General features: G+C 65.8%; 57 protein-coding genes and 1 pseudogene (1 of these 58 running past the window's edge). 27 read left to right on the forward strand and 31 right to left on the reverse strand.

The genetic code is table 11. The annotated features are described in order from the left end of the window. The 5 genes and pseudogenes from C8K14_RS15690 to C8K14_RS15710 form a co-directional block, all read left to right on the forward strand. Positions 1-317 (forward strand): annotated as a pseudogene (locus C8K14_RS15690) (hypothetical protein); the annotation flags it as partial. Then, the gene (locus C8K14_RS15695) at positions 314-817 is read left to right on the forward strand and encodes a hypothetical protein (RefSeq protein ID WP_107717435.1); all 504 of its coding nucleotides are present in this window, start codon (positions 314-316) and stop codon (positions 815-817) included. The pseudogene C8K14_RS15690 and the gene C8K14_RS15695, both read left to right, overlap by 4 nt. Next, a complete protein-coding gene (locus C8K14_RS15700) occupies positions 810-1,532 on the forward strand; it encodes a DNA methyltransferase (RefSeq protein ID WP_233251109.1) in 723 nt (240 codons plus the stop codon). The genes C8K14_RS15695 and C8K14_RS15700 overlap by 8 nt, the downstream gene beginning before the upstream one ends. Continuing rightward, on the forward strand, positions 1,529-1,804 hold the full coding sequence (locus C8K14_RS15705) for a helix-turn-helix domain-containing protein (protein WP_158271929.1): 276 nt from the start codon (positions 1,529-1,531) through the stop codon (positions 1,802-1,804). The genes C8K14_RS15700 and C8K14_RS15705 overlap by 4 nt, the downstream gene beginning before the upstream one ends. A 4-nt stretch (positions 1,805-1,808) precedes the next feature. Continuing rightward, complete coding sequence (locus tag C8K14_RS15710; RefSeq protein WP_107717440.1) at positions 1,809-2,879, forward strand: site-specific integrase; 1,071 nt, start codon at positions 1,809-1,811, stop codon at positions 2,877-2,879. Between the two features lie 125 nt (positions 2,880-3,004). Here C8K14_RS15710 and C8K14_RS15715 read toward each other — a convergent pair whose 3' ends face one another. After that, entirely contained in the window at positions 3,005-4,525 is a 1,521-nt protein-coding gene (locus C8K14_RS15715) for a DUF4139 domain-containing protein (protein WP_107717442.1), read from the reverse strand. An 11-nt stretch (positions 4,526-4,536) separates the two neighbouring features. Beyond that, positions 4,537-6,039: a DUF4139 domain-containing protein gene (locus C8K14_RS15720; protein ID WP_107717444.1), complete on the reverse strand. Its 1,503-nt coding sequence runs from the start codon at positions 6,037-6,039 to the stop codon at positions 4,537-4,539. Between the two features lie 15 nt (positions 6,040-6,054). Between C8K14_RS15720 and C8K14_RS23135 the strand changes: the two genes are divergently transcribed. Both C8K14_RS23135 and C8K14_RS15725 read left to right on the forward strand, forming a co-directional pair. Then, on the forward strand, positions 6,055-6,177 hold the full coding sequence (locus C8K14_RS23135; RefSeq protein ID WP_255420068.1) for a hypothetical protein: 123 nt from the start codon (positions 6,055-6,057) through the stop codon (positions 6,175-6,177). 9 nt (positions 6,178-6,186) lie between these two features. Beyond that, positions 6,187-6,564, forward strand: coding sequence for a winged helix-turn-helix domain-containing protein (locus tag C8K14_RS15725; RefSeq protein WP_062788114.1), 378 nt, complete (start codon positions 6,187-6,189; stop codon positions 6,562-6,564). Between the two features lie 92 nt (positions 6,565-6,656). On the opposite strand, the gene C8K14_RS22430 is transcribed toward C8K14_RS15725, so the two are convergent. The 5 genes from C8K14_RS22430 to dksA all read right to left on the reverse strand — a co-directional run bounded on the left by C8K14_RS22430 (position 6,657) and on the right by dksA (position 11,960). Continuing rightward, positions 6,657-7,175 carry a hypothetical protein gene (locus C8K14_RS22430; protein ID WP_133726841.1) on the reverse strand — a complete coding sequence of 173 codons (519 nt, stop codon included), beginning with the start codon at positions 7,173-7,175 and terminating at the stop codon, positions 6,657-6,659. A gap of 134 nt (positions 7,176-7,309) precedes the next feature. After that, positions 7,310-9,055: a DEAD/DEAH box helicase gene (locus C8K14_RS15735; RefSeq protein ID WP_107717446.1), complete on the reverse strand. Its 1,746-nt coding sequence runs from the start codon at positions 9,053-9,055 to the stop codon at positions 7,310-7,312. Positions 9,056-9,271: 216 nt separating this feature from the next. Next, positions 9,272-10,759: an ABC transporter substrate-binding protein gene (locus C8K14_RS15740; RefSeq protein ID WP_107717450.1), complete on the reverse strand. Its 1,488-nt coding sequence runs from the start codon at positions 10,757-10,759 to the stop codon at positions 9,272-9,274. Positions 10,760-10,851: 92 nt separating this feature from the next. Then, complete coding sequence (locus C8K14_RS15745) at positions 10,852-11,220, reverse strand: PilZ domain-containing protein (protein WP_022674814.1); 369 nt, start codon at positions 11,218-11,220, stop codon at positions 10,852-10,854. Between the two features lie 281 nt (positions 11,221-11,501). Further along, complete coding sequence (gene dksA, locus C8K14_RS15750; protein WP_022674815.1) at positions 11,502-11,960, reverse strand: RNA polymerase-binding protein DksA; 459 nt, start codon at positions 11,958-11,960, stop codon at positions 11,502-11,504. A gap of 301 nt (positions 11,961-12,261) precedes the next feature. Here dksA and C8K14_RS15755 point away from each other — a divergent pair, with 301 nt between their 5' ends. Then, positions 12,262-12,612, forward strand: coding sequence for a hypothetical protein (locus C8K14_RS15755; RefSeq protein WP_107717452.1), 351 nt, complete (start codon positions 12,262-12,264; stop codon positions 12,610-12,612). Positions 12,613-12,637: 25 nt separating this feature from the next. Here C8K14_RS15755 and C8K14_RS15760 read toward each other — a convergent pair whose 3' ends face one another. The 5 genes from C8K14_RS15760 to C8K14_RS15780 are packed head-to-tail and all read right to left on the reverse strand — an operon-like array spanning position 12,638 to position 15,973. Continuing rightward, the gene (locus C8K14_RS15760; RefSeq protein ID WP_107717630.1) at positions 12,638-13,768 is read right to left on the reverse strand and encodes a GNAT family N-acetyltransferase; all 1,131 of its coding nucleotides are present in this window, start codon (positions 13,766-13,768) and stop codon (positions 12,638-12,640) included. A 13-nt stretch (positions 13,769-13,781) separates the two neighbouring features. Further along, entirely contained in the window at positions 13,782-14,588 is an 807-nt protein-coding gene (locus tag C8K14_RS15765) for a glycerophosphodiester phosphodiesterase family protein (RefSeq protein ID WP_107717453.1), read from the reverse strand. Next, positions 14,560-15,027 (reverse strand): RidA family protein, encoded by a 468-nt coding sequence (locus tag C8K14_RS15770; RefSeq protein ID WP_022674819.1) that lies wholly within the window; start codon positions 15,025-15,027, stop codon positions 14,560-14,562. The genes C8K14_RS15765 and C8K14_RS15770 overlap by 29 nt, the downstream gene beginning before the upstream one ends. A gap of 32 nt (positions 15,028-15,059) precedes the next feature. Further along, positions 15,060-15,686, reverse strand: coding sequence for a hypothetical protein (locus C8K14_RS15775; protein ID WP_107717455.1), 627 nt, complete (start codon positions 15,684-15,686; stop codon positions 15,060-15,062). Continuing rightward, positions 15,683-15,973 carry a DUF3572 domain-containing protein gene (locus C8K14_RS15780; RefSeq protein ID WP_062788125.1) on the reverse strand — a complete coding sequence of 97 codons (291 nt, stop codon included), beginning with the start codon at positions 15,971-15,973 and terminating at the stop codon, positions 15,683-15,685. The genes C8K14_RS15775 and C8K14_RS15780 overlap by 4 nt, the downstream gene beginning before the upstream one ends. Before the next feature lie 66 nt (positions 15,974-16,039). Here C8K14_RS15780 and C8K14_RS15785 point away from each other — a divergent pair, with 66 nt between their 5' ends. The 5 genes from C8K14_RS15785 to C8K14_RS15805 all read left to right on the forward strand — a co-directional run bounded on the left by C8K14_RS15785 (position 16,040) and on the right by C8K14_RS15805 (position 20,826). Further along, on the forward strand, positions 16,040-16,402 hold the full coding sequence (locus tag C8K14_RS15785; protein WP_022674822.1) for a response regulator: 363 nt from the start codon (positions 16,040-16,042) through the stop codon (positions 16,400-16,402). Between the two features lie 252 nt (positions 16,403-16,654). Beyond that, positions 16,655-16,894 carry an acyl carrier protein gene (locus C8K14_RS15790; RefSeq protein ID WP_022674823.1) on the forward strand — a complete coding sequence of 80 codons (240 nt, stop codon included), beginning with the start codon at positions 16,655-16,657 and terminating at the stop codon, positions 16,892-16,894. Positions 16,895-16,902: 8 nt separating this feature from the next. Beyond that, complete coding sequence (locus tag C8K14_RS15795) at positions 16,903-18,102, forward strand: aminotransferase class I/II-fold pyridoxal phosphate-dependent enzyme (protein ID WP_107717457.1); 1,200 nt, start codon at positions 16,903-16,905, stop codon at positions 18,100-18,102. Continuing rightward, on the forward strand, positions 18,102-18,914 hold the full coding sequence (locus C8K14_RS15800; protein WP_022674825.1) for an SGNH/GDSL hydrolase family protein: 813 nt from the start codon (positions 18,102-18,104) through the stop codon (positions 18,912-18,914). The genes C8K14_RS15795 and C8K14_RS15800 overlap by 1 nt, the downstream gene beginning before the upstream one ends. Positions 18,915-19,038: 124 nt before the next feature. Then, positions 19,039-20,826, forward strand: coding sequence for an amidohydrolase (locus C8K14_RS15805; RefSeq protein ID WP_107717459.1), 1,788 nt, complete (start codon positions 19,039-19,041; stop codon positions 20,824-20,826). 53 nt (positions 20,827-20,879) lie between these two features. On the opposite strand, the gene C8K14_RS15810 is transcribed toward C8K14_RS15805, so the two are convergent. Beyond that, entirely contained in the window at positions 20,880-21,173 is a 294-nt protein-coding gene (locus C8K14_RS15810) for an EthD family reductase (protein ID WP_107717461.1), read from the reverse strand. Positions 21,174-21,221: 48 nt separating this feature from the next. Continuing rightward, entirely contained in the window at positions 21,222-21,800 is a 579-nt protein-coding gene (locus C8K14_RS15815) for a rhodanese-like domain-containing protein (protein WP_233251110.1), read from the reverse strand. A 91-nt stretch (positions 21,801-21,891) separates the two neighbouring features. On the opposite strand from C8K14_RS15815, the gene C8K14_RS15820 reads away from it, so the two are divergent. Genes C8K14_RS15820 through C8K14_RS15830 form a run of 3 tightly spaced genes read left to right on the forward strand, consistent with a single transcriptional unit; the run spans position 21,892 to position 25,451 of the window. Continuing rightward, a complete protein-coding gene (locus C8K14_RS15820) occupies positions 21,892-22,668 on the forward strand; it encodes a quinoprotein dehydrogenase-associated SoxYZ-like carrier (RefSeq protein WP_107717465.1) in 777 nt (258 codons plus the stop codon). After that, a complete protein-coding gene (locus tag C8K14_RS15825) occupies positions 22,665-23,651 on the forward strand; it encodes a quinoprotein relay system zinc metallohydrolase 1 (RefSeq protein WP_107717466.1) in 987 nt (328 codons plus the stop codon). Before C8K14_RS15820 ends, C8K14_RS15825 begins: the two co-directional genes overlap by 4 nt. A 57-nt stretch (positions 23,652-23,708) precedes the next feature. After that, positions 23,709-25,451: an alpha/beta hydrolase-fold protein gene (locus C8K14_RS15830; protein ID WP_107717468.1), complete on the forward strand. Its 1,743-nt coding sequence runs from the start codon at positions 23,709-23,711 to the stop codon at positions 25,449-25,451. Between the two features lie 62 nt (positions 25,452-25,513). Here the strand turns inward: C8K14_RS15830 and C8K14_RS15835 are convergent, their stop codons facing one another. Beyond that, positions 25,514-25,810, reverse strand: coding sequence for an usg protein (locus tag C8K14_RS15835; protein WP_107717470.1), 297 nt, complete (start codon positions 25,808-25,810; stop codon positions 25,514-25,516). A 134-nt stretch (positions 25,811-25,944) separates the two neighbouring features. Then, on the reverse strand, positions 25,945-26,586 hold the full coding sequence (locus C8K14_RS15840) for a YqaA family protein (RefSeq protein ID WP_107717472.1): 642 nt from the start codon (positions 26,584-26,586) through the stop codon (positions 25,945-25,947). A 404-nt stretch (positions 26,587-26,990) separates the two neighbouring features. On the opposite strand from C8K14_RS15840, the gene C8K14_RS15845 reads away from it, so the two are divergent. After that, entirely contained in the window at positions 26,991-28,100 is a 1,110-nt protein-coding gene (locus tag C8K14_RS15845) for an OmpA family protein (RefSeq protein WP_107717474.1), read from the forward strand. A gap of 152 nt (positions 28,101-28,252) precedes the next feature. After that, on the forward strand, positions 28,253-28,852 hold the full coding sequence (locus C8K14_RS15850; protein ID WP_107717475.1) for a superoxide dismutase family protein: 600 nt from the start codon (positions 28,253-28,255) through the stop codon (positions 28,850-28,852). A gap of 82 nt (positions 28,853-28,934) precedes the next feature. Here C8K14_RS15850 and queC read toward each other — a convergent pair whose 3' ends face one another. The 6 genes from queC to C8K14_RS23210 form a co-directional block, all read right to left on the reverse strand. Beyond that, positions 28,935-29,648, reverse strand: coding sequence for a 7-cyano-7-deazaguanine synthase QueC (gene queC / locus C8K14_RS15855; RefSeq protein WP_022675937.1), 714 nt, complete (start codon positions 29,646-29,648; stop codon positions 28,935-28,937). Between the two features lie 61 nt (positions 29,649-29,709). After that, the gene (locus C8K14_RS15860; protein ID WP_233251111.1) at positions 29,710-30,138 is read right to left on the reverse strand and encodes a hypothetical protein; all 429 of its coding nucleotides are present in this window, start codon (positions 30,136-30,138) and stop codon (positions 29,710-29,712) included. A gap of 96 nt (positions 30,139-30,234) precedes the next feature. Further along, positions 30,235-31,131 (reverse strand): Hsp33 family molecular chaperone HslO, encoded by an 897-nt coding sequence (locus C8K14_RS15865; RefSeq protein ID WP_062788271.1) that lies wholly within the window; start codon positions 31,129-31,131, stop codon positions 30,235-30,237. 30 nt (positions 31,132-31,161) lie between these two features. Beyond that, entirely contained in the window at positions 31,162-32,088 is a 927-nt protein-coding gene (argF, locus tag C8K14_RS15870; protein ID WP_107717477.1) for an ornithine carbamoyltransferase, read from the reverse strand. Between the two features lie 10 nt (positions 32,089-32,098). Next, positions 32,099-33,295, reverse strand: coding sequence for an aspartate aminotransferase family protein (locus C8K14_RS15875; RefSeq protein WP_107717479.1), 1,197 nt, complete (start codon positions 33,293-33,295; stop codon positions 32,099-32,101). Positions 33,296-33,449: 154 nt separating this feature from the next. Next, positions 33,450-34,226, reverse strand: coding sequence for a cold-shock protein (locus tag C8K14_RS23210; RefSeq protein WP_054132337.1), 777 nt, complete (start codon positions 34,224-34,226; stop codon positions 33,450-33,452). Positions 34,227-34,508: 282 nt separating this feature from the next. Between C8K14_RS23210 and C8K14_RS15885 the strand changes: the two genes are divergently transcribed. From C8K14_RS15885 to C8K14_RS15895, 3 genes are all read left to right on the forward strand, one after another. After that, positions 34,509-35,318, forward strand: a complete 810-nt coding sequence (locus C8K14_RS15885) for a TerC family protein (RefSeq protein WP_107717480.1) — start codon at positions 34,509-34,511, stop codon at positions 35,316-35,318. 57 nt (positions 35,319-35,375) lie between these two features. After that, on the forward strand, positions 35,376-35,819 hold the full coding sequence (locus C8K14_RS15890) for a TIGR01244 family sulfur transferase (protein WP_022676146.1): 444 nt from the start codon (positions 35,376-35,378) through the stop codon (positions 35,817-35,819). Between the two features lie 191 nt (positions 35,820-36,010). Then, positions 36,011-37,117: a choice-of-anchor A family protein gene (locus C8K14_RS15895; protein WP_084391134.1), complete on the forward strand. Its 1,107-nt coding sequence runs from the start codon at positions 36,011-36,013 to the stop codon at positions 37,115-37,117. An 80-nt stretch (positions 37,118-37,197) separates the two neighbouring features. On the opposite strand, the gene murA is transcribed toward C8K14_RS15895, so the two are convergent. Next, positions 37,198-38,481, reverse strand: coding sequence for a UDP-N-acetylglucosamine 1-carboxyvinyltransferase (murA, locus tag C8K14_RS15900; protein WP_022676144.1), 1,284 nt, complete (start codon positions 38,479-38,481; stop codon positions 37,198-37,200). A 193-nt stretch (positions 38,482-38,674) separates the two neighbouring features. Between murA and galU the strand changes: the two genes are divergently transcribed. Continuing rightward, positions 38,675-39,565 (forward strand): UTP--glucose-1-phosphate uridylyltransferase GalU, encoded by an 891-nt coding sequence (gene galU / locus C8K14_RS15905; protein WP_107717482.1) that lies wholly within the window; start codon positions 38,675-38,677, stop codon positions 39,563-39,565. A gap of 171 nt (positions 39,566-39,736) precedes the next feature. Here the strand turns inward: galU and C8K14_RS15910 are convergent, their stop codons facing one another. From C8K14_RS15910 to glnE, 4 genes are all read right to left on the reverse strand, one after another. Continuing rightward, complete coding sequence (locus C8K14_RS15910) at positions 39,737-40,477, reverse strand: M23 family metallopeptidase (protein ID WP_022676142.1); 741 nt, start codon at positions 40,475-40,477, stop codon at positions 39,737-39,739. A gap of 209 nt (positions 40,478-40,686) precedes the next feature. Continuing rightward, the gene (locus tag C8K14_RS15915; protein WP_107717484.1) at positions 40,687-41,487 is read right to left on the reverse strand and encodes a ferritin-like domain-containing protein; all 801 of its coding nucleotides are present in this window, start codon (positions 41,485-41,487) and stop codon (positions 40,687-40,689) included. A 10-nt stretch (positions 41,488-41,497) separates the two neighbouring features. After that, positions 41,498-41,971: a peroxiredoxin gene (locus tag C8K14_RS15920; RefSeq protein WP_107717486.1), complete on the reverse strand. Its 474-nt coding sequence runs from the start codon at positions 41,969-41,971 to the stop codon at positions 41,498-41,500. 3 nt (positions 41,972-41,974) lie between these two features. Next, the gene (gene glnE, locus C8K14_RS15925; RefSeq protein WP_107717488.1) at positions 41,975-44,683 is read right to left on the reverse strand and encodes a bifunctional [glutamate--ammonia ligase]-adenylyl-L-tyrosine phosphorylase/[glutamate--ammonia-ligase] adenylyltransferase; all 2,709 of its coding nucleotides are present in this window, start codon (positions 44,681-44,683) and stop codon (positions 41,975-41,977) included. A 126-nt stretch (positions 44,684-44,809) separates the two neighbouring features. On the opposite strand from glnE, the gene C8K14_RS15930 reads away from it, so the two are divergent. Beyond that, positions 44,810-46,465: a M28 family metallopeptidase gene (locus C8K14_RS15930; protein ID WP_233251112.1), complete on the forward strand. Its 1,656-nt coding sequence runs from the start codon at positions 44,810-44,812 to the stop codon at positions 46,463-46,465. 9 nt (positions 46,466-46,474) lie between these two features. Then, positions 46,475-47,473 carry an agmatine deiminase family protein gene (locus C8K14_RS15935; protein WP_107717492.1) on the forward strand — a complete coding sequence of 333 codons (999 nt, stop codon included), beginning with the start codon at positions 46,475-46,477 and terminating at the stop codon, positions 47,471-47,473. Positions 47,474-47,543: 70 nt separating this feature from the next. On the opposite strand, the gene C8K14_RS15940 is transcribed toward C8K14_RS15935, so the two are convergent. Together C8K14_RS15940 and gyrB are read right to left on the reverse strand one after the other, a co-directional pair. After that, on the reverse strand, positions 47,544-47,792 hold the full coding sequence (locus C8K14_RS15940) for a hypothetical protein (protein WP_062788253.1): 249 nt from the start codon (positions 47,790-47,792) through the stop codon (positions 47,544-47,546). A gap of 5 nt (positions 47,793-47,797) precedes the next feature. Then, positions 47,798-50,323 (reverse strand): DNA topoisomerase (ATP-hydrolyzing) subunit B, encoded by a 2,526-nt coding sequence (gyrB, locus tag C8K14_RS15945; RefSeq protein WP_107717494.1) that lies wholly within the window; start codon positions 50,321-50,323, stop codon positions 47,798-47,800. Between the two features lie 149 nt (positions 50,324-50,472). On the opposite strand from gyrB, the gene C8K14_RS15950 reads away from it, so the two are divergent. Further along, complete coding sequence (locus C8K14_RS15950) at positions 50,473-51,909, forward strand: M20/M25/M40 family metallo-hydrolase (RefSeq protein ID WP_107717634.1); 1,437 nt, start codon at positions 50,473-50,475, stop codon at positions 51,907-51,909. 184 nt (positions 51,910-52,093) lie between these two features. Further along, positions 52,094-52,729: an HNH endonuclease gene (locus C8K14_RS15955; RefSeq protein WP_022677941.1), complete on the forward strand. Its 636-nt coding sequence runs from the start codon at positions 52,094-52,096 to the stop codon at positions 52,727-52,729. Positions 52,730-52,738: 9 nt separating this feature from the next. Here C8K14_RS15955 and C8K14_RS15960 read toward each other — a convergent pair whose 3' ends face one another. Together C8K14_RS15960 and C8K14_RS15965 are read right to left on the reverse strand one after the other, a co-directional pair. After that, entirely contained in the window at positions 52,739-53,947 is a 1,209-nt protein-coding gene (locus tag C8K14_RS15960) for an MFS transporter (protein WP_107717496.1), read from the reverse strand. A gap of 43 nt (positions 53,948-53,990) precedes the next feature. Further along, complete coding sequence (locus tag C8K14_RS15965) at positions 53,991-55,004, reverse strand: nitronate monooxygenase family protein (protein ID WP_199223752.1); 1,014 nt, start codon at positions 55,002-55,004, stop codon at positions 53,991-53,993. Positions 55,005-55,196: 192 nt separating this feature from the next. Between C8K14_RS15965 and katG the strand changes: the two genes are divergently transcribed. Further along, positions 55,197-55,544, forward strand: partial view of a catalase/peroxidase HPI gene (katG, locus tag C8K14_RS15970; protein WP_107717636.1) — the beginning only. Its footprint extends 1,851 nt past the window's final position; the window shows 348 of its 2,199 coding nt (coding positions 1-348); the start codon lies at positions 55,197-55,199; its stop codon lies beyond the right edge, outside the window.

Consider the following 55,544-nt stretch of genomic DNA (forward strand, 5'->3'; position numbering starts at 1 on the left):
TCACCGGCCGGCGCCACGTCCAGTTCGTGCAACCCTGGTGGTTTGGAGATCCGTTCTTCAAGTCCACGGGCCTCGAGCTGATCAACCTCCCCCAGATCCTGCCCACCAATCGCCTGACCCCGCCGCGCCCCGGCACGGACGAGCACAAGGCCTGGAGCCGCGTCCACCGTCAAAGCGGATGGGGCAAGCACGCCGCCGATCGCGCCCGCGCCCGCAGCGAGACCTTCCCCGGCATGGCCGACGCCCTGGCCGAACAGTGGAGCAACCTGCTCGACGTTCGCGCCGCCTTTCCGCGCCAGGAGGCGCAAGCCGCATGATCTGCGCCCGCATCACCATTGCGTTAGCCGAAGTCGTTGTATTCATGGATCCGCTTAAGCGCGACAACCTCAGCTGCACGGGAGAAGATAAGTCTCTTTGCGTTGAAGTGTACGCATGCACTCAGGTCGCGGGCGCAAAACGCTCGTTCCGCCAAGCGATATGCGCGTTCCTCAAGAGCACAAAGGCGAGAGATATATGGCCTTTTGATCTGCATGCGCGATTTCCTTCTACATGGGGAGGTTTCGGTTACATCCCCGTACACTCCATTATCGCGCTTGCTTCAGCTACTTCGCTTGCTGCCTGTACCCCTGCCCAGCCCAGCCCGGCCGAGATCCACGCCGCCGACATGATCCGGCGCGGCTATGTCGAGTGGGCCGTGCGCTGCGCCTGGGCGGACGGGCACGAACGGCGCCCGCTCACTTCCGCGCTCCGGCGCTGCCAGATGGACCTTGGCTTGCGCCAATGCGCCCAGGCTGGCGGAGCATGTCAGCATGATTGACGATCTGCCCATGCAGGAGGCCCATGGATTCCAGTTCGTCCAGATCGGCCCGCACCGGCTCTGGCTGGGCGATGCCTATGCCCTGCGCCCGCTGCTGGGCTGGTTCGATGCCGACGTCATCGATCCACCCTACAAGTTCCGCGCGGCCGGCGGCGGCACCTTCCGCGCGCGGCGCCCGCACTTGGACCAGATCCGCGCGGAAAAGCTCGATCAGGGCTTCGATCTGCGGATCATCAACCCGCTCCAGTGCGGTGCCGTCGTGGTGTTCTGTCACAATGATCAGCTGCCGCAGGTGCTGCAACACTGCGCTGGCAGCTTTTCGCGCTTCGTCCTGTGCGTCTGGCGCAAGCTCACACCCATGCCTGTGGCCAACAAACACTATGTGCCCGAGATCGAAACCTATGTGCATGCCTGGAGCCGCGGATATCACCCCGCTGGCGCCCTGGCCGATCTCAAGCGGGTTGTCGAATGCCGATCGCGCGCCCTCAAGGATTTCGGCCACGCCACGGTGAAGCCGGATCTCGTCATGGACAAGATCATGCGCAACGTACGCGGCGCGTCGGTTTGCGATGCTTTCATGGGCACCGGCTCCACTGGCGTGGCCGCGATCCGTGCCGGCAAGCGCTTCGAGGGGATCGAGCACAACCCCCAGCACTTCGCCACGGCGGTGCGCCGCTGCACCGAAGCCTACCTGGCCATGCAGGAGGCCGCGTGAAGGCACCGATCCTGCTGACCGAAGCCGAGGCGGCCGAGCGCCTCAACCTGTGCCAGCGCACCCTGCGCAAGGCGCGCCAGAGCGGCCAATTGCACTATGTCGCGATTGGCCGCGCCGTGCGCTACACCATCGATGATCTCGAATCGTTTGTTGCCACTCTCCGCCAGGTTCAACCGAATTGCCCCAAGCCCCGCACCAACACCAAATCGACCCGGCCGACCGGCAAGGGTGGCGTGATCGTGCCCTTCACGGCGCGCAACCGCCAGCGGTGACCGCGTGAGCGTCTACAAGCCCAAGGGCAAACCGCACTATCACTTCGATTTCGTGTTCAAGGGCCAGCGCTATCACGGCTCCACGGGCTGCGCGTCGAAGCGCGCAGCCGAAGCCTATGAGCGACGCGAGCGGCACAAGGCGGCCCTGCCCGAAGAGCAGCTGCCGCCGATCACCGTCGACGAAGCGAGCGGGCTATACCAGGAACATGCAGAGCATCTGCCAAGCTGGCCGACGATCCGCTATATGCTGAAAGCGCTTGTCGAAGGCCTAGGAAAGTCAAAACTCCTGTCCGCGATCTCCCAGCGCGATCTGCAGATCTATTTCGCCGGCCGCCGCGCCAATTTATCCAACTCCTCGGTCAATCGCGAGATCGAGAACGCGCGCGCCGTCTGGCGCTATGCCAAGGCATCGGAATACGACATCGGCAAGATGCCGAACTGGTCGCAGCTCACCCTGAAGGTGCCGAGCATCGCCCCGCGCGAGCTGGAGATCGAGGAGGAGGCAAGCCTCTTCCTGGCATTGCGCAATGACGTGGCCGATGCGGTGGATTTCCTACTCAAGTCGGGCTGGCGCCGGGCCGAGGTATTGGGCCTGCGCTGGGCAGACATCAGCTTCCCCCGCAAAACGGCCGTCACGCGCATCAAGGGCGGCGACGTTGTGCAACGCCCGCTCACCACCACCCTGATCGAGATCTTGGCGCGCCAGCCCCGTTGCGAAGACGAGGAGGGCGCGCCGTTCGTGTTCACCTATGTCTGCCAGAAAACCCGTGGCGATCGACGCAAGGGAAAGCGCTACCCGCTAACGCCCACTGCCCTGCGCAAGCCCTGGGCCGCCGCGCTGGCCGCTGCCAAGATCGACAACCTGCGCCTCCACGATCTGCGCCACACACGCGGCACCCGCATCGTCCGCGCCACCGGCTCCCTGGCGGCCGCCAAGGAAGCGCTCAAGCACCGCAACATCAAGACAACGCTGCGCTATGCGCACGTGCTGGACGAGGACGTACGCAACGCACTGGATGCGAGCGACTCCCGACATAGTCCCGACCAGCAAAATGAAGAGAAGCGAAAAGCCTAGCTTTTCTGCGGCCCACAGCCGCTTTGACGCTCGCCGTGTAAACGAGATGCTCTACCAACTGAGCTAACCGCCCCCTTGCGGGGAAGCCGGCCTTTGCGGGATTTGGTGGGCAAGGTCAATGGGGTTCACGCGCTGTCGGTCACCCGGAAGGCAAGCCGGGCCATTCCGTGGGCGGGAACGGTAATGCGCCATAGCGGCTGGCCGTTCTTGCGGGTGAGTGGGCGGGATGGGCTGGTCAGGCGCTGGCCCTCGTCCAGCGGGATGGCCAGTTCCACGATGACCGGCTGATCGCGGCCGTTGGTGACGGCGGCGATATGATCGTGCGCACGCGCGTCATCGCGCTGGCGCCCATCGGCCTCGGCCAGGTACACGGCGGTGGCTTCGCCCAGTTCGATGTCGATCTCTTCGCCCACGGCCTTGTCGTCGATACGGCCCTCGCCCACAGGCAGCGTCGTGGCGCCGTGCGGTTCGAGGACCACGACGTGGCCCGCCGGCAGGGCCAGGCCCAGCCCCGCCGCCTTGCGATTGTTCAGCCGAAGCGCCTGGCGCAGAGGCTGGTCTTCATGCTCGTCCAGTTGCAGCGTGCCTTTGTAGAATGGCTGCACCTTGACGGCGCGGCGCTCGGCGAAGGCCACCTGCTTTTGCGCGCGCGGGGCGATCATGGTCGGCAATGGCAGGCGATAGAGCTTGAGATCACCCAGTGCCTCTTGCTGCGCCATGACCGGGGCGCGGCGCTGGGCAGTGACGACGATATCCTCCATCGCTGCTACCGGGGCGGGGGCCATGAACTCCACCATCGGTGGAGGTGGCGGCGGAGGAGGTGGCGGCATCGCCGTCTCGCATGTAAACGACAGCGATTGGTCATCGCCAAACCGATTTTCCCACCCGCGCGTCTGCTTTTCGGGCTTGCCGGCGACCACCGCTGCGGCGGCCCCGGCAAACGCGGTATCGTCGCTGCTCGCCAGCGTGATCCAGGCGGCCAGATCAAGGTGGCGCCCGTCGCGCGCCATGGTCAGGACATAATCCGCCCGCCAATCGAATCCCCAGGCGAGATAGCTGAGCGTGACCCGGCCGTGCATTGCGGCAGGCGCCCTGGTCTGCACCGACAGCGTGGGCTTGGCCACCAGCCCGGCGGGCAGATCGGCATAGCTGATATATTCATCGGGCCAGGCGCAGCGCGCACTGCGGAAACCATCGCGCGTCTGGATCACGGCAGCGCCATCGGGCCCGGAGCGGATCACAGCCTGCTCTTCCACCACCGCGCCACTGCGCGGATCGGTATGGCGCACGATCACCGGGCGGCCAAAGCTGCGGGCATAGAGATTGCGGGCGCCGATCAGGTCAGCGTCGAGATTCTGTTCGGCGACCCCCGCCGGCAACCCACGGACCAGCGCGGTTTCCGCCAGCATGCCTGCCGCCACCCCTTCAAACCGCACGGTGGCTGGCCCGGCGGGCAGGTCCACATCGCGGGTTTCAGTGACGAGGGTATAGCCGCGCAGCCAGCCGCGATCGAATGCCGCATCGGCGGCGCGCCCCGGTTCGCGGTAGATGGTGACGGCCACGCTAGCCGGCGCCGCGGACGTCACTGCCTGCTGCGCCAGGGCCAGGCCGGGCCACAGGGCCATGGCCGCGATCAGAGTGCGCATGATCGCGCCGCTCAATAGCGGGTGTCGATCGCGGCGGTCAGCGTTACCGCGCCGCGCGCCGGCACGGTGACATGCCAGACCCGGCTATCAAGCGAGAGCTGGCGGCCAGGCAGGCTCTCGGCCGAAACGCGGGTATCGTGCCAGCCCTCGTCCAGGCCGTCCTGGACCACGTCAACCTCCACCGGCACGGCGCGGGCGTTGGTCACTTTCCACGCCATCTGGGTGCGCCAAAAGGTCGGATGCTGTTCGATCGTGTAGGTGACCGGCGCCGCATCATTGCGGGTGATGCGCCATTGCGCGGTGCGTTCCCACTCGTCCGCCGTGATCCTTTCGCGCTTTTCGACGGTCGGCTGCACTTTCACATCAAAGGCCGTGCCGGTTTTCAGCGCCAGGTCCGATCCCATCGGCGTGTGCGGCAGCGGGCTTTCGCCCACGAACTGCGGATTGCCGCGCGCGTCGCGCATATAGACGCGCATCGTGCCAGCCGGCAGGGCATCCCCCAGGCCGCCATCCTTGGCCGACGTAAAGGCGAGCACGGTATCGACGCTTTCGCCCTCTTCCGCGCTGTGCTGCCAGCCGTTGCGATATTGATAGACCTTGCGCGCCGGCACCCCGGCCACATTGAGGAAACTCACCTGCTTGGTCTGGGCATTGGCGACGGTGGTGCGCCCGGCCAGCGGATAGACATGGAAATCGCCCAGCGTCTCGCGCCCGTCGGCCCCGCCGGTGCCCATGCGATTGCCGATGGGGCGGCGCGGTGGGCGGACATAGCGATTGCCATCGTCAGCCGCGTTGCCGCCCGGCTGCCCCGCCACCAGCATGACGCGGGCGTTGGGAAAGCCCGTGCCGGTCGTGTTGTTGAGCGTGATCCAGCCTTGGACATCGAGCTTGCCCGCAGTTTCATCGAACAGCGCCACATAATCGGCCTTCCAGCCGAATCCACCCGACAGATAGCGCAAGCCCACCGCGCGCGTGCCGGCGCTGGCCGCATCGAGCGTGACGGACAGCGTCGGGCGGGCGCGCAGGCCGGCAGGCAGGCCAGGGTAGACCACGCGGCCGGGCATATCGCGCAGGATCTCGATCCGGTTGCCGACCTGGACGACGGCGCCATCGTTGTTGGCCAGCACGTGCGCGCGGGTGACCACTTCCTGGCCATCGGGCGCGTTGCGCACCACGCTCACATCCTGGCCGACCGACTTGTCGAGCAGCTTATCGGGCGTCAGCAGGTCATAATCGAAATTCTGTTCCACCACGGCAGCGCCGGGCGCCGACAGAGTGACGGTCTCGGGCCGGATCTGGGCAGAGACATCGGGAAATTCCTGGCGGCTGATGCCCTTGGGCAGATCGATGCGTCGCACGTCTTCGACCAGGGCCATGTCGGCATAGATCGTGAGCGCCACATCACCCTGCGCACTTGCGGCCTCGACCCCATTGCCGTCAGCCATCGCTGGCGCGGCGCCGAGCGCTGACGCCAGAGCCACGCCCAGCGTCGAAACCGTCAACCGTGGCCGCATCGCATTCTCTCCCGCATGGTCCGTGACGGCACGATAACCGATTGTTTCGCTTATACCATCGCCGATCGCACCAGCGCGGCGCAAAACGACGCCCATGCCTCTGCCGCCGCGCTTGAGCCAAACGGCATGCGCGCCTAAAACCTCGGCATGGCCGATGCAGCGCATATCAAGATCAAGCTACAGCTCTATTGCGGCGAGGCGATCGCCATGGGGCCGGGCAAGGCCGACCTGCTCGATGCCATCGCGCGCGAAGGCTCGATCTCGGCCGCCGGGCGCGCCATGGGGATGAGCTATCGCCGGGCCTGGCAACTGGTGGATGTGATGAACCGCTGCTGGCACGGGCCGCTGGTGGAAACCTTTCCCGGCAGCGCCCATGGTGGCGGGGCCAAGGTGAGCGACCTGGGGCAGCGCGTGCTGGCGCACTATCGCGCGCTTCAGGCACGGCTGGCCGGCGATGCCACCTGCGCCGATGCGCAGGCGCTTGCCGGCCTACTGCGGGTCGAACCGCTGGAGCGGCAGGAATAGCAGTCCGGGGAGCAACTACGACAAAAATACTCGCGCTGTATTTGTCCGCGCCCAACTTGAACACTGCCTCCCGGGATTTTCTCGCCGACTTCTCACGCCTGCCAAATCTCGGCGGCAGAAAGCCAAGCATCCACGTCGCCGTAATGCGCCAGGTCTTCGGCCCGATGGGCGATGCACCACGCGATCAATGCTGCAATCGCTTCTTTCTGCTCGACATCAAAGGAATGCACCAAGCGGTTATCGGGGCCATCAAAGGTCAAGTGGGAAACCATCTGAACCGCATACCATTCTCGATCCGGCCAGAAATCGGGCGCCATCGTATATCGCGCCAGAGCCGGCATCAGATAAGCGACACCCTGCACACTGGTAAAACAAACGGGATCCCAGCCCGCATGCCCCAGGTCCGCACGGCGCAAAGCCATGCGCGGACGAGCCTTTAGCTCTTTATCGTGCTCAAGACATTCACAGCAGTGACCAACATCGGTGAAATGAACAGGTCGCTCGATAGGAGCAAAGGCGCCGTCCACCAGTTGCAGAACCTTTTCCGCTTCACCATCCCATGCGAAGCCTGGGGGCAAATCATCAATCTGCCATGTCAGTGTCTCGGCCATGGGAAAGACACATGAATGCCTTCATGCCCAAATACAACGAAGTCATTTCGTGTGAGGCAGGCTCAGCCCCATGCCCCTTGTAGCTGACCTGCGGTCGCCACCTCCCCCACGGTGTGGGGGAGGTGCTTTGGCGTTCAGCCTTCGCGGCGGCGCGGCGGGCCCTTGCGGTGCGGGCGCGGCCCATCGGAGCGGGGGCCATCACCGCGCGGCGGGAAGCCTTCGCGCGGGCGGTTGGGGCCATTGCCCTGGCGGCGGTTGGTGCGGGCCATTTCGCGCGGCGGTTCGCTCGGTTCGATGCGAATGCCGGTTTCATCCTCGGCGCCTTCGCGCGCGGTGCGCTGCAACGCGGCGCGGAAGCGGTCTTCCATCGCCTTGGGCACCTGAAAATAGGTTTCGCTCGGCCCGATGCGGATCGCACCGATCTCGTTGCGGGTGATGTGGCCACGGCGGCACAACAGCGGCAGCAGCCAGCGCGGATCGGCGTTCTGGCGGCGGCCGATATCCATGCGGAACCACGACACGTCGTCAAAGCCCGTGCGGTGCGTGGCCTTGCGGCCTTCCTCGGTCGACAGGTCGATGAGGTCTTCGGGCTGCGGCATGGCCGACCGATAGCTGCGCACCAGCGCCAGCGCGATATCGCGCACTTCCATGCGTTCCATCAGCGTGTCGGCCAGGGCCACGTCATCTTCGAGCACGTCTTCGGCGTCGACCGGGGCCAGCAGCTTTTCGAGCAGGCGCTCGCGGTCACGCTCGCGAATCTGGGCAGCGCCGGGGGCCGGCATCCATTCCGCCTCGATCCGCGCGCGGCGCAGCATTTCTTCCAGGCGGCGGCGGCGCGGATAGGGCACCACCAACACGGCCGTGCCCTTGCGACCGGCGCGGCCGGTGCGGCCCGAACGGTGCTGCAGGGTTTCCGCGTCACGCGGCACTTCCACGTGGACCACCAGGCTGAGCGAGGGAATGTCGATCCCGCGTGCGGCCACGTCGGTGGCCACGCAGATGCGGGCGCGCCCGTCACGCAAGGCCTGGATCGCCTGGTTGCGCTCGTTCTGGCTGTGCTCGCCCGAAAGCGCCACGGCCGCGAAGCCGCGCTCGACCAGCGTGGCATGCAGGCGGCGCACGTTGTCACGCGTGGCGCAGAACAGCATGGCCGTTTCCGCCTCGTGGAAGCGCAGCAGGTTGATCACCGCGTTCTCGATGTCGTTGGGCGAGACGGCGACAGCCTGGTAGCTGATGTCGCCATGGCCCTGGCGATCGTCGATCGTGGAGATGCGCAGCGCGTCGCGCTGATACTGCTTGGCCAGCACCGCGATCGGACGCGGCATGGTGGCCGAGAACAGCAGCGTGCGGCGCTGAGCCGGGGTGGCGTCGAGCAGTTCTTCCAGGTCTTCGCGGAAGCCCATGTCGAGCATTTCGTCGGCTTCATCGAGGACGACGAAGCGCAGGGCCGAAAGATCGAGCGCGCCGCGTTCGAGATGGTCGCGCAGGCGGCCGGGCGTGCCGACCACGATGTGCGCACCATGGTTGAGCTGGCGGCGTTCCTTTGACGGGTCCATCCCGCCAACACAGGTCGCGATGCGCAGGCCGGCCTTTTCATAAAGCCAGGCGAGTTCGCGGCTGACCTGAAGGGCCAGTTCACGCGTGGGGGCAATGGCCAGGGCCAGCGGCGCGCTGGCCGGCGGCACGCCATCGCCAAGGAGATCGGAAGCCATGGCCACGCCAAAGGCAACGGTCTTGCCAGAGCCGGTCTGGGCAGAAACCAGAAGGTCGCGGCCGGCCGCTTCCGCTTCGAGCACGGCGGCCTGGACCGGAGTCGGTTCGGCATAGCCACGGGCGGCAAGGGATTCGGCAACGGCAGCAGGGAGAGATGAAAAGGGCATGAAACTCAACGGGTCTGGGCCGGGCCGCAACGTGGGCAGGGACCGGCTGGGGATATTACACGGGTGTTTATAAGGCCAGACGACAGTGCCACGGCCTCACCACGCGAAGCCCGATATACCATCTCTCGGCCCCCGCCCCCTAGCGGGTTGTTCCTTTCGCCGCCATGACCAAATGCGAAAAATCGCCCTGATCGCGGCAATTCTTCGAAAAACTGCCTATTTCGGCACAATGGTCAGCGGTGGCAGCGGGTGCCAACCCCACGGATTGGGGGAAAACCCGGTCACGCGGCTGCGCACCAGCGACCAGCGCAACGGCCGCGCGATCGGGATGAAGCTGTTGGCCGCCGTGACGGCGGTTTCGGCCTGCGCCAGCAGGGCCATGCGCGCCTGCGGATCGCGCTCTGCCCGGGCCTGCGCGGCCAGGGCATCGCCTTGCGGGCTGCACCCCGCCGGGCTGACCGGACAGGCCACCTGATTGAGGAACCAGGCAGCGCGGGTATAGCGCGCCACGCTGTCGACCAGGCGCAGATCGGCCGAGGCGCTGGCGTCAACCCGTTCCAGGGTCACGCCAATCGTGGCGAAATCGGCCGCCAGGTGCGCCAGGGCCAGCCGCGTGCCCGGGCCATCGGGCGCGGCCACGCGCAGGCGCGGCGCGCCCTGCCCGGTTGCCAACCAGGCCATGACCCGTTGGCGCGCCAGCGCGCGGCGCTGGTCGAGCGTGGTGCCGACCCAGCGCTCACCCACGCTGCCATCGCTATCGGGCACTTCGGGAGAGACCAGCCGCGTCGTGCCGCTCCACCCGCCGATGGCAAAGGCGCCGACCAGGCCATCGCGGTCGATCGCCAGGGCGAGCGCCTCGCGCCGCAGCGGATCGGCCAGGAAGCCCTGCGCGCGCACCACCTGGAGGCCGAACAGCCCCATGACCGGATCGAGTTGCACGTTCCCGCGCGAGAGCATGGTGGTGCCGGCCAGTGGTAGCGAATCGATCGTGCCGCCCAGCGCCACGTCGACCAGCCCATCGTTGAAGCGCTGGGCGGCCACGGACATGCTTTCCACTTCCACGCGCAACGGCCGCACGCTGCGTGAAAAGCCGTCCTGCGCCGGCAGCCCGCGCCGCTCGGGCGGGATGGGAGACAGGCGCGCGACCAGGCCTTCGCGGCGCAGGCCGAGCGGGCCAGACCCGAGCCGAGCCCGCGGCAGCCCCAGTTCGGGCTGGGCCAGCAGGGTCAGGAGATCAGGCAGCGGGGCGGAAAGATCCACTTCCACCACCCGATCGGTCATCACCCGAATCTCGTCGATCGGGGCAAGATCGAGCCCCAGCGCGGTGCCGGCCAGCGCCTTTTGCGCGCGGCGCAGCGCGGCGGCAACGCTGGGCGCATCGATCGCGGTGCCATCGGGCCAGGTGCCATCGCGCAGGCGAAAGATATAGCTCAACCCGTCATCGGTCACGATCCAGCGTTCGGCAATGGCGGGCACCACGCGGCCTTGCGCGTCAAAGCCCACCAGCCCTTCGACCGTGGCGGCACGCAAGACCTGCGCGGCCGGCGTGGGACGCGGCGCGGCGGTTTGAAAGGCGCTGTCGTCACCCGCCAGGGCCACCGGCAGGGCGCCGCGCCGATCGCCCCCGCAACTGGCCAGCATAAGGGCGACACCGGGCAAAAGCACCGCCGCAGCGCGGCGCAGATGGCAAGACGGGGGAGCCATGTCCCTTGCCTAGCAGATCAGCCGTGGCAGGCCAGCAAAGATGCCGGCGCCGGCGATTTCAGTATTTCAGCAGCAGCGCCAAGCCGAACGCGTCACAGCTTGCGCAGGCGCTTGCCCTCTGGCTGGGCGAGCGGCGGCCGGACATAACGCGGCGCGTAATCGTCAGACGGCTGCGTGGCCACTGGCTCGCGTGCCAGCTTGGGATCGATCTGTTCGACAAAGGCAATGCCAAAGCGGGTATCCTGGACCCAGGCCACCACACCTTCGACCCAGCCGATATGGCGCAGGTTGGCCTCAAGCCGCATGCCCCGCACCACGCGCAGCGCGCCTTCGGCCATCATCCCGCCGGCCGAAAGATTGCGCACGCGCACGCGATGCTCACCGTCCTGGCCGTCTAGGCGCAAGTCGGCCATCAGGAAAAGGCTGTCACGCCCCAATTGCCGATGGTCGATATCAGTCACCGTCAGGTTCCGTTTCCAACAAGGTGGGCCAAGCGGCATGGGCCCGGCGCTATGTGGCTGCCAGCGAGCAGCTTGCGCCGCACCTGCCACCTTTCGCACCGGTCCATGTGCAAAGGGATAAACGAAAACGGCAAAGAAATCTTTAAATTTCCCGCTCGCAGCGGCAAAAAGCCCCGTGCCATCGGGGGACAGCGGCCTTGGCGGTATTTACCGCAATGCCGATGGCGCGGCTGCGCGGCCATCATGGGCTGGGCAGGACCACCTTGGCCCTGCCGGCGCCATCACATATCGCGCGAGATCTTTTCGCGACGCTCGTGCGCCTGCTGCGCTTCCACCGTCATCGTCGCGATCGGGCGGGCGATCAGGCGGCCAAGGCCGATCGGCTCCCCGGTCACTTCGCAGAAGCCATATTCGCCTTCGTCGATGCGGCGCATGGCCGAATCGATCTTGGCAATCAGCTTGCGCTGGCGATCGCGGGTGCGCAGTTCGATGCCCCAGTCGGTTTCGCTTGATGCGCGATCGTTGAGATCGGGTTCACGCAGCGGACCATCCTGCAGGGCCGAAAGCGTGCCGGCCGAGGCCGACAGGATCGACTTCTTCCACTCGAGCAAAAGGCGCCTAAAATAGTCGAGCTGCTGCTCGCTCATATAGGGTTCGTCGTCATTCGGAACGTAATCACCCGGCATGGCCCGGCGGGCCTTTGCCAACACGTCAATTTCGTCACCCAGAACCCCAGCCATCCGGCCCTCCGTGTTGCGCCTTCCGACCACCAGGGCCAAAACGCGCCGCGATCGGCGCGACCAGCCCCCGGCTTGCCGCGCCTATAGGCAGGCAGGAAAGGGCGCACAAGCACTTCCTCAACGCTATGTCACATTGCAGCTGAACCTTTGTGAAACAGCGGCATCGTACATTTCGCGGATAAAGCGGCGCCCGCGCGGGCACGGCCGCAATCATGCTTAACGGTTTGTTGACCTTAATTGGCGAGCCTTGCCCTGCCACCCGATGGGGAAAGGCAGATTCGCACAGGGGGAACCAAGGACCATGCCGCACGCGCAACCACCGATCACGCTGGTGCCATCCGCACCGCTTCATGCCGGCCATGCCGCAGCCGACCGCGCCGACAGCCTGATCGCCGCCTGCCTCGCCGCTGCCGCGCAGGGTGACAGCCACGCGTTTTTCGATCTGGGCGTGGCCTTTTCCACCGGCAGCTATGGTGCCGATTGCGATCTGGTCGAAGCGCACAAGTGGTTCAACCTCGCGGCCGTGGCCGGCCATGACGATGCTGCCCGCGCCCGCGCCGATGTGGCCGAGGAAATGAGCGCGCGCGATATCGCCGAAGCCCAGCGCCGCGCCCGCGAATGGATGCGCGCCGCAACCCGCCACGCCGCCTAAATTTCAGGCTGCCTGATCGCGGCGCCTAGCCCTTGCGATAGGGCGTGTGCCCGGCCAGTTCGAACTGGCCCTGCTCTATCCCGGCGCGCTCGCGCACCAGGAATTCGGCCACCGCGGCGCGAAATCCGCGATCGGCGATATAGTGCGCCGACCATGTCTGCACCGGTTCATAGCCGCGTGCCAGCTTGTGCTGCCCCTGCGCCCCAGCTTCCACCCGGCGCAGCCCCATGGCGATGGCGGCATCGATCGCCTGGTAATAGCACAGCTCGAAATGCAGAAACGGCTTTTCCACCACAGCGCCCCAATAGCGGCCGTAGAGCGTATCGCGCCCGATAAAATTGAGCGCTCCGGCGATCGGCTCGCCATCCTCCAGCGCGAGCACCAGCAAGACCTTGTCGGCCATGGTCTGCCCGATCAGGTCGAACGCGGCGCGGGTCAGGTACGGCCGCCCCCACTTGCGCGCGCCGGTGTCCTGATAGAACACCCAGAACGCGTCCCAGTGGTCGGCCGTGATGGCAGCGCCGGTCAGCGTCACGATCTCCACACCGGCCTGGGCAGCGGCGCGTTCCTTGCGCAGGTTCTTGCGCTTGGCCGAAGACAGCGCGCCAAGAAAATCGTCGAACGTGGCATAGCCGCGATTTTCCCAGTGGAATTGCAGGTCTGAGCGCAAGAGCCAGCCGGCTTCCTCGAACAGCGGCACCTGTTCGGGTGCAAGGAACGTGGCATGGGCCGATGACAGGCCGTTCTGGTCCACCAGTGCCTCGGCCGCGCGCAACAGGGGGAGCGCCAGATCGGGGCGGCCGGCACACAACAGGCGCGGGCCGGTGGCCGGCGTGAACGGCGCGGCGATCTGCAGCTTGGGATAATAATCCCCGCCCGCGCGCTGCCAGGCATCGGCCCAGGCGTGATCGAACACATATTCGCCCTGGCTGTGCTGCTTGAGATAGGCCGGCAGCGCCGCCGCCGGACGGCCTTCGGCGTCGTCGATCAGCAGCGGCAGCGGCGTCCACCCGCTGCGCCCGCCGACCGAGCCGGATTCCTCAAGGAGGGAGAGGAACGCGTGGGACATGAAGGGATTGCCATCCCCGATCAGGCGATCCCAATCCGCCGCCGGGATATTGCCCACCGCGCCTTCCACGCGTGCGGTCAGCGTCATGGCGCCGCCCGCCTCACGCCGCTGGCGCCGCCAGCAGAACCGGGCCTTCGGCAATCGGCGCATCGGCATAGGTTGCCGCCCGGCTGGCATCATCGGGCGTGCGCACGGTCCAGGTCAGCACCGGAACGCCCCGGCGCCGGGCCAGGCGCACCACAGGATTGGCAATATCGGCAATGTCATAGGCCAGGAATTGGGGACGCGCGCGCCACAGCGCAAGATGCCTCTTGAGGCGGGCGAGCAAGGTGCGCCGCCCTGCCTCGGTCACCACCAGGCCATGCACCACGTGCGGGGAATAGCGGCGAAACCAGGCGGCAACGCGCGGATCGAAGCTCATTACCGCCACGGGCCCGCGATAGCCTTCAAGCAGGCGACGCACCGCCAGGCACAGCGGCGCGATGCGCTGCGTGGGCGCGGATTTCACTTCGATCAGGAGGGGCACGCGGCCATCGATGCGGTCGAGCAACAGCCGCAGGCCAGGGATCGTTTCACCCGACACCGCCGTGCCGGTTTCATCCAGCAGGGTCATGCCAGCAAGGTCTGCGGCGGTGTGGTCGGCCAGGTTGCCGCCCTGCCCGGTCAGGCGATCGAGCGCGCGGTCGTGGAATACCACGACCTGCCCATCGCGGCTGCGCTGCACGTCGCATTCGATGCCAAAGCCGCGCGCAATGGCAGCGTCGGCTGCGGCCAGCGAGTTTTCCGGCACACCCGGGCCATGCAGCCCGCGATGCGCATAGATGGCCTCGCGCAGCCAGCCGGCGCGGGCCGCTGCCCGCGCCGGCAGGAGGAAGCGATCAATGAGCGCGAACAGCAAAGATAGCATCGATTTCCACCGCAGCGCCCAACGGCAGCACCGGCACGCCCACGGCGCTGCGGGCATGGCGGCCAGCATCGCCGAACACCGCCTGCATCAGTTCCGAGGCGCCGTTGGCCACCTTGGGCTGATCGGTGAAATCGCCGGTCGAATTGATGAACGCGCCCAGCTTGACCACCTGCTCGATGCGGTCGAGCGAGCCCAGGGCAGCCTTGGCCTGCGCCAGCAGCATCAATGCGCAGGCCTTGGCGGCAGCGGCGCCCTGTTCCAGGCTGACGTCTTCACCCAGGCGGCCGGTCACCAGCGCGCCATCAATGAACGGCAGTTGCCCCGAAACGTGCAGCAGCCCGCCCGCGAGCACGGTGGGCACATAGGCCGCCACCGGCGCTGCGGCCTGCGGCAGTTCCAGGCCCAGTTCGGCCAGGCGGGCATCGATCGAAACAGTCATTCTCACACACTCCAGCAAACGCGAAAAAATGGTCAGGCGGCCTCGTCCAGCCGGGCCATCAGCCAGGGCAGCGCATGGTCCCAGGTATCGATCCGCGCATGGGCGTGGCCAGCCTTGTGCGCACAATCGATATGCGGGGCGAGCAAGGGCTCTCCGCACAAGTGCAGGCGGATCACCTCGGGCGTCAATTGCGCGGCGGAATGGTGATGCTGGGGCAGATCGTCGATGAACACCGCGCGGGTGGGGTTGTATTCATCGAGAATGGCCTTGAGCGCCGGCCCTTTCGGCCCCTGGTTGGTAAAGACGCGGGCGTTGATGCCCACGCCTTCGAGTTGCGCGGTGCGGGCGTCGCGATAGCTGTGGCCCAGATTGGTCAGGATCACGAAGTCGGCGCGGCCGGCCAGCGCGCCTACAGCCTCCACCGCGCCGGCGATGGCCGGCTGCGTGTGCATCTGCGTGTTGAAGAACAGGTCGAGCAGGCGCCAGATCTCGCGCGATTCCACCCCGCGCCCGTCATGGACATAGCGCATGGCCTTACCGAAATCATTGCTTTCCATCACGAAATCGATGTCGTGGTTGGCTTTGAGCCAAGCCTGGAACGGCGCCACCATGTGCAGCAGCACTTCATCGCAATCGCTGATCACCAGCGGGCGGCTCATACCAGTTTCTCCCGTGCGGCGGCCAAGGCCTGAGGGCTTATATCGAGCGCGTCGGCCGCGGCAACAAGGTCAGGCTCGTAAGACAGCAGGAAATCGAGCACCCCGCCCAGCACCGCGTTCTGCCCGGCCGGATCGGCGAGCCCCGCGCGCAAGGTTTCGGGCGTCATCCCGCTCAGAGCCAGGAAGCGTTCGGCGCGCTGCCCGTCGGCCAGCACCCAGCCGAGCGCGGCCAGCGCCAGATCCTGCGGATCGGGGACGGGGGACGAGGGTTCGCGGATGATTGTCAGAGCCTTTCGAGGTCAATAGAGCAGCGCAGGCGGCGGCCGTGCCGGACCGCGCAATAGAGGTGTTCCGTGGCAAAAAGAATTCTGGTTGTCGAGGACAACGACCTCAACCGCAAGCTGTTCTGCGATCTGCTGGTGGCCAATGGCTTTACCGTCGAGCCGGTAGCCGACGGGCGCGAGGCACTCGACCGTGCACGCCAGTTCGTGCCGGGGCTGGTGATCATGGATATCCAGCTGCCCAACGTTTCGGGGCTGGAACTGATCGAGGCGCTCAAGGCCGATCCGGTGCTGCGCCAGATCCCGATCCTGGCCGTCACCGCCTATGCCGGCAAGGGCGACGAGGAACGCATTCGCGAGGCCGGCGCCGAGGGCTATCTGGCCAAGCCGGTGTCCATCAGCCCGTTCATGCAGGCGGTGATGAAACTGATTTAGCCTGGTTGCTTTTCGTCGCCCCGGACTTAATCCAGGGCCCCGCTTGTTTTCTCGCCCCACCAGGAAGCGGGACCCCGGGTCAAGCCCGGGGTGACGAATGTGTTTTCCAATTATGCCCCCGCTTTCCCACGGCCACCGCGCAGGAAATCGGCCTCATCGCCCGTTCAGGCTTGACAGGGCAGGCCACAGGCCGCTTTTCCGCCGCAATGTTCTGGCAGGGGCACCGCCCTGCCCCACGGAGTTAGAGAGACGATGGACCGCCCCGCCACTGCCGCCAAGATTGCCGAGCTGATCGAGCCCTTCAACAAGAAGGGCGTGGCCATCACCGATGCCACCACCTTTGCCGGCGACCTGGAGTGGGACAGCCTGACGGTGATGGATTTCGTCGCCGCGATCGAGGACGAGTTCGACATCATCATCAGCATGAATCAGCAGGCCGAGATCGAAACCTATGGCCAGCTGATCGACGCCGTGACCAAGCTGCAAGGGTAAGCACCCCCATGACCGACCTGTTTTCCAAGTTCGACGGCCTGATCGAACAGCGCCGCGCGCTGCTGTCCACTGGCGTCACCGATCCGTTCAACCTGGTGATGGAAAAGGTGATCTCGCCCACCGTTGCGGTGTGCAACGGGCGCGAGACGATCCTGCTGGGCACTTACAACTACATGGGCATGACGTTCGACCCGGACGTGATCGCCGCTGGCAAGCAGGCGCTTGATGAATTCGGTTCGGGCACCACCGGCAGCCGCGTGCTCAATGGCACGTATGCCGGGCACCGCGCCGTGGAAGACGCGCTCAAGGATTTCTATGGCATGGACCATGCCATGGTGTTCTCCACTGGCTATCAGGCCAACCTGGGCATCATCAGCACGATGGCCGGCAAGGGCGATTACATCGTGCTCGACATCGACAGCCACGCCTCGATCTGGGACGGCTGCAAGATGGGCGATGCCGAGGTCGTGCCGTTCAAGCACAACGATATCGAGGCGATGGAAAAGCGCCTCAAGCGCATTCCCGAAGGCGCGGGCAAGCTCGTCGTGCTCGAAGGCGTCTACTCGATGCTGGGCGATATCGCCCCGCTCAAGGAGATGATCGCTGTTGCCAAGGCCCACGGCGCCATGGTGCTGGTGGACGAAGCGCACTCGATGGGCTTCATCGGCCCCAATGGGCGCGGCGTGGCCGAAGACCAGGGCGTGCTCGACCAGGTCGATTTCGTGATCGGCACCTTCTCCAAGTCGGTCGGCACCGTTGGCGGCTTCTGCGTTTCGAACCATCCCAAGTTCGAAATCCTGCGCCTGGTGTGCCGTCCCTATGTCTTCACCGCTTCGCTGCCGCCCAGCGTGGTGCACACTGCCAGCACATCGATCCGCAAGCTGATGCATGCCGCCGACAAGCGCGCGCATCTGTGGGAAAATTCCAAGACCCTGCACGCTGGCCTGACCCAGCGCGGCTTCAAGCTGGGCACGGCAACGCCGCAAAGCGCGATCATCTCGGTGATCATGCCCGATCTGGAACGCGGCGCGGCGATGTGGGAAGCGCTGCTGCATGAAGGGCTCTATGTGAACCTGGCGCGCCCGCCGGCAACGCCAGCGGGGATGACCTTGCTGCGCTGCTCGCTCTGCGCCGCGCACAGCGCCGAGCAGGTGCAGACGATCATCGGCATGTTCGAACGCGCCGGCAAGGCGGTGGGCATCATCTGATGCGCCGGGCAATTGCCAATCTGGCTGGGGCGGGCGCTGGCGCGCTGGCCCTGGCGCTGATGCTGTCGGCGTCGCCGGCATTGGCGGCGCAGGCCGGGCAGCCGGCCGTGCCCGCCCCGGCGCCCAGCGTCACCGTCGCCGTGGCGCCGATCGGCCCGACCGCGATGGTGACCGAGCCCTGCACGCCCAGCCGGGTCGGTGGCTATGACTGGGGCAACCTGTGCCGCTATCAGAAGGCCGATCGCCAGGTGCCGCAACCGCTGCGCGCGGTGTTCATCGGCGATTCGATCACCGAATGGTGGCTGACCACCGCCCCGGCCATGTTTGCCGGCGGCATCGTCGATCGGGGCATTGCCGGGCAGACCAGCCCGCAGATCCTGCTGCGGTTCTATCAGGACGTTGTGCGCCTGCGCCCGCGCGTGGTGCACATCATGTGCGGCACCAACGACGTGGCCGGCAACACCGGGCCGACCAGCCCGGATGAATATGCTGCCAACGTGCTGGCGATGGTCGATCTGGCCAAGGCCAATGGCATTGCCGTGGTGCTGGGCAGCGTGCTGCCCGCCGGCGGTTTCAACTGGCGCAGCGAGATGAAGCCGGCCGCACAGATCGCCGCGCTCAATGCCTGGCTCAAAGACCTCGCCCGTGCCCGCGGCCTGGCCTATGCCGACTACTACAGCGCGATGGCCACGCCCGAAGGGGCGATGAAGCCCGGCCTGTCGAGCGATGGCGTCCACCCCAATGCCGCCGGCTATGCCGTGATGGAGCCGATCGCCCGCGCTGCCCTGGCCGAGGCAGAAAAGCCGCGCTGACACACCTGCCGTTCCGGCAGATCTGCCTGGACGAAAATTGGACACTTGTCCTACCCCCGCCCTATCTGCTTAGATCACAGATAGGGCGGCACAGGGGGTGCCGCGCGATGTGCGAGGTGCCCGCATGCATTCCCTTCGCCTGATTTCGCTGCTGGCCGGTTCGGCCCTGGTGGCCAGTGCGGCGCACGCCGCGCCCGCGCCGGTGGCCGATACCGTGCTGCTGCACGGCCAGATCCACACTATCGACGCGCAGGGCAGCGTTGCCCAGGCGATCGCGATCAAGGATGGGCGCATCGTCTATCTGGGCAGCGACGCCGGGGCCAAGGCGATGGCCGGCCCGGCCACCCAGACCATCGACCTCAAGGGTGGCGTGGTCATGCCCGGCCTGATCGATGGGCACATGCACCCGCTGGAAGGCGGCGCCGGCCTGCTCGCCTGCGACCTGCAGTACAAGCGGTTGACCGTGCCGGAATTCCAGGCGGCGCTATCGGCCTGCGCGGCCAAGGATGGTGACGCGGCCAGCGACGGCAAGTGGCTGATCGCGGTGCACTGGTTCCAGCAGGAAATGCAGCCGCTGGGCGTGGACATGACCAAGGCGATGCTCGATGCGCTGCCCACGCGGCGGCCCGTGGCGGTGTTCTCCTCGTTCGGGCATTCTGCCCTGGTCAACAGCAAGGCGCTGGCGCTCGCCGGTATCGATGCCAAGACGCCCGATCCGGTTGGCGGTGCGATCCACCATGATGACAAGGGCGCGCCCACCGGCCTCTTGGAAGACGCCGCGCAAGACCTGGTGCGCAAGCTGGTGCCCACCCCCACCCCGGCAGACGATGTGGTCGCCGCGCGCGCCGCCCTTGCCGCGATGGCAGCGCAGGGCGTGACCACGTTCCTCGATGCCGATGCGCCGCGCGAATCGATCCATGCCTTTTCCGTACTGTCCAAGGCCGGGGAATTGACCGCGCGCGGCCATTTCGCGCCGCACATCGCGCCCGAGGAAGGCCCGTCTCCCGAACCGGCCCTGGCCCGCATTGTCGAATGGCGGCGCGCCTATGACCAGGGCGCGGCGCAGGTGCAGCCCACGATCATGGTGCGCACGATCAAGCTCTACATGGATGGGGTGATCACCGCCCCGGCCTTTACCGGGGTGATGCTGCAACCCTATCTGGAAAACCACGGCACGCCGGAAAAGCCCGATTGGCAGCCCGGCATGAACAAGGGGCCGGCGCCCTATTTCCCGCCTGCCGTGCTGGCGCCACTGCTGGAGCGCATCACCGCACTGGGCTTTGACCCGCACATGCACGCCGATGGCGATGGCGCGGTGCGCATCGCGCTCGACGCCGTGGCGGCCCTGCGCAAGAGCCAGCCGACGCGCGACGTGCGCCCGGCGATCGCCCATGACGAGATCGTCGATCCCACTGATTTCCCGCGCTACAAGGCACTGGGCGTCACCCCGGTGCTATCGTTGCAATGGGGCAAGCAGGCCGCTGATACCGTGGCCGGCGCCAAGGATTACCTCGGCCCCAAGCGCTATGCCTTCATGGAGCCTTCGGGCCTGCTGGCCAAGGCCGGCGCGCGCATCACCTTTGGCAGCGACTGGCCGGTCGATCCGCTGAACGAATGGTTTGCCCTGAAAGTGGGGGTAACCCGGCGCAACGATCCCTCGGCGGGGCCGGAATACAGCCAGCCGCTATCGGGCGGACCGCCGCTGTCGGTGATGCAGGCAGTGCGCGCGGCCACGATCAACGCGGCCTGGTCGCTACGCGCCGAGCATCAGGTGGGCAGCCTGGAACGCGGCAAGTTTGCCGATCTGATCTGGATCGATCGCGATATCTTTGCCGGCAACCCCGATGCCATTGCGCAAACCCGGGTGCTGCTGACCATGGTGGGCGGCAAAGTGGTCTATCGCGCCCCCTGACAACCTCGAACCGGCAACGCGGGGGCGTGAACCGCCCCCGCGTTGCCCCTCGTTCAATCTGCCGCGCGGTAGATCACCGGGGCGATGTCGGTGAAATTGGCCACATCGCCCAGCACTTGCGGCGTATCCGGGCTGGCCAGCGCAGCATCGATCGCCGCCTGGCTGGAAAAGCGCAGCAGGACCGACGCTTTCCACGGCTGGCCGCCCGCCGGAAACAACACTTCGGCCCCGGTAAAGCCGTGCGGGGTCCACAGCCGCTCCACCAGCGGGATATGCGTGGCGGTATAGTAGGCGGCATCGAACCGCGCGCCTTCGTGCGTGGGATAGCTGACGATCAACGTGGCCATGGCATTTCTCCTGTCAGTGGTTCTGATTGTGGTTCTGGTTTCAACGCATCACTTGTCGGGCACCGGCACGGGGGTTGCCGGCACCAGGTTGCCGCCGGCATCGTGCCATCCCTCAATCCCTTCGGCCAGCCAGCGTACGCCCGCAACGCCGCCCAGCGCCAGGCGCCGGGCGGCGTTCCAGCTCATCCAGCAATCGGCGCGGCAGAACAGCACGATCGGCGCAGCCGGATGCTGGCGGCGGAAGGCTGCAACCTGTGTGGTCAGCGCCTGCCACAGCAGCGGATCGGGCGGGGCGCGGCCGGTTTCCGGGTACCACAGGGCGCCGGGGATCGTCTCGTGCGGGGTGGCCAGCGTCCAGGCACCGCTGGCACCATCACGATGCGCGCCTTCGGCCGGCAAGACATCGATGAACAGCGCTGCGCCGGGCGCCAGCTGCCGCGCCTGCGCCAACGGGATTGCGCTGGCTGGCGCCGGATCGCGGTCCACCGGCGCGCGGAACGCCGCGTTGCGATAGCCCTGGGCATCGAACGGCGTGGCCTGTTGCGCCCAAGCTGGCGAGAGGATCGGCGCGGCCGTCATGGCCAGCACCATCCCTGCCCACGGGATGCGACGCAGTGCTGCGATCATTCTCTCCCATCCCTTGCCCAAGCTGGCCCTCGATCTTGGCCTATGGTGCAATTGTAGAATGCTGCCCGATCAAGGCAAATGGTGCCTTGGTATGAAGCGCCCTGCCCTCCTCGTGCCGATCATGGCTTTGCTGGCAAGCACCACGCCGGTTGCCGCCGCCCCTACGCCGGGCTTGGTGGCCGATCCGCTGGCCTCGCCGATGTGGGACAATCACGCCGCGTGGCTGCTGGGCAAGGCGCCGGTGCGGTTTGACCCGGCGGTGATCGTGACCATGCCCGATGTGACGGAAAACCAGCATGTTTTCCCCGTTACCGTCGATGCCCGCGCGCTGGGCAAGGTGCAGCGGATCGTCGTGCTGATGGATCTGAACCCCTTGCCCGTGGCGATCGATTACCAGCCCCAGGGCGCGCTTCCCTATGTCAGCCTGCGCATCAAGCTGGACCAGCGCACGCCGGTGCGGGCGCTGGTGCTGACCGCCGATGGCGTGTGGCACGTGGGCGGGCGCTGGATCGATGCGGCGGGCGGTGGTTGCTCGGCCCCGCCGGTCAGCCGGGTCAAGGGCGATTGGGCGCAGCATCTGGGCGAAATGCGCGGGAAGCTGTGGCACGAGGCCGCCGATACCCGCCTGCGCGTAAGCGTGCGCCATCCGATGGACACCGGCTATGTCGACAATATCGCCGCCTACAACATCGAGACGATGCAGGTGCGTGGCGCAGATGGCGCGGCGCTGGGCACGATGACGATCAACGGCTCAGTATCCGAAGACCCGGCATTCACCCTGCTCTTGCCGCCCACGCAGGCCGGGTCGGTCAGCATCCATATGGCCGACAGCAACGGTCGCACGTTTGACGGCAGGCTGGCACCATGACGCTATCGCGCCGCGCGGCCCTGGGCCTGCTTGCCGCCGCACCAGTGGCATTGTCGGCGCGCATGGCCCGGGCGGAAACCTTTGCCGGTCGCTATGCCTATGATCCCCAGCCGATCGGGCCCGGCATCTGGCTGGTGCGCGGGGCGGACGAGGCCATCGTGTTCGGCAATGGCGGCGCCATCGCCAATGCAGTGATCATGGCCTGCCCGCAAGGCGGGGCCGTGCTGTTCGACTGCGGCCCGTCGCTGCATTATGCGCAAGGGCTGGCCGCCGTGGCGGAAAAGCTGTGCCACGGCCCTGTGCGGCGTGTGTTCCTCAGCCATCTGCACCCCGATCATGCCCTGGGCACGGCGGCGTTCGATCCGGCGATCGTGGCCGCACTGCCCGCCACGCGGACCGAATTGGAGCGGGACGGCAATGGCTTTGCCGATGCGATGTATCGCATCCTGGCCGACTGGATGCGCGGCACTGCCGTGGCCCTACCCGGTGCGACAGTCGTTCCCGGGCCAATCGAGATTGCGGGCCGGCGGCTTCAGGCCATGGCGCTCAAGGGGCATTCCGATGGCGACTTGGTGCTGGTGGACGAGGCGAGCGGCACGATCCTGGCCGGTGACCTGGTGTTTTACGATCGCGCCCCGGCCACGCCCGATGCCAACCTCGCGGCCTGGCGCGAGAGCCTCACGACACTGGCCGCCCTGCCCCATCACCAACTCGTGCCCGGCCATGGCCCGCTCGATCCCAGCGGGACGGCGGCCATCGCCCAGACCCGCGACTGGCTCGATTGGCTGGAGCAGGCGCTGAACCAGGCGGTCGCGCAAGGCCTCGACATGACCGAGGCGGGATCGCTGCCAATTCCCGACCGCTTCGCCACGGTGAAGCTGGCGCGCTATGAACTGCAGCGATCGGTGGCGCACTTCTATGCCGGCATCGAGGCGCAGCGCTTGCCGCGCATCGACGCCGGCAGTGGCAACGGAAACGGCTGACAAGCGACGTTTTTGCAGGAATAGTGCGGCCCTGACCAATTTGGTGGGGGCACCATCATGAAACGTATCGCACGTCATCGTCTTCTGGCGCAGGCACTGGGGCTGAGCTTGGGCATCGGGCTTGGCCTCGCCAGCGTGCCGGCCCAGGCCGAGGATTTCCGCGTCACGCTGCCGGCAACGGCCAAGAATGCGCCGGTCGATGGGCGGGTGCTGGTGATCCTGGCGGCCAAGCCCGATCCGCAGCCGCGCGAACAGGTCAAGGCCGACTATGATTCCGCGCAGGTCTTCGGCGTGACGGTCGATGGCCTCAAGCCCGGTGACAGCACCACGGTGGGCAGTGGGGTGCTGGGTTTTCCCACGCTCGATCTCAAAAGCGTGCCAGCCGGGCGCTATACCGTGCAGGCCGTGCTGCACCGCTATGACACCTATCATCTGGGCAATGGCAAGACGGTGAAGCTGCCCGCGCCGCGCGGCGCCGGGCAGAATTGGCGGGCAGAGCCGGGCAACCTGTTCAGCACGCCGCAGACGGTCGATTTCGATCCGGCCAGGCTGGGCACGATCGCGTTGACGCTCGACAACGTGAATCCGCCGATCACCCCACCGGCTGACACGCCCTTTGTGCGCCATTTCAAGATGCGCAGTGCGCTGCTGTCAAAGTTCTGGGGCAGCGACATCTATCTGACCGCGCACGTCCTGGTGCCGCGCGATTTCGACAAGCATCCCGAGGCGCACTTTCCGCTGATGATCTTCCATGGCCACTTCCCGGCCGATTTCGGCGGCTTTCGCACCACGCCACCCGATCCCAACCTGAAATGCGAACGCAGCGAACGCTTCAACCTGCCCTGCTACAACCGCACCGAGCAGGAAGAGGCCTATGCGTTCTACAAGCAGTGGATCGGCGATGCCTTCCCCCGCTTCCTGGCGGTGGAGATCGACCATTCCAACCCGTATTACGATGATTCCTATGCGGTGAATTCGGCCAACCTCGGGCCCTATGGCGATGCCATCACCCACGAACTGGTGCCGGCGATCGAGAAGAAGTTCCGCGGCCTTGGCCAGGGCTGGGCGCGGTTTCTCTATGGCGGGTCGACCGGCGGGTGGGAATCGCTGGGCGTGCAGATCAAGTACCCGGATGATTACAACGGCGCCTTCGCCGCCTGCCCCGATCCGATCGATTTCCGCCAGTTCATGCTGACCGACATCTATGCCGACAAGAACGCCTATGCCTATGAAGGGCCGTTCGGGCGGGTGGAACACCCCGGCAAGCGCGACTGGCTGGACCATGTGCCTTACACCATGGAGATGGAAAACCGCCTGGAACTGGTGCTGGGCGACAAGAACCGTTCCGGCGGGCAGTGGGATATCTGGGAAGCGGTGTTCTCACCCATGGCGGCCGACGGCTATCCGCAGCGCTTGTGGGACAAGCGCACCGGCGTGATCGATCCCAAGGTGGCCGCCTATTGGCGCGACAACTATGACCTGCGCCATATCCTGGAGCGCGACTGGCCAACCCTGGCGCCCAAGCTGCAGGGGAAGCTGCATATCTATGTCGGCACGATGGACAATTACTTCCTCAACAACGCCGTCTATCTGATGGACGATTTCCTCAAGAAGAGCGATCCGCCCTATCGCGGCGTGGTCGATTATGGCGACCGGGCCGAGCATTGCTGGAGCGGCGACCATACCCAGCCCAACGCGATTTCGCGGCTGCGCTATCACACGTTCTACCTGCCCCAGATCCTCAAGCGGATCGCGGAGACCGCCCCCGCCGGGGCCGACCTCAAGAGCTGGCGCTATTGAACCAAACCGGACGGGCGCGACGCAAAAGCGCGCGCCCGTCCAGCTCGATCAGCCCGGCTCGATCAGTTGATCGTGATCTCGCCGTTGACCGCGCGGTATTCCTGCGGGCCGATCAGATGCCGATGGGCAATGCGGATGGAATGCAGCGCGGCATCGATTTCGCGCCGCCAGTGATCGAGAAAACCACCCAGGCGCGGGAAGCGCGGGGCAAGATCATATTGCTGAAACGCAAACATCTGGAGCAGCGCCGGGTGATCGGGCATGTAATAATGCACCTCGATCGTGGTCAGGCCATAGCCGGCAAGTTGCTCCAAGAAACCACTGCCAATCTGCTCAGTATTCGCTCCACCACGCGCCATGCCTTCCCTCCGCCAAAGCAAGGGGCCTGGCCCACCGCAACGCGGTCAGGCCCCGGGACAGCCTGAAGATCCAACACGGTGAACTTGGCACGTCGTGCGCCGCAGTCAAGACGGGGGCTTAACCGCTGCGGCGTTTACGGCTGGGTGAGAATGGCCTTTTCGCAGCGTTCCATCGCCGCATTCTTGGCGCCGCCGCCGCCCAACAAGGTTGCAGCTGCGAAGCCGGCCACGACCAGCACGACAAAGCCCGCCGTGACCAGGCCGAGGTACTTGTCGATGAAGCGCTTGATCGGTGCACCGAACAGGCGGAACAGCACGCCCACGATCATGAAGCTGATCGAGCGCGACACCACGCTGGCCAGGAAGAAGGGCAGCAGCGGCATGCCAATGAACCCGGCGGTGATCGTCAGGAGCTTGAAGGGGATCGGGGTCGCGCCCTTGAGCACGATGATTTCCACCCCGTATTCGCGCAGGTAGCAGGCCGCCTTGGGGAAGCTTTGCGTCAGGTGAAGCAGCGCAAGCAGTTGCGTGCCCACGCTATCATAGAGGAAATGCCCGATGGCATAGCCAAGCAACCCGCCCAGGACTGATCCGGCCGTGGCAAACGCGGCATAGCGCAGGGCCTTGCGCGGCTGCGACAGGCACATCAGGCCCAGCAGCGGATGCGGCGGGATCGGGAAGAAGCTCGCTTCCATGAACGCGAACAGGAACAGCCACCATGACGCATGGCGATGGGCGGCCTTGGCCATGGTCCATTCGTAAAGGCGGCGCAGCATGGTCTTGTCGATTCCCCGGTCCACGGCGCCACCGCGCCCTATGAGCCACACCTCCCTAGTGCAGTGCACAAGATTGCGCCAGCCACCTCGGGCGGGCGTGATTCAGGCCCGCACAAGCCAGATTGGCACCCCCGGATCCCGGCGATCGGGACACTTTGCACCGACCATCGCAATGAAAATTCGTCTCATCTCAAAATTTTTTGATGGCCAATCGGGAACCTGCTTCCGCCTTCCGCATTGGAGGGGGCACATGAGGGTGGTTTCAACCGGGAAATTGCTGCGAGGGCAACTGTTACAGTGGCTTTTAGGCAACAGTTCACGCGTGTGTCCGCTTGCATGAACATAACAGAACCGGTAGACAACCGCCACGACGTGGCATGATCTCGCAAAAAAGGGGAAACGTAATGCGGAAACTGATCCTGGGCCTGGCCTTGGCATCAAGCGCAATGGCGACGCCCGCGCTTGCCAAGAGCAAGAGCTGGTATGTGGAAGGTGATGGCGGCGCGATGCTGCTCGAAGACGCCGACCACAATGTGAACGGTACGGCCAATGCCGCCACCGTGAGCTCCAAGACCGGCTACGACTTTGGCGCCGTGGTGGGTTACGATTTCGGTGGCTTCCGCCTCGAAACCGAAGCCAGCTACCGTCGTGCTCGTAACAGCAACGTGCGTAACAACGTCACCGGCGCTGAATACTCGCGTGACAATGGCCAGATCGGCGGCAGCACCAGCGCGCTGAGCTTCATGGTCAACGGCCTGCTCGACTTCGGTCCCGACGATGGCCTGCAGGGCTTCATCGGCGGTGGTGCCGGCGTCGCCAAGGCGAAGTACTATGTCGCCACGCCCGAAGGTCTGCTTGACGACTCGAAGACCAAGTTCGCTTGGCAGGTTCTGGCCGGTGTTCGCGCGCCGCTCAGCAAGCACGTCGACGTGGGTCTGAAGTACCGCTTCTTCAACGTTCAGGACGTGAACCTGGTTGGCACCTCGGGTGCTTATGCCGGCGCCAACTTCTCGACGCGTCTGCGCTCGCACTCGATCCTGGGCACGCTGACCTACAACTTCGGTGGCGAAGAGCAGGCTCCCCCGCCGCCCCCGCCGCCCCCGCCGCCGCCCCCGCCGCCTCCGCCCCCCCCGCCTCCGCCGCCGCCTCCGCCGCCGCCGGTGTGCAACAAGGGCCCGTACATCGTGTTCTTCGACTGGAACAAGTCGGACATCACGCCTGAAGCGGCGACCATTCTCGACAACGCGATCACCCAGTATGGCAACTGCCAGACTGTTCCGATCATGCTGGCCGGCTACACCGACCGTTCGGGCTCGCCCAAGTACAACCTTGGCCTGTCCGCACGTCGTAACTCCTCGGTCCAGGCTTACCTGACGTCGCACGGCATCCCGGCCTCGACGATCACCAGCCAGGCCTTTGGTGAAGCCAACCCGCGCGTTCCGACCGCCGACGGCGTGCGTGAACTGCAGAACCGTCGCGTGGAAATCACGTACGGTCCGGGTTCGGGCAACTAAGTGGCACGGCCCCGGTCAAACGGGGCCGGTCATGAAGACCCAAGACGAACGAGGGGCCGGAGCAATCCGGCCCCTTTTTCGTTGTTGCGACATACGATGCGCCGCGTATCGGCCCCAGCCTTGATGGCGGCATAAGCCACGGAGATCCCACCATGCCTTCCCCGCTTCTGTCCTCTCGCCTGCGCCGTACCGTAACCACCTTCGCGCCGCGCGCGATCGTCGCGCTTGCCCTGCCGATTGCGCTGTCTGCCTGTGGCGACGGCAGCATGGCGGGTATGCACAGCGCCCCGATGCCCAAGGCACAAGTCGTGGCCAATGCCACGCTGATGCTGGCCAGCGGCGCCAGCGCGGGCACCGCCGAACTGCTCCAGGGTCCTGACGGGTTCCGTGTCCACGTCGATGCCAAGGGCCTGCCGCCCGGCGTCCACGGCATTCACCTGCACACCGTTGGCAAGTGTGATGCCCCCGGCTTCACCACTGCGGGTGGGCATCTCAATCCCGATGGCCACCAGCATGGCGCGGAAAACCCCGCCGGGGCGCACCTGGGTGACCTTACCAACCTGACCGTGGGAGCCGACGGCACCGGGGCACTGGACTTTGCCCTGCGTGGCGGCGCCGACATGACCGGCCCGGCGCTGTTCGATGCCGATGGCACGGCGCTGGTCATCCATGCCGCGCCCGACGATTACAAGACCGATCCCAGCGGCAACAGCGGCGCGCGCCTCGCCTGCGGCGTGTTCGTTCGCCAGTAGTACGGCACCTGAATGAACGAAGGGGACGAGCAGGGCCTGCCTGCTCGTCCCCTTGTCGTGTCGGTCCAACTAGGCCGGGCGCTCAAGCGCCGTAGCGCGTTCCATCGGTCAGGCCTGCTTCGGCGAAGCCCGCCTTGCGCAAACGGCAACTGTCGCATTCCCCGCAAGCGCGGCCATCGGGCAGCGGATCATAGCACGACCAGCTTTCCCCGGCATCGAGGCCCAGCCGGGCCGCTTCCTGGGCAATTTCTGACTTCTTGAGGTGTTGCAGCGGCGCATGCACGGTTACCGTGCCACCCTGGCTGCCGACCTTGGTGGCAACGCGGGCCAGCCCTTCGAACCCATGGATGAATTCCGGACGGCAGTCGGGGTAGCCGGAATAATCCAGCGCGTTGACGCCGATAAACAGCGCGTTGGCCCCCGCCGCCTCTGCCCAGGCAAGTGCGAGGGAGAGGAACACCAGGTTGCGCGCCGGCACATAGGTGATCGGGATATCGTCGGTCAGCCCATCCTTGGGCACGTCGATCGCGTCGGTCAGCGCCGATCCACCGAACTGGCGCAGATCGAGCGGCAGGATGACATGACGCTCAACCTGCAGGCGCGCCGCGATCACCCGCGCGGCATCGAGTTCCACGCGATGGCGCTGGTTGTAATCGATGGTGAGGGCCAGGACACGGAAGCCCTGCTCTTGCGCAAGCGCAGCGCAGACCATTGAATCGAGCCCGCCGGAAAGCAGGACAACCGCCAGCGGCGCCGATTCCGCGCCGGACGAAGAAGACAATTGGGTATCAGTCATGCTACGGGGCTAGCCCCCTCGCCCGGCACAGGCAACCCCCAGCCGGGCGTTCGCAGCGTGATCAGCGCGCGGTGCAGTCGCCCAGGCGCCGCGCTTCGGCGTTGAAGGAAAAAGGCAGTCCCTTGGCGATGCCCTGCGCCTCGATCTGCAGCAGCTGATCGTTTTCATAGCGGATACGTGTCAAGCCCGAGCCGGCCTGCCCGCAGACATAGCTGACGGAAATGGCGTTGGCTTCGTCTTGCACCACGAACTGGCGGCAAGCCCGCCCCGGATGGCGTAGCTGGATCAGCGGGCGCCCTTCAGCGAGGCACAGCCGGCCCTCAAATCCGCCAGCCTCGCGCGCGTGGACCTGCCATTGGCCCGGCGCGATGCGATCCAGCATCGCGAGAGTGGCCGGCGCCCTTTCGGCATCCGCGGGGGCGACCCAAGCCAATGCCGGCAGGACGATCACCGCAGCGAGGGCGCGGCGCAGCGCGTTACGATACGTCATCAACCACCCTCCAACCCTGCCGCCCAGGCTGCGGCAGCCCTTGGCAATATAGCTGCGATGCTGGTGCGATTGAAGACCTCCGCTCGGCAACGGCCGTCAATCGAAACGAAGCGGAAACTCTTTCGAGCAGAACGCGCAGTCGACGACGATAAGACCATCGTCGTTGGCCATTTCCGCGCGCTGTTCCGCACCAAAGCGGGCCAGCAGATCGCGATAATGCTCGGCCGTGCAGCGGCACCCCCGCGTGAGCGGATGGCCCTGGGCAACGCGTACTTCGCTTTCCTCGTGAAACAGGCGCCACACCAGGCTTTCCAGCCCGAGCTGCGGATCGGTGAGCTCTTCATCGGTAAGGGAACCGGCCAGCGCGGCGACATGTTCCCATTCCGGGTGATCGAGCCGCGCGTGCAGGCGCTCGCGCCCCTCCTCGCCATCGGGCAAGTGCTGCACCAGCAAGGCGCCCGCCACGGTGCGGCCGTTTTCCGCATGCACCCCTACCCGGATCAGCGTAGGCACCTGTTCCGACTGGAAGAAATAGCTTTCGCAGGCGCGCGCCAGGCAATCCCCTTCGAGCGGGACAATGCCCTGATAGCGCTGATCACTGCTGGCCAGATCAAACGTGATCGCCAGGTAACCATCGCCAAACAGCGCATGCAGCGAGGGATGAGGCCCCAGCTCGTCCAGTCGCGCACGATCGTGGCGGACATAGCCGCGCAATTCGCCGCCGCGATAATCGCATACCAGCAGATCGACCACGCCATCCTGGGTCTGCGCCTGCATGGTCAGCTGGCCGTCGTCGTCCTTGAGCAGCGCGCCGAGCAGCGCGGTCAGGGTCAGCGCTTCGGCCAGCAGGTTGCGGATCGGCGCCGGATAGGCATGGGCGGAAAGCACGGTATCGAGCACCGGCCCCAAGCGCACTACCCGCCCCCGGGCATCGCGCCCAGGGACGGTGAACTGCAATACCTGGTCAAATCCGGTTTCGGCTTGGTCAGTCATGGAAGCTTTCGTTTGTACAAGACGCGCTGGTCAGATCTGGCCAAAGACCCAGCGCAGAACGGATTTCTGGGCGTGAATGCGATTTTCCGCTTCGTCCCACACTACCGAACGCGGCCCGTCGATCACGGCGTCGGTGACTTCTTCGTTGCGGTGAGCCGGCAGGCAGTGCAGGAACAGCGCATCGCCCTTGGCACGGGCCATCAGCGCCTCGTCCACCTGGAACGGCGCCATCGCCGCCAGCTTGGCTTCCGCGTGAGCCTGGCCCATCGAAATCCACGTATCGGTGACCACCACATCGGCCCCGGCCACGGCCTCTGCCGCGTCGCGATGCACGCTGATGGCTGCGCCTTGTGCCTGGGCGCGGGTAATGAAGCCGGCGTCGCAATCATAGCCCTCGGGCACGCCGATGCGCACGTTGAACTTCATCAGCCCGGCCGCCTCAACGATCGAGTTGAGCACGTTGTTGCCGTCGCCCAGCCAGGCCACGGTAAGGCCGGGCAGCGCCTTGCCATGTTCGATCACGGTCAACAGATCGGCCATGATCTGGCAGGGGTGGGAAAGATCGGTGAGCCCATTGATTACCGGAACGCTGGCATAGTGGGCCAGTTCCTCGACCTTGGCGTGATCGTCGGTGCGCAGCATGATGGCATCGGCCATGCGGCTGAGCACGCGCGCGGTATCGGCGATGGTTTCGCCCCGGCCCAGTTGGGTATTGCCGGCATCGAGAATCAGCGCCGAGCCGCCGAGTTGGCGCATCGCCACGTCGAACGACACACGCGTGCGGGTGGAATTCTTTTCGAACACCATCGCCAGGATATGACCGGCCAGGGGAGCATCGGCATCGACGCGGCCCTTGGGCCAGACCGCGCGGGCAGCCTTGCGATCGAGCGCGTCGGCCAGCATCGCGGCGACCGCATCACCGCCGGCATCGGAAAGATTGAGGAAATGCCTGATCATTACCGCTGTCTCACGCCGCAGGAGCCGGAGGAACATAGCTGGCCGCGGCGGCCGAAAGCTTGTCCATGAATTCATCGATGTGGCTGTCGTCGATCACCAGCGGCGGCAGGACGCGGAACGTCATGTCGCCAGCGGCCACGGCCAGGAGCTGATGATTGTCGCGCATGTGGGCCACGAACGGGCGCGGCTCGACCTTGCACTTCACCCCCAGCATCAGCCCCTTGCCGCGGACCATTTCGAACAGGTCGGGATAGTTGCCGATGAACTGTTCGAGCCGCGCCTTGAGGCGATCGCCGGTGGCGCGCACCTGGGCAAGAAATTCGGGAGTGGCGACGACATCGAGCACGGCATTGCCGGCCGCCATGGCCAGCGGATTGCCGCCATAGGTGCTGCCGTGGGTGCCAAACACCATGCCGCGTGCCGCCGTTTCGGTAGCGAGGCAGGCGCCAAGCGGGAAGCCGCCGCCAATGCCCTTGGCAATCGCCATGACATCGGGCGCTACGCCATACTGTTCATAGGCGAACATGGTGCCGCTGCGCGCCACGCCGCACTGCACCTCGTCAAAGATCAGCAGCAGGCCATGCTCGTCACACAGCGCGCGCAGGCCCTTGATGAACTCTTCGCTGCCTTCCCGAATCCCGCCTTCGCCCTGGATCGGCTCGACCAGGATGCCGGCGGTATGCGGGCCGATCAGCGCCTTGGTCGCTTCCAGATCGTTGAAATCGACATAATGGAAACCGGGCAGGATGGGCAGGAAGCCCTTGTGCATCTTTTCCTGATCGGACGCGCTGATCGTGCCCATCGTGCGGCCGTGAAAGGCATTGCGATAAGTGATGATCTCGAACCGTTCCGGGGCCTGGCCGTGATACTGGTGATAGGCGCGCGCGGTCTTGATCGCGCATTCCACCGCCTCGGCCCCGGAATTGGTGAAGAACACCGTATCGGCAAAGGTCATGTCGACCAGGCGCTGCGCCAGCGCCTCGCCCTGGGGGCTGCCATAGAGATTGGACACGTGCATCAGCGTTTCGGCCTGGCGCTGGATCGCGCCGATCAGGTGCGGGTGCGAATGGCCCAGCAGATTGACCGCGATGCCGCTGGCGAAATCGAGATAGCGCGTGCCGTCCTCGGAAATCAGGTGGCAGTGTTCGCCGCGCACCGGACGCACGCCACACCGGGGATAGACGGGCATGAGCGGGGTGATGGACATGGGCAATGCTCCTGTAGTTTCCAAGGATAAAGGTGTTTGGAACGGGGATGGCTGCAAAACGACAAATGGCGGCCCAGCGGACCGCCATTTGCACGCGTATGTGGTGATGCAAGGCCCCTGGGTCTCACAGACCCGAGGGGCAATGCGGCCGGGATCAATCCTGGCGCGGCACCAGGTTGACCGCCGAGTACTTGCCTCGTCGATCAACTTCGAGGTCGAACTCCAGCTTGTCGCCTTCGTTGAGCTCGCGCATGCCGGAACGTTCAACGGCACTGATGTGCACGAACGCGTCGGGCTGGCCGTCATCACGGGTGATGAAGCCGAAGCCCTTCATGCCGTTGAAGAACTTGACCGTGCCAGTGGCCTTTTCACCGGTCAGCTGGCGCTGCGGGGCTGCGGGCTTGGCCGCCACGGGGATGACATCGCCAACAACCTGAAGGTCAGCGGCAGAAACCTTGCCACCACGATCAACCAGGTTGAATTCCAGCGTCTGGCCTTCGGCCAGGCCTTCGAGGCCGGCACGTTCCACGGCGCTGATGTGGACGAACACGTCTTCACCGCCGTCTTCGCGCTGAATGAAGCCGAAGCCCTTCTGGCCGTTGAAGAACTTGACGACGCCCTTGCCGGTGCCGACAACCTGTGCAGGCATGCCGCCGCCGCGCGGGCCGCCGAAGCCGCCACCACCACCGCCGCCGCGATTGCCGCCGCCAAAGCCGCCGCGATCACCGCCGCCGAAGCCACCACGGTCGCCGCCGCCGAAGCCGCCGCCGCGATTGCCGCCGCCAAAGCCACCACGGTCACCGCCGCCGAAGCCGCCGCGATCGTAGCCACCGCCAAAACCGCCACCGCCGCCGTAGGGATCGAAACCGTCGTCGCCGAAACCGTCGCGCTTGTCGCGTCCGCGACCACGCCGCCCTCTGTCAAAACCCATAAAACCCAATAAACCTTACAATCCGCCCCAAATTTCCTGGCGCCACTGGCCGGACGCGGAGACCAGGGGCGCGACAAGGACAACGTGCCGGGCTTTAGGGCCGGCCCTCTCCATTGCGCCAAGGACTATAACGAAGAAAAAGCCGATGCGCGAACGGAATCGACGGGCGCAGGTGATTCCACCGCAAAATATCGTTCGCAGCCACAATTCGTGACAAAAGTGCCGCGCTTTCCTGCCCCCTGACGCCTTGCCGGGGGCTGAACGATACGGCACAAGCGCGCCATGGACCTTGTCGCTCTTCTTTCCGATCCGCAAGCCTGGGTTGCGTTTCTCACCCTGGTGCTGCTCGAAATCGTCTTGGGCATCGACAACCTGGTGTTCATCGCGATTCTCTCGAACAAGTTGCCCGCCCACCAGCAGGCGCGGGCGCGGCGCATCGGCCTGGCGCTGGCGCTGGTTCTGCGGCTGGCGCTGCTGTCGCTGATCGGCTGGATCGTGACCTTGCAGACCCCACTGTTCGACCTGGGCCTGCGCGGCGCACCCGGCGCCCATGGCGAACCCACGTTCGAAACGGCCTTTTCGGGCCGCGACCTGATCCTGGTGGCGGGCGGACTGTTCCTGCTGTGGAAGGCGACCAAAGAAATCCACCACACGCTCGATCCCGAACCCAGTGGCGAGATGCTCGATCACAAGGGCCATGACGGCAAGAGCGCCGGACAAGCCGTGGTTGCCAATTTCGGCGCGACGATCGCACAGATCATCGCGCTCGACCTGGTGTTTTCGATCGATTCGATCCTCACCGCCGTGGGCATGACCGATCAGATCGCGATCATGATCGCCGCCGTGGTCACCACCGTATCGCTGATGATGCTGGCCGCCGATCCGTTGGCCCGCTTCATCGAGCGCAATCCCTCGCTCGTCATGCTGGCCCTGGCGTTCCTGGTGATGATCGGGCTCGTGCTGCTGGCCGATGGCTTTGGCGTGCACATTCCCAAGGGCTATATCTATGCGGCGATGGGCTTCTCGGTCTTCGTCGAACTGCTCAACATTGCCGGCCGGCGCAAGCGCAGCGTAGCGCGCGCCAAGGCCTGATCCGCCACATTCGCTTCTTCACTTCCGCCAATTCACTCCCGTCAACAAGGGTTTGTCATGTCCCAGTTTCGCCAGATCGACGGCCAGTTCCTGGCCAGCCCGCAGATTACCGTGGAAGACGTGGCCCTGGCCAAGGAACTGGGCGTGACACTGATCATCAACAACCGGCCCGAGGGCGAATCCGACGACCAGACGCCGGGCGCGGAAATCGCCGCCGCGGCGCAGGATGCCGGCATTGCCTACGTCGCCATTCCGGTAACCCATGCCGGCTTTTCGATGCCCCAGGTAGACGCCTTTCAGCAGGCACTGCGCCAGGCGGGCGATGCGCCGGTGCTGGCCTATTGCCGGTCGGGCACGCGATCGACGCTGCTGTGGGCGCTGGCCCAGGCCGCCAATGGCGCCAACCCGTTTGAGATCGCTGCCAAGGCAGCAGCGGGCGGGTATGACATCGGCCCGATCCGTGCCCAGGTCGATATCCTGAGCGCACGCGCTTCGGGTTAACCTTGGACCCGCGCTGAGGGCGGGCGATCGCTCCCCCCGGCGCCTTCAAGCTCGTTCGATCGTTAACGATTGTCAAATCATTGTGCCACAAGGGCACGATGGGCAAATCGCGGTTGCGTTACAGCGCAAAGCGGGCAGGAGGATCGCGCGCGTCCTATTCCGGTGCGCATGCCTCAGGAAATCGATTCGTCATGCCTGTCCGCCCTCGGATGACCGCTGCCCTTGCCACTCTGGCTGCGCTGGCCCTTCCTTGCAACGCCGTGGCCGCGTCCACCCCGGTGGGGATCGATGCGCTCAAGGTCTACAACCTGATCGTGCTGGGCAACCTGACGTCCTCATCCGAAGTGGAAGGGCGCACGTTCGTTGGTGGCAACCTCACCGGCAATTCATCGAACTACCTGATCTCCACGCTGCCGGCATCGAGCTATACCGGGCCGGGCCTGGTCGTGGTGGGTGACGTGAACGGCGGGATCAAGAACCTCAACAACGGTTCGGGCGCAATCGTGGGCGGCAGCGTATCGAGCGGGTTCAACCTCAACGGCGCGACGCAGACCGTGCAGGTGGGCGGATCGATCGCCAACACCAACGTCAATTCCAATATCGTGCAGTCGAACCTGGGCACGACCAATCCGGCATTTGTCAGCAATCTGCAGCAGGACGGCAGCCTGATGTCGACCAGCATGACGGGGCTGTCCTATCAGCTGTCGCAGCAGACCGCGAACAGCACCCTGGCGATCAGCGGCAATCGTGGCACTTTCAATGCCCAGCCCAATGCCAGCGGCGTGGCGGTGTTCTCGATCACCGCGGCCGATCTCAATTCCATCGGCGAAATCCAGTTCAACACCAATGGCGCCGATACGGTGATCGTCAACGTTTCGGGCAGCACGATCAACCTGAACGACAACTTCCTGGGCGGCACGGCGAACCTGGGCCAGCACGTGATCTGGAACTTTGCCGATGCCACCGACCTGACGCTGACCACCGCATGGGGCGGATCGGTGCTGGCGCCCAAGGCTGCGGCGCACACCTACAATTATATCCAGGGTTCGGCGGTGTTCGGCAGCCTGACCCAGGACGGGGAAATGCACATCGGCACCTATAGCGGTGGCTATGTCGTGCCAAGCGATCCGCAGGTCCCCTCGTCATCCACGTCGAGCAGCAGCACGGGTGGCACCGATGTGCCCGAACCGGGCATGCTGGCCCTGCTCGCCCTGGGCCTGGGCGGCCTGATCCTGGGCCGCAAGCGCCGCGAGCCGGGCGAGCGCCCAGCCAAGGGCGAGTCCGCCGAAGCCGCCTGAACCCACGATAGGGACACAAAAAAGGGGCCGCGCGGCAGATCCGCGCGGCCCCTTTTTGCTGGGCTGGATCGGCCGCGCGATCAGTCGCTACCAACGCGCTCCACATCGGCGCCAAGCAGCGCGAGCTTTTCCTCGAGCCGTTCATACCCACGATCGAGGTGATAGAGGCGGTGCACCTGGGTTTCGCCCTCGGCGGCGAGCCCGGCGATCACCAGGCTCATCGAGGCGCGCAGGTCGGTGGCCATGACTTCGGCGCCCGACAGCTTGTCCACGCCATGGACCACGGCCGTGCGGCCCGAGGTTTCGATACGCGCGCCCATGCGGTTGAGTTCGGGCACGTGCATGTAGCGGTTTTCGAAGATGGTTTCGGTCAGCATGCTGGAGCCCTTGGCGAGGCAGAGCATCGCCATCAACTGGGCCTGCATGTCGGTGGCAAAGCCGGGATAGGGCGCGGTGGAAATAGTCACGGGGCGCAGATCACCATCGGCGGCGATATGCAGGCCGCCGCGCACCGGCTCTACCGATACACCAGCATCGCGCAGCGCCTGGACCGTGGTTTCCATATCCTCGATCCGCGCGCCCTGCAGCGTCACTTCGCCGCCGGTGATCGCTGCTGCGCAGGCATAGGAGCCGGCCTCGATACGATCGGGCATGACCATGTAGGTAGCGCCGTGCAGGCGCGCGACGCCGTGGATCGTCAGGTCTGACGTGCCGATGCCCTCGATCTCGGCGCCCATGGCAACGAGCAGGTTGCACAGGTCAACGATTTCGGGTTCGCGCGCGGCGTTGTGCAGGGTGGATTTGCCCTTGGCCAGAACCGCCGCCATCAGCGCGTTTTCCGTGGCCCCAACGGACACCACCGGGAAGCTGTAGCGCCCGCCGGGCAGCCCGCCATCGGGCGCGATCGCCCGGACATAGCCCGCGGCCAGTTCGATATGGGCACCAAATGCCTCGAGCGCCTTGAGATGCAGATCGATCGGCCGGTTGCCGATGGCGCAACCACCAGGCAGCGACACGGTGGCTTCGCCAGCGCGGGCCAGCAGCGGCCCCAGCACCAGGATCGAGGCGCGCATCTTGCGCACCAGGTCATAGGGCGCGACGGTCGACGTCAGGCGGGTGGCCTGCAGCGTCATCACCCGGCCGAAATCCTCGGGCCGGCCGCCGGCAATGGCGGTAGACGCACCGAACTGGTTCATCAGGTGCTGGAAGCCGTCGATATCCGCCAGGCGCGGCAGGTTGCGCAGCGTTACCGCTTCATCGGTGAGCAGCGCGCAGGGCAGCAGCGTGAGCGCCGCATTCTTTGCCCCGGAAACAGGAACCGTACCGGAAAGACGCTTGCCGCCGCGAATAATGATCTTGTCCATCGCGGCGGTTTAGCCGGTTTGCCGGACAGGGCAAGGGGCAAGGTTGCGGGCTGGCTGGAGGGCAGCAAAGCGACGGCACGGCGTCAATATTGCATTGCAGCATTTTTTGCACGTTCCGGCCTGCGGAGAACTTGTCATCACAAAAGGAGGCTGCTTAACTATCGTGTAACCGGACAATGGGACAAACACCGACATGAGCGAAACCACCGCAAGCCGCCACAAGCCGATCCGCAAGGCCGTCTTTCCCGTTGCCGGTCTTGGCACCCGCTTCCTGCCCGCCACCAAGGCTATTCCCAAGGAGATGCTGCCGATCGTCGATCGCCCGCTGATCCAGTATGCCGTGGACGAAGCGCGCGAAGCGGGCATCGAAGAGCTGATCTTCGTGACCGGGCGCGGCAAGACCGCGATCGTCGAGCATTTCGACACCGCGTTCGAGCTGGAAACCACCATGACCAGCCGGGGCAAGGACCTGTCGGTGCTGGACGATACCCGCATCAAGCCGGGCAACCTGGTCACCGTGCGACAGCAAGTGGCGATGGGCCTGGGCCACGCCGTGTGGTGCGCCCGCGAAGTGGTGGGCGATGAACCCTTTGCCATCTTCCTGCCCGACGAACTGATGGTGGGTGCGCCCGGCTGCATGAAGCAGATGGTCGAAGCCTACAACGAAGTGGGCGGCAACCTGATCTCGGTGCTGGAAGTGCCGGAAGAAGAAGTATCGAGCTATGGCGTGATCGCGCCGGGCGCGCGCAAGTCTGACACGCTGACCGAAGTGACCGGCTTGGTTGAAAAGCCCAAGCGTGAAGAAGCCCCGTCAAACCTGATCATCTCGGGCCGCTATATCCTGCAGCCCGAAGTGATGCGCACCCTGGAAAACCAGGAAAAGGGCGCTGGCGGCGAAATCCAGCTGACCGATGCGATGGCCCGCATGATCGGCACGCAGCCGTTCCACGCGGTGACCTTTGCCGGCCGCCGCTTCGACTGCGGCAGCAAGGCCGGCTTTGTCGAGGCGACGATCGCCCTGGCCCTGGAACGCCCCGACCTGGCCGACGATGTGCGCGCCGTGATCAAGAAGCTGATGGGCTGACCGCCACACGACAGGCTTAAGCAATAAGGGCCGCGCAGCATCGCCATGCTGCGCGGCCCTTATTGCGTGCGCCAGCCGCGATCTGCGCGCCGGCGCCCATAGAAAAAGGCGGCCGTTGCGGGCCGCCTTTTTCCGCATCCTCTCCGATGCGTTATTCCAGAAAATGGCGCCTTATTCGTCGCCTTCGCCCTCGGCGTCGGTGGCGTTGAAAGCGCGGATCTGCGAGGAATCAGCGGCGCTGGCCAGCTGGGCCAGGTTGGCATCGCGCTGCATGTAGGGCAGCGGATTGACCGCGTTGCCAGCCACACGCACTTCATAGTGCAGGTGCGGGCCGGTCGAATGGCCGGTGGAACCGACATAGCCGATCACGTCACCCTTGTGCACATGCTGCCCTTCGGCAACGGCGATGCGCGACATGTGGCCATAGCGGGTTTCGAGATTGCCGCCGTGCTCAAGCTGAACATAGAGGCCGTAGCCGCCGAAGCGTTCGGCCTTGCCCACCACGCCATCGGCGCTGGCGCGGATCGGCGTGCCGGTCGGCGCGGGCAGATCGACGCCCTTGTGCGCACGCAGGCCGCCATAGATGGGGTGATTGCGCAGACCAAAGCCGCTGCTCATCGGGCGGCTGCTGGTGATCGGCATCAGCGTGGGGATGGAAACCGAAGCGGTGCGGACCAGCGGCGCCTGGGCCGAGCTACCCTTGCCGCCATCGAGTGCTTCCCAGCTGGCGAAAAGCTTGGAGAATTCTTCATCGCCGGCCGGCGCGGTCATCCCGGCCTTGGCGGCTTCGGCATTACGCAGCGGGGCGGTGATATCGGCAGAAGCGGCGCTGTTGGCGAGAACCGGTGTGGCGAGACCCAAGGCGAGCATGGTGCCAATGGCAGCCAGACCGGTAGAAAAAGCTTTTTTCATTGCGACCCGTACAACCTCTTTTCGGCAGACACACACCGACGTTGGGCCAATCGGGCCCTGCGCCAGCGGCATCCGTTCCGTGCTGACCCCCAGCGAACGCCACTTTGCCAGACTGCGGCAGGAACCACATCGCTGGCCAAGCTTTGTTCAGAGATTGGTGGATACCCCCCGCCGATCTCGTGCCGGAGGGGTAGCGGCGGCTGCCCCCATCACGCAAGAGCCGCCATCATTTCGCACGACAGACCGGCTGAACGACGCGCCGAGTCGTTGAACGGTGGCTTAACGGTGCCACGGAAGTGCTGCGCGACCAGGGTTTTCCAAAGTTGCGGTGCCGGTTTACCACGCTCTTCGCACAGTTTGGCGAAATGGCTTGTGCCGAAGCGAACGTGGCGCACTTCGTCGTCAACGATTCGCTGCAGGATGCGCGCGGTCGTGTGATCATCTGCCGCCACGAACCGCGCAATGGTTTGCGGCGTGACATCGAGACCGCGCGCCTCCAGCACCATGGGTACCACGGCGAGGCGGGCGGCAACATCGTGCGCGGTTTCGCGCGCGGCATCCCACAGCCCGTCGTGCGCCGGCATCGCGCCGTAATGGCTGCCCAGGGCGCGCAGGCGGCGGGCCAGCAGGCTGAAATGCATCGCCTCGTCCGCCGCCACGCCCAGCCAGTCACTGACGAAATCCGGCCCGCGCTCGGCACCGAACCGCCCCGCAGCGTCGAGCGCCAGGTCGATCGCGACGAATTCGATGTGGCACAACGCATGGATCAGCGCGAGGCGCCCGCGCTCGGAACCGCCGCGCCCGCGCTTGGGCATGCGGTTGGGCGGCAGCAGTTCCGGCTCGGCCGGGCGCGCCGGGCTATCGGGCATGGCCACGTCGAAGGCGAAAGCCAGGCGGCCGGCCGCCCAATCGCGCGCCACGGCGCGGGTGGCCATGGCTTTATCACGCGGATCGGCCGTCAACATGGCGGCGCGAATCGCCGCCGCCACAGTGGGAAGCGATGCAGTCATGCCGCGCGCGTTACAGCGCCTGGGCCGCGGCGAGAACCTGTGCTGCGTGATCCTTGACCTTTATCTTGTTCCACACCTGGGCGATGTAGCCATCGGCACCGACCAGATAGGTCGTGCGCTCCATGCCCATGTAGGTGCGGCCATACATCGACTTTTCCGTCCAGATGCCGAGCGCATCGGACAGGCCACCTTCTTCGGCATCGCTGGCGAGCGGGGCTGTCAGGCCATGCTTGGCAATGAACTTCTCGTGCTTCTTTGGCGGGTCCTTGCTCACGCCGAGCAGCGCGGTGCCGGCGGCGGCAAATTCATCGGCCAGCGCGGAAAAGTCCTTGTTCTCGGTGGTGCAGCCGGGCGTATCGTCCTTGGGATAGAAGAACACGACCAGCTTGCGGCCGGCAAAATCGGACGGCTTTACCACACTGCCATCAGGGGCAGTCAGCGGCAGATCGGGCAGCGGATCGCCCACGCCGGGGAAAGTGCTCATGCGTCAAATCTCCAATGGTTGCCCGAAGACCTGGCCCCAGGCATCGGCAATGCGGTGTCTTGCCCCGGCCACCGCGTCAAGCAGGGCGTCCCAGCTTTCCTGGCCACAGGCAGCGGCCACGATGGCACGGCTGGCCGGTGGCGGGAACATGCCATCAGGGGCAACCAGGCGCACCACCACCAGCAGCCCGGCAAGAAGATCATGCGCCGCGCGCAGGCCCGCCGGCAGCAGGCCGGCATCCTCCAGCGCGGAAACCGCCGCGCCCAGATCGGGTTCGAGCGCAACGTGATCGCGCAGTTGCAGATAGTGCGCGAGGAATTCGAGATCGACCAGGCCACCACGCGCCAGTTTCACATCAAGCGGGCCCTTGGCCGGCTTGTGCCGCGCCATTTCGGCGCGCATCGCCAGAACGTCTTCGCGCAGGGCAACCGGATCGCGCGCATGGCGCAGCACGCGCCCCACGATATCGGCCAGCGCGGCGCGATCGGCCGCCTGCCCGAACAGCGGCCGGGCACGGCACAGCGCCATGTGTTCCCAAGTCCAGGCGTCTTCGCGTTGATAGCGTTCGAAACTGTCGAGGCTGACCGCGATCGGCCCTTGCGCGCCTGAGGGGCGCAGCCGGGTATCCACCTCGTAGAGCGCGCCGGCCGCCGTGGGCACCGATAGCGCCGCGATCATGCGCTGGGCCAGGCGGTTGAAGTAGAGCGTGCCGCCGATCGGCCGCGCGCCATCGGATTCGCGGGCATAGGCATCGCCTGGCCCGCCAAACAGGAACACCAGATCGAGATCGGAGGCATGGGTGAGCGCGCCGCCGCCTAGCCGCCCCAGGCCGAGCACGACCATGCGCGCATCAGGCACCTGGCCATGCACGCGGATGAACTCTGCCTCAGTCGCTGTGCCGAGCACGCTGATCGCGGCCTCGGCCACGCGGCTGAGCGCAGCGGCCACGGCCAGCGGCGGGTGCAGCCCTTCCACCAGTTGCACGCCCAAGGCAAAGCGCAGTTCGCCCACCTTGCGGCGCACGGCATCAAGCAGGCGCTGGTAATCATCCCCCACCTCGCCCCGCGCCAGAGTGGCGACGATATCATCGACGCTGCCCGGCAGAGCAAAGGCGGAATGATCGATCAGCGTATCGAGCAGGTCTGCCCGCCGCGCCAGGTCTTCGGCCAGCGTCGGGGCGTGGGCGAGCACGCGCATGACCACCGCCATCAGGCCGGGGCGCGCCTCGAGCAGGCGGAATACGTTGATCGCCGAGGGCAGCGCCGCCAGCAGCCGTTCCCACCGGGCCAGCGCATGATCGGGATCGGGCGCCTCGGCCAGGGCCTGCAGCAATTGCGGCCGCACGCGGGCAAAGGCGGCGCGCGCCTCGTCGCTGCGCAGCGCGCGGAATGCGCCGCTGTCCCAGGCTTCCACCCGCCCGGCCAGCCCTTCGGCATCGGCAAAACCCATCTCCGCCAGGTCTTGCGCCAGGCTGCGGTTGTCCACCGCCACCGCGCCGGTGGGCGAAATGATCGCCAGCAGGGCATCGAACCGCTGCGCCACTGCCTGGGAAATCTCCTGCACTTCGGCAATCAGCGCGGCGCCATCGTCGTGGCCGGCCAGTTGCGCCACGCTGTCGAGCGCAGCCTGCTGCGGCGGCAGGGCATGGGTCTGCTGATCGGCAACCATCTGCAAGCGATGTTCGAGCACGCGTAGCCGGTCATAGCTTTCGCCCATGACCATCGCGTCATCCGCTGTGATGATCCCCGCCTGCGCCAGGGCATCGAGCGCCGGGCGCGTGCCGCGCAGGCGCAGCGCGGGATTGCGCCCGCCATGGATCAGCTGGTGGGTCTGGGCAAAGAATTCCACTTCGCGGATACCCCCGCGCCCGCGCTTGAGATCATAGCCCGGCCCCACCACCTGCCCGGCGGCATAGTGATCGCGGATGCGCGCGGTGAGCCGCCCGATTTCGGCGATCGCGCCGAAATCGAGGCTGCGCCGCCACACGAACGGCCGGATCGTATCGAGGAAAGCCTGGCCGCGCGCGACATCGCCGGCGGCGGCACGGGCGCGGATATAGGCCGCGCGTTCCCAGGCGAGCGCGCTCGATTCATAATGGGTGATCGCCCCTTCGAACGGGATGGCCAGCGGGCTGACTTCCGAGGCTGGGCGCAGCCGCAAATCGATGCGGAAGACATAGCCTTCCTCGGTGATCGTCGAGAGCAGTTCGACCACCCCACGCGCCACGCGCTGCGCCGCCTCACCCGGTTCGTCGCGCGGGCGGCGCGGCAGCATGTCGGGATCGTAGAGCAGGATGGGATCGATATCCGACGAGTAGTTCAGCTCTTGCGCGCCGTGCTTGCCCAGGCCGATGGCGGAAAAGCCCACTGGCGCAGCATCGGGCGCGCGCCGGGCAATGGCGGCGGCGATGGCGGCATCGAGCGCGCGATCGGCAAAGTCTGACAGCGCCTGCACCACACGCATGAGCGGCAGCGCGCCGGCGATATCGCCCACCGCCAGGGCCAGCGCCAGGGCCAGGCGTTCGCGCCGCAAGGCAATCCCGACATCGTCCACGCCCTGCCCGGCCAGGCGCGCATGCGCCAATGCCGCTTCGATCTCACCCTGCGCGAGCAGCGTGGCCACCTCGGGCTGGCGATCGAGCGCACGGGCCAGGAACGTGGTGTGCCGGCGGGCAAGGACAAGCGCATGGTCCCAATCAATTCCTTGCCGCACGCAGGCTCCCTCTCTCGTTGCCGCACCGTGGGTCGTCTTGCCCCAGCCGGCCGGCTCTGCCAAGTAGCCGGCATGAGCTTCGCCTTCCCCCTTGGCGCGGCGTTATCCCATAGCAAGGATCTGACCATGCATGTTTCCCTTGGCCGCCGCATGGCCACCGCGTTGCTGGCCTCTGCCCTGGCTGTTCCCGCCTTTGCCACCCCGGCGCCCAAGGTGCCGGCCGTGCCGGTGCCGATGATGCGTGAGGCGATCAAGACGCTGGCGTCAGACGAACTGGAAGGCCGCGCGCCCAGCGGGCCCAAGGAACAGGCCGTGCTCGACGCGATCATCACCCGCTTCAAGGCCGCCGGTCTCAAGCCTGGCAACAAGGGTGAATGGTTGCAGCCCGTGCCGATGGTGACGATCGCGGCCAAGAACATCAGCCCGCTGACCGTGGGCAGCCTGTCGTTCAAGCCCGGCGCCGATTTCGTGGTCGGTTCCTACCGCGAGGCGGATCATACCGCGATCGATGCCAGCGAACTGGTCTTCGTCGGCTATGGCATCACCGCGCCCGAACTGGGCTGGGACGATTATGCCGGCGTGGACATGAAGGGCAAGGTCGCGGTGATCCTGGTCAACGACCCGGACTATGAAAACGCCGACGAACAGGGCCTGTTCAAGGGCCGCCGCATGACCTGGTATGGCCGCTGGCCCTACAAGTATGCCGAAGCCGCACGCCATGGCGCCAAGGCCGCGCTGATCGTGCACGACACCTTCCCCGCCGCCTATGGCTGGAACGTGCTGGAATCGAGCGGCGGCACCGGCAATTTCGTGGCCAGCGCCAACAAGGGCATGGACCAGACCGAAGCCAACGGCTGGATTCGCCGCCCGGTGGCCGAGGCGATCTTCCAGGCCGCTGGCAAGGACTTTGCCGCGCTTTCGGCCGCAGCCAAGCAGAAGGGCTTTCACGCCGTTCCGCTCGGCGCCAAGGCCAGCCTGTCGTTCGACAACACCGTCACGCACAGCACTTCGCACAACGTGATCGGCGTGATCCCCGGCACCACCCGCGCCAACGAATATGTGCTCTATTTCGGCCACTGGGACCATCTGGGCCACTGCAAGCCCGACGCGCGCGGAGACGATATCTGCAACGGCGCGATCGACAACGCCAGCGGCGTGGGCGCACTGGTGGCGCTGGCCGACATGAACCGCCGCGCCGGCCCCACCCCGCGCACCCAGGTCTTTGCCGCCTGGACGCTGGAGGAATCCGGCCTGCTCGGTTCGGAATACTATGCCCAGCATCCGGTCTATCCGCTGGCCCGCACCGTGGGCGGCGTGAACATGGACGCGCTGTCGCTGATCGGCCCGACGCGCGACGTGCAGGTGACCGGGGGCGACAAGTCTGACCTCACCGCGATCCTGCGCCAGGTGGAAGCGCAGATGCACCTGACCGAAACGCCCGAGGATCATCCCGAGCGTGGCCACTATTACCGGTCGGATCACTTCAGCCTGGCCAAGCGCGGCGTGCCGATGTTTGCCGTGGGCCGGGGCACCGACCTGATCAACGGCGGCAAGAAGGCCGGTGAGGCTGCCACCGAAGACTATGTCGAGCATCGCTATCACCAGCCGTCAGACGAATATTCCGACAGCTGGGACATGACCGGCATGGCGCAGGAAGTGGAGCTGTATTACCGGCTTGGCCGTGCGCTGGCGACTGGCACCACCTGGCCCAACTGGCACCAGGGCGACGAATTCCGCGCTATCCGCGATGCCAGCCGCGCCACCGTAACCGGCGCCAAGTAAGCCGTGGCCATGAACGACGAGAACCCGACGGGCGGCATGATGCCCCCCGAATTCGCCCCGCAGGACTGGCTCTGGGTGGGTTTCCCCCACCTGGCCGAAGAATGGTCGGGCGTGATCGACCGCGCGCAGGAGCAGATCGCCGCGTTTGCCAGCGCCGTGGCCGAAAGCGGCCAGGAAGTGCGCCTGGTAGTGCGCGATGCGGCCAACCGCATGCGCGCCGAGCGGCTGGCCAGCGCCTCCGTCAAGATCGAAGAGCGCGTCTATGGCGACGTGTGGCTGCGCGATACCGGGCCGCTGGTGGTGGCCGATGGTGCCGGTGGGCGCCGCGCGCAACTATTTGGCTTCAACGGCTGGGGCGGCAAATACCTGATGCCGGGAGACCAGGAGATCGGCGCCACGCTGGCCGCCGATGCCGGGTTGCCGGCCAGCAAGGCCGACTGGGTGCTGGAAGGCGGCGCGCTGGATGGCGATGGCACCGGCCTGGTTGCCACGACCGAGCAGTGCCTACTCAACCCCAATCGCAACCCGCACCTGTCGCGCGCCGACCTGGAAATGCGCCTCAAGCGTGACCTGGGCTATGATCGCGTGCTGTGGCTGGGCGACGGGCTGATCAACGACCACACCGACGGGCACGTCGACAACCTGGCCCGCTTTGTCGGCGCCAATCGCCTGGCCCTGCCCCGTGCCACCGGGCCGGACGATCCCAATGCCGCGATCTATGCCGATGCGGCCGCGCGTGCTCGCGATGCCGGGGTGGAGGTGATCGAAGTGCCCTCACCGGGGCGCATCGAATGGGGCGGCATGATCCAGCCGGCCAGCTACATGAACTTTGTGATTACCAGCCATGCGGTGATCGTGCCGATCTTCGGCTCGGTCCATGACGAGGCCGGCGTGGAAGCGATCGGCGCGCTGTTCCCCGGCCGCGCCACGCTGGGCGTGATGGGCGATGCCGTGCTGGTGGGTGGCGGTGGCTTCCACTGCGCCAGCCAGCAGATGCCCTCGGCCTGACGAAGCATCGCCCTGTCCCGCCCATGAAATGATCGGGCGGGACAGGGCCTTGCCGGCATATTGGGCCGGGTTACTGCGTCTCGCGTGCCAGGCGTTCGGCCAGCTCGGCGATTTCCGGCGGATCAAGCAGCCAGGTGCGGGTCTTGCGCCCTTCGCGGTGGATCGGCACGGTCAGCAGCACACGGGCGTTTTCACGGGCGTGCGGCTTGTAGAGCGAGAAGTGCAGCGCACATTCGCGGATCGTGCCGATGATCGGCGTGCGGCCTTCCAGATCGATCATCGTGGCGGCCTGGTCCCAGGGGATGGTGGCAGTGCTCATGGTGATCAGACGTCCAGGTTGGCCACGTTGAGGGCGTTTTCCTGAATGAAATCGCGGCGCGGCTCGACCACGTCGCCCATCAGGCGGGTAAAGATCTCGTCGGTCACGTCGGCGTCTTCCACCTTGACCTGGAGCAGCGAACGGACTTCCGGATCGAGCGTGGTTTCCCACAGCTGTTCGGCGTTCATTTCACCCAGGCCCTTGTAGCGCTGGATCGACAGGCCCTTGCGGCCATTGGCCATGACCGCTTCGAGCAGTTGCGAAGGCCGGGTGATGCCGGCGTCCTTGCTGTCGGCCCGGGCCGCGGCGGCGGGGGCTTCCTCGCCATCGGTGGCGCCCGTGCTTTCCGGCTCGGCCGGCGCAGCGCCGGCACGCACCAGGCGGGCAACACCGGCATAGACATCGGCGTGTTCGGCCGCGAGGCGGGCGAGCTTGCGCGCTTCGGCACTGGTCAGGAAGCCGGCCTCGATCATGTGATGGTCGGTCACCCCGCGCCAGGCGCGCTGGATGTGATAGCCGCCGTCTTCGCTCATCTGCGCCGCCCACTGCGCCTCGGGATCGCCACGATCCAGCCAGCTTGCGGCATTGGCCAGCGCGGCGATGCGGGCATCGGCCGAGAGATCGGGATCAAGCGCACCGGCCAGCGCCAGCGCTTCCACGATATCCGGGTTGTAGCGACGCGGCACGAAGGCCATCAAGTTGCGCAGGCGCAGCGCGTGATCGACCAGCTCGGCCAGTTCCTGGCTGCCGCGCGCGCCACCCGGGGTTTCCAGGATGCGGCCCGTGGTGCCGGCTTCCACCAGGTAGCGATCGAGCGCAGCATTGTCCTTGAGATAGACTTCGCTGCGCCCCTTGGCGACCTTGTAGAGCGGCGGCTGGGCGATGAAGAGGTGCCCGGCGCGGATGATGTCGGGCATCTGGCGGTGGAAGAAGGTGAGCAGCAAGGTGCGGATATGCGCGCCGTCGACGTCGGCGTCGGTCATGATCACGATCTTGTGATACCGCAGCTTTTCCAGGTTGAATTCATCGCGGATGCCGGTGCCCATCGCCTGGATCAGCGTGCCCACTTCGCGCGAGGAAATGATGCGATCGAACCGCGCGCGCTCCACGTTGAGGATCTTGCCGCGCAAGGGCAGGATCGCCTGGGTCTTGCGATCGCGGCCCTGCTTGGCGCTGCCACCGGCCGAGTCCCCTTCGACCAGGAACAGTTCGCACTTGCTGGCGTCGCGCTCCTGGCAATCGGCCAGCTTGCCGGGCAGGCTGGCAATGTCCATCGCGCCCTTGCGGCGGGTCAGTTCACGGGCGCGACGCGCAGCCTCGCGCGCGGCGGCGGCGTCGATCACCTTGAGGATCACCGACTTGGCATGGGCCGGGTTCTCCTCGAGCCATTCGCTCATCTTGTCGGCCATTAGGCTTTCAAGCGGCTGGCGCACTTCGGAGGAAACCAGCTTGTCCTTGGTCTGGCTGGAAAACTTGGGATCGGGCAGCTTGACCGAGACGATCGCGGTGAGCCCTTCGCGCATGTCATCGCCCGAAAGCGAGACCTTTTCCTTCTTGAGCAGGCCCGACCGATCGGCATAGCCGTTGAGCGTGCGGGTCAGCGCGGCGCGGAATGCGGCCAGATGGGTACCGCCATCGCGCTGCGGGATGTTGTTGGTGAAACACAGCACGTTTTCGTAATAGCTGTCGTTCCATTCCAGCGACACGTCGATGCCGATGCCGTCGCGCATCGCCGAAATGGCGATCGGTTCGGGGATCAGCGCCTGCTTGTTGCGATCGAGGTATTTCACGAAGGCCGCAATGCCGCCCTCGTAATAGAGATCGTGTTCCTTGACCTCTTCATGGCGCTTGTCGCGCAGCAGGATGCGCACGCCCGAATTGAGGAAGGCGAGTTCGCGATAGCGGTGCTCGAGCTTGTCGAAATCGAACTCGGTCACGTTCTTGAACGTGTCGTGGCTGGCAAAGAAGGTGACGCGGGTGCCCTTCTTGGGCTTGCCGTTGTCCGCCGTCGGTGCCGGGCCGGTCACCTTGAGCGGCGCCACGGCATCGCCATGGGCAAACTTCATCCAGTGTTCCTGGCCTTCGCGCCAGATCGTCAGCTCCAGCCATTCCGACAGGGCATTGACCACCGAGACGCCCACGCCGTGCAGGCCGCCCGACACCTTGTAGGCGTTGTCGTCAGACGTGTTCTCGAACTTCCCGCCGGCGTGGAGCTGGGTCATGATCACTTCGGCGGCCGAAACGCCTTCTTCGGCATGGATGCCGGTGGGAATACCGCGCCCGTTGTCTTCCACCGAGACCGAACCATCGGGGTTCAGCTCGATCAGCACCAGGTCGCAATGCCCGGCCAATGCCTCGTCGATGGCGTTGTCCGACACTTCGAAGACCATGTGATGCAGGCCCGAGCCATCGTCGGTATCGCCGATGTACATGCCGGGACGCTTGCGCACCGCATCCAGGCCCTTGAGGACCTTGATCGAGTCGGCGCCGTAGGAGTTGGTGTTCGGGGTATTTTCGTTGGTGCTGGCCATAGTTTTGCACATAGGCACTTTACCCGCAAAACCCAAGCGAATTGGCCCTGTTTTACACAGGCCCAAGGCGGGCTGCGCCAAGTCTCTTGCATGCGCGGCGCCATGCGGCATGGTGCGCGCAACGAACAGGAAAAGGGGGCAATCCTTTGATCACGCGCAGCGCCATCTCGACCATCGCCCTGGCGGCGATGGCCACCGCCACTGCGGCCCAGGCCGCGCCCACCGCGCCAGACGCCGGAGAGGCGCAGTTCCGCAGCATTTACAAAGAGCTGGTCGAGACCAACACCACGGTCAGCAGCGGATCATGCACGCTGGCGGCCGAGCGGATGGCCGCGCACCTGAAAGCGGCTGGCTATGCCGACAGCCAGCTCACGCTGTTTTCCACGCCCGAACATCCCAAGGACGGCGGGCTGGTTGCCGTGCTGCCGGGTACGTCGAAGACTGCCAAGCCGATCCTGCTGCTCGCCCATCTCGACGTGGTGGAGGCCAAGCGCGCGGATTGGGAGCGCGATCCTTTCACCCTGATCGAGGAAGGTGGCTATTTCTATGGCCGCGGCACCGCCGACGACAAATCGATGGCAGCGATCTGGGTGGATACGATGGCGCGCCTCAAGGCGGGCAAGCCGCTCAAGCGCACGGTGAAGATGGCGCTGACCTGCGGGGAAGAAACCACCTGGGCGTTCAACGGTGCGCAGTGGCTGGCACAGAACAAGCGCGACCTGATCGATGCCGAGTTTGCCCTTAACGAAGGCGGCGGCGGCGATACCGATGGCAAGGGCCTGTCGGAAGGCGGCAAGCTGGTCAACCAATCGATCCAGGTGGGCGAAAAGGCGGTGCAGAACTATCGCCTGGAAACCCGCAATCCTGGCGGCCATAGCTCTATCCCTGTGCCCGAGAACGCCATTTACGAGCTGGCCGATGCGCTGGCACGGCTGCGCGACCATGAATTCCCCACCGAGATGAGCGACACCACCCGCGCCTTCTTTGCCAAGGCCGGAGCGGCGCGCGGCGATGCCATGGGCAAGGCGATGCAGGCCTTGGCCAGCAACCCGATCGGCAGCCCAGCCTTTGCCGAGGCGGAAAAGCTGGTGAACACCGACCGCACCTATCATTCCAAGCTGCGCACCACCTGTGTGGCCACGCTGCTCGATGGCGGCCACGCCAACAATGCCCTGCCCCAGCGCGCCGGGGCCAACGTGAACTGCCGCATCTTCCCCGGCCATTCGGTAGAAGAAATCCAGACCGCGCTGCAAAAGGTCGTGGCCGATCCTGGCGTCACGGTCAGCCTGGTGCCGCCGCAGCGCCCGCTGGCCAAGGCGCCCGCGCTCGATCCCAAGATCATCGGGCCGATGGAAAAGCTGTCCGCGCAGTATTTTCCCGCCGTGCCGGTGGTACCCGACATGTCCACCGGGGCAACCGACGGCATCTTCCTGGAAGCCGTGGGCATCCCGACCTATGGCGTGCCTGGCCCCTGGGGCAACCCCGATGGCAATGGCGTGCATGGCCTGAACGAACGGATCGAGGTCAAGTCGCTGCTGACCGGGCGGGCCTATCTCTATGACTTGGTGAACGCCTACGCACGGTGATCGGCGGGGTGTTGACAAGCTGTGGATAAAGTCCGGCTGCCCTTTTGGTGCGGCAGCCGGGCCTTGACCGGAACAGCACAAAGGTGTTCGTTATGCCCATGCGTCATGAAGCGGTCATGCCTGTCCTTCATGCCTCGCCCCGAGCGAGGCGGAAGCCGATTTGGCACAGGAGCGCGAGCGGAGCATGCTTCACCAGGCGCTGATCGAGCGGGCGGCTGCGGCCAGGCCCCATAGCGGCGATAGCGCCGCGACGCCGCGTTTGCTGGCATCCAACCGTCATCTCGACAATTGCCCGGCGCTGGTGCTCAACGCCGATTACACGCCGCTCAGCTATTACCCGCTCAGCCTGTGGCCGTGGCAAACCGCGATCAAGGCGGTGTTCCTGGAACGGGTGGATATCATCGCCACCTATGACCGCGCGGTGCACAGCCCGTCGCTGGACATGAAGATTCCCTCGGTGATCGCGCTGCGGCAATATGTGAAGCCCAGCGAGTTTCCCGCCTTCACCCGCTTCAACCTGTTCCTGCGCGATCGCTTCGTGTGCCAGTATTGCGGCAGCGGCGAAAACCTCACGTTCGACCACGTGATCCCGCGCCGGCTGGGCGGGCGCACCACCTGGGAAAACGTCACCACCGCCTGCGCGCCCTGCAACATGACCAAGGGCGGCCGCACCCCGGCGCAGGCGCACATGCGCCTGATGGAAGAACCGATCCGGCCCACGACCTGGCAATTGCAGGAAAAGGGCCGCGCCTTTCCGCCAGGGCACCTGCACGAAAGCTGGCGGGATTGGCTCTACTGGGACGTCGAGCTGGAAAGCTAGGCGGCCAGATCAGGCGGTCTGACGCGCCCCTTTCAGGAACAGCACCAGCGCTGCCAGCGCGATGACCGCGGCCACCAGCATCGGCATGGTGGGCAAGTCGATCAAAGCGCCCGGGCCACTGAACCGGGCCAGGGTCTGGGCATAGAGCGGAGGGCCGATGATCTGCGCGATCGAGCCGATCGACTGTACCGCGCCTTGCAGTTCGCCCTGGCTGCGCGCATCGACCGCGCGGCTGTTCATCGCCGAGATCGAAGGCTGCACCGCGCCCTGGAATGCGCCGACCGCAATGGCGAGATAAACCTGCCAGACCTGGTGCGCGAGGCAGTAGAGCACTGCAGAAGTGGCGAGCGAGGCCACGCCCATGATCACCGCGCGCCGCTCCCCCAGCCGGGGCAAGAGATAGCGCATGCCCAGCCCCTGGAACAACGCAGCGCTCAATCCGACGACGGCGAGAGCGAGGCCCACCGCCTTGGTCGAAAACCCGTAGGCGGCAATCGCCATGTAGGTCCAGATCGCTGGATAGACCACGTTGGCCAGCTGCCAGGCGCCCAGCGCGGCAACGAACCACAACACGCGGGCGCTTTGCCCTTTCAGCGCGCGCAGGCTGGACAGGGCATTGGCACGGCGCCAGTCGAACGGCCGGCGATGATCGGCGTCGAGCGATTCCCGCAAGGTGAACAGCCCGAACAGGAAATTGGCAAAGCTGAGCCCGGCCGCCGCCATGAACGGCACGCGCGGCCCCAGCGTGCCGAGCAACCCGCCCAGCGCCGGGCCGGCGACGAAGCCGATGCCGAACGCCATGCCCATCAGGCCAAAGCTGGCCGCGCGCTTTTCCGGCGGGGTGACATCGGCGATATAGGCATAGGCGGCCGAGAAGCTGGCACCGGTGATGCCGGCGATGATGCGGCCGGCGACCAGCCAGCTCATCGCCGGGGCAAAGGCCTGGAGCAGATAGTCGAGGCCAAGGGCAAAGACCGCCGCCAGCAGCACCGGCCGCCGGCCAAAGCGATCGGACAGGTTGCCGATCACTGGGGCGAACACGAACTGCATCACGGCATAGCCCGCGCCCAGCCAGCCGGCATATTCGGCCGCCTGGGTGATCGACACGCGGGCGAGGTGCATGATCAGCCCGGGAAACACCGGAATGACGATGCCAAAGCCAAGCATGTCGATCAGCACGATGGCAAAGACAAAGCTCAGCGAAGCGCGATGCGTCATGAAATCCCCCCGGGCTAAGCTATCTGGCCCCTGCCCTCTGCCCTCAGCTGCGACGGGTCAGCGCGGCTTCGCTTTCTTCCAGCAGCTGGGCCATGATCGTGGCCACCGGCTCTTCCTTGGTGACCATGCCCACCGACTGGCCGGCCATGACCGAGCCGCGTTCCACATCGCCATCGATTACCGCGCGGCGCAGCGCGCCGGCCCAGAAATGTTCGATCTCAAGCTGGGCAGCCGCCATGTCGAGTTCGCCCGCATCCAGCTTGTGCGCCACTTCGATCTGCTTGGCGGTGAATTCCTCGGTGCCCTTGTTCTTGAGCGCGCGCACCGGAATGACCGGCAGGCGCGGATCGACCTGGACCGAGGCCACCGCATCACGCGCGTTGCCGCGGAAGAACGCCGCCTTGAACGCGGGATGAGCGATCGATTCGCTGGCACAGGCAAAGCGGGTGCCAAGTTGCACCCCAGCCGCGCCCATTTCGAGGTAGGAGGCAATCGCCTCGCCCCGGCCAATGCCGCCCGCCACGAAGACGAGGTGATCGGCCGCCAGGGCGGGCAGGAATTCCTGCGCGAGCACCGACGTGGAAACCGGGCCGATGTGGCCGCCCGCTTCGCTGCCTTCGATCACCAGCGCGTCAGCCCCCGAACGGAACAGCTTCTTGGCAAGCGCGATCGTCGGGGCAAAGACGATGACCTTGGCGCCAAAGGCCTTGATCGCCTCGACACTGCCCTTGGGCGGGATGCCGCCGGCCAGCACGACATGGCCCACGCCGTGCTTTGCACACACCGCGATCAGATCGAACAGCAGGGGGTGCATGGTGATCAGGTTCACGCCGAACGGCTTGGCCGTAAGCGCCTTGGTGCCGGTGATTTCGGCATCGAGCAGGTCGGGCGTCATCGCGCCGCAGGCAATCACGCCAAAGCCGCCGGCATTGCTGATAGCGGCCACCAGGTTCCGTTCCGAAACCCAGCTCATCGCACCGCACAGGATCGCGTGCTCGGTGCCCAGGAAGGCAGCGCCGCGCGCCATGAGCGCGGAAGTCTTGGGAGTGGCCGTCATGTGTGAAAAATCGCCCCGTCTGCGATGAAGAAAGTGCCCGCGCTTTACGGTGCCGGAACCGGCCGGGCAAGGGGGAAGCGGCACCATAGATCGCCATTTCAACTTACTCTGGGCGCTTTAATCCATTTAGACGATCAAAACATGCTCGGTATGGCTGCGGACAACGAATTTCCCCTGATGGAGAGCCAAGCCATGTCCGCCCCCTCGAAGTGCCCGTTCCATGAAGGCGCCAGCGCCGCAGCGATCGCGCAGAGCCAGACGAACCAGACCTGGTGGCCCAACCGGCTGGACCTGGGCATCCTGCGCCAGCACTCGCGTCTGAGCGATCCGATGCCCCATGGGCATGACTATCGCGCGGCGTTTGGCCGGCTCGATCTCGATGCGGTAAAGGCCGATATCAATGCGCTGATGACCACGTCGCAGGAGTGGTGGCCGGCCGATTATGGCCACTATGGCCCGCTGTTCATCCGCATGGCCTGGCACAGCGCGGGCACCTATCGCACGTTTGACGGCCGTGGCGGCGCCTCGTCCGGCACACAG

This window comes from Novosphingobium sp. GV079, from assembly GCF_003058045.1.
Taxonomy (GTDB): Bacteria; Pseudomonadota; Alphaproteobacteria; order Sphingomonadales; family Sphingomonadaceae; genus Novosphingobium; species Novosphingobium capsulatum.

Excerpts from the sequence above, each read along its gene's own strand:
- C8K14_RS15760 (WP_107717630.1), bottom strand. The coding sequence starts at position 13,768 with ATGACGCTGACCGCACGCGTGGAAGGCGCGGTGGGCAATATCCCGGCG.
- C8K14_RS15890 (WP_022676146.1), top strand. The coding sequence starts at position 35,376 with ATGTCCCAGTTTCGCCAGATCGACGGCCAGTTCCTGGCCAGCCCGCAG.
- C8K14_RS15850 (WP_107717475.1), top strand. The coding sequence starts at position 28,253 with ATGCCTTCCCCGCTTCTGTCCTCTCGCCTGCGCCGTACCGTAACCACC.
- C8K14_RS15910 (WP_022676142.1), bottom strand. The coding sequence starts at position 40,477 with ATGAAAAAAGCTTTTTCTACCGGTCTGGCTGCCATTGGCACCATGCTC.
- gyrB (WP_107717494.1), bottom strand. The coding sequence starts at position 50,323 with ATGGCCAGCACCAACGAAAATACCCCGAACACCAACTCCTACGGCGCC.
- C8K14_RS15810 (WP_107717461.1), bottom strand. The coding sequence starts at position 21,173 with ATGGCCACGTTGATCGTCAGCTATCCCACGCACGAAGGCGCGCGGTTC.
- C8K14_RS15830 (WP_107717468.1), top strand. The coding sequence starts at position 23,709 with ATGAAACGTATCGCACGTCATCGTCTTCTGGCGCAGGCACTGGGGCTG.
- C8K14_RS23135 (WP_255420068.1), top strand. The coding sequence starts at position 6,055 with ATGGTCCGTGACGGCACGATAACCGATTGTTTCGCTTATACCATCGCC.
- C8K14_RS15740 (WP_107717450.1), bottom strand. The coding sequence starts at position 10,759 with ATGGCTCCCCCGTCTTGCCATCTGCGCCGCGCTGCGGCGGTGCTTTTG.
- C8K14_RS15835 (WP_107717470.1), bottom strand. The coding sequence starts at position 25,810 with ATGGCGCGTGGTGGAGCGAATACTGAGCAGATTGGCAGTGGTTTCTTG.
- C8K14_RS15770 (WP_022674819.1), bottom strand. The coding sequence starts at position 15,027 with ATGACTGTTTCGATCGATGCCCGCCTGGCCGAACTGGGCCTGGAACTG.
- argF (WP_107717477.1), bottom strand. The coding sequence starts at position 32,088 with ATGATCAGGCATTTCCTCAATCTTTCCGATGCCGGCGGTGATGCGGTC.
- C8K14_RS15875 (WP_107717479.1), bottom strand. The coding sequence starts at position 33,295 with ATGTCCATCACCCCGCTCATGCCCGTCTATCCCCGGTGTGGCGTGCGT.
- C8K14_RS15790 (WP_022674823.1), top strand. The coding sequence starts at position 16,655 with ATGGACCGCCCCGCCACTGCCGCCAAGATTGCCGAGCTGATCGAGCCC.
- C8K14_RS15755 (WP_107717452.1), top strand. The coding sequence starts at position 12,262 with ATGCCGCACGCGCAACCACCGATCACGCTGGTGCCATCCGCACCGCTT.
- C8K14_RS15795 (WP_107717457.1), top strand. The coding sequence starts at position 16,903 with ATGACCGACCTGTTTTCCAAGTTCGACGGCCTGATCGAACAGCGCCGC.
- C8K14_RS15775 (WP_107717455.1), bottom strand. The coding sequence starts at position 15,686 with ATGAGCCGCCCGCTGGTGATCAGCGATTGCGATGAAGTGCTGCTGCAC.
- C8K14_RS15695 (WP_107717435.1), top strand. The coding sequence starts at position 314 with ATGATCTGCGCCCGCATCACCATTGCGTTAGCCGAAGTCGTTGTATTC.
- C8K14_RS15960 (WP_107717496.1), bottom strand. The coding sequence starts at position 53,947 with ATGACGCATCGCGCTTCGCTGAGCTTTGTCTTTGCCATCGTGCTGATC.
- C8K14_RS15815 (WP_233251110.1), bottom strand. The coding sequence starts at position 21,800 with ATGATCGCAGCACTGCGTCGCATCCCGTGGGCAGGGATGGTGCTGGCC.
- C8K14_RS15800 (WP_022674825.1), top strand. The coding sequence starts at position 18,102 with ATGCGCCGGGCAATTGCCAATCTGGCTGGGGCGGGCGCTGGCGCGCTG.
- C8K14_RS15805 (WP_107717459.1), top strand. The coding sequence starts at position 19,039 with ATGCATTCCCTTCGCCTGATTTCGCTGCTGGCCGGTTCGGCCCTGGTG.
- C8K14_RS15865 (WP_062788271.1), bottom strand. The coding sequence starts at position 31,131 with ATGACTGACCAAGCCGAAACCGGATTTGACCAGGTATTGCAGTTCACC.
- C8K14_RS15720 (WP_107717444.1), bottom strand. The coding sequence starts at position 6,039 with ATGCGGCCACGGTTGACGGTTTCGACGCTGGGCGTGGCTCTGGCGTCA.
- C8K14_RS15840 (WP_107717472.1), bottom strand. The coding sequence starts at position 26,586 with ATGCTGCGCCGCCTTTACGAATGGACCATGGCCAAGGCCGCCCATCGC.
- queC (WP_022675937.1), bottom strand. The coding sequence starts at position 29,648 with ATGACTGATACCCAATTGTCTTCTTCGTCCGGCGCGGAATCGGCGCCG.
- C8K14_RS15825 (WP_107717466.1), top strand. The coding sequence starts at position 22,665 with ATGACGCTATCGCGCCGCGCGGCCCTGGGCCTGCTTGCCGCCGCACCA.
- C8K14_RS15930 (WP_233251112.1), top strand. The coding sequence starts at position 44,810 with ATGCATGTTTCCCTTGGCCGCCGCATGGCCACCGCGTTGCTGGCCTCT.
- C8K14_RS15845 (WP_107717474.1), top strand. The coding sequence starts at position 26,991 with ATGCGGAAACTGATCCTGGGCCTGGCCTTGGCATCAAGCGCAATGGCG.
- C8K14_RS15715 (WP_107717442.1), bottom strand. The coding sequence starts at position 4,525 with ATGCGCACTCTGATCGCGGCCATGGCCCTGTGGCCCGGCCTGGCCCTG.
- C8K14_RS15915 (WP_107717484.1), bottom strand. The coding sequence starts at position 41,487 with ATGACTGCATCGCTTCCCACTGTGGCGGCGGCGATTCGCGCCGCCATG.
- C8K14_RS15885 (WP_107717480.1), top strand. The coding sequence starts at position 34,509 with ATGGACCTTGTCGCTCTTCTTTCCGATCCGCAAGCCTGGGTTGCGTTT.
- C8K14_RS22430 (WP_133726841.1), bottom strand. The coding sequence starts at position 7,175 with ATGGCCGAGACACTGACATGGCAGATTGATGATTTGCCCCCAGGCTTC.
- C8K14_RS15955 (WP_022677941.1), top strand. The coding sequence starts at position 52,094 with ATGCTTCACCAGGCGCTGATCGAGCGGGCGGCTGCGGCCAGGCCCCAT.
- C8K14_RS15860 (WP_233251111.1), bottom strand. The coding sequence starts at position 30,138 with ATGACGTATCGTAACGCGCTGCGCCGCGCCCTCGCTGCGGTGATCGTC.
- C8K14_RS23210 (WP_054132337.1), bottom strand. The coding sequence starts at position 34,226 with ATGGGTTTTGACAGAGGGCGGCGTGGTCGCGGACGCGACAAGCGCGAC.
- C8K14_RS15765 (WP_107717453.1), bottom strand. The coding sequence starts at position 14,588 with ATGCTATCTTTGCTGTTCGCGCTCATTGATCGCTTCCTCCTGCCGGCG.
- C8K14_RS15820 (WP_107717465.1), top strand. The coding sequence starts at position 21,892 with ATGAAGCGCCCTGCCCTCCTCGTGCCGATCATGGCTTTGCTGGCAAGC.
- murA (WP_022676144.1), bottom strand. The coding sequence starts at position 38,481 with ATGGACAAGATCATTATTCGCGGCGGCAAGCGTCTTTCCGGTACGGTT.
- C8K14_RS15725 (WP_062788114.1), top strand. The coding sequence starts at position 6,187 with ATGGCCGATGCAGCGCATATCAAGATCAAGCTACAGCTCTATTGCGGC.
- C8K14_RS15895 (WP_084391134.1), top strand. The coding sequence starts at position 36,011 with ATGCCTGTCCGCCCTCGGATGACCGCTGCCCTTGCCACTCTGGCTGCG.
- galU (WP_107717482.1), top strand. The coding sequence starts at position 38,675 with ATGAGCGAAACCACCGCAAGCCGCCACAAGCCGATCCGCAAGGCCGTC.
- C8K14_RS15735 (WP_107717446.1), bottom strand. The coding sequence starts at position 9,055 with ATGCCCTTTTCATCTCTCCCTGCTGCCGTTGCCGAATCCCTTGCCGCC.
- C8K14_RS15940 (WP_062788253.1), bottom strand. The coding sequence starts at position 47,792 with ATGAGCACTGCCACCATCCCCTGGGACCAGGCCGCCACGATGATCGAT.
- C8K14_RS15920 (WP_107717486.1), bottom strand. The coding sequence starts at position 41,971 with ATGAGCACTTTCCCCGGCGTGGGCGATCCGCTGCCCGATCTGCCGCTG.
- C8K14_RS15965 (WP_199223752.1), bottom strand. The coding sequence starts at position 55,004 with ATGACGGCCACTCCCAAGACTTCCGCGCTCATGGCGCGCGGCGCTGCC.
- C8K14_RS15700 (WP_233251109.1), top strand. The coding sequence starts at position 810 with ATGATTGACGATCTGCCCATGCAGGAGGCCCATGGATTCCAGTTCGTC.
- dksA (WP_022674815.1), bottom strand. The coding sequence starts at position 11,960 with ATGGCTGGGGTTCTGGGTGACGAAATTGACGTGTTGGCAAAGGCCCGC.
- C8K14_RS15935 (WP_107717492.1), top strand. The coding sequence starts at position 46,475 with ATGAACGACGAGAACCCGACGGGCGGCATGATGCCCCCCGAATTCGCC.